The following is a 57,671-nucleotide window of genomic DNA, read 5'->3' as shown; positions in this document are numbered from 1 at the left end:
GCACATCTCCATGGTTGACGGTAAGTACGACGGCAAGTACGTGTTTATCAACGACAAGGCCAACACCCGCGTTGCCCGTATCCGCCTGGATATCATGAAATGCGACAAGATGCTGACCGTGCCGAACTGCCAGTCCATCCACGGCCTGCGTCTGCAGAAGGTGCCCTACACCAAGTATGTGTATGCCAACGCCGAGTTTGTTATCCCTCATCCCAACGATGGCAAGATTTTCGATTTGCATGATGAGAACAGCTACACGATGTACAACGTTATCGACGCCGAAAAAATGGAGATGGCCTTCCAGATCATCGTCGACGGCAACTTGGATAACACCGACGCCGACTACACCGGCCGTTATACCGCTGCCACATGCTACAACTCCGAAAAGGCCTATGACCTTGGCGGCATGATGCGTAATGAGCGTGACTGGGTGGTGGTGTTCAACATCGAGCGCGCCGAAGCTGCGGTCAAGGCCAACAAGTTCATCACCTTGGGTGACTCCAAGGTGCCGGTGCTCGACGGCCGGAAGAAAGGCGACATAAACAGCGAGTTCACCCGTTACATTCCGGTGCCGAAAAACCCGCACGGTCTCAACACCTCGTCAGACGGTAAATACTTCATTGCCAACGGTAAGTTGTCTCCAACCGTATCGATGATCGAAATCGCCAAACTGGACGATCTGTTCGCCGACAAGTTCAAGGACCCTCGCGAGGTGATTGCCGCCGAGCCAGAGCTGGGCCTCGGTCCGCTGCACACCACCTTTGACGGTCGCGGTAACGCTTACACCACCTTGTTTATCGACAGTCAGGTGGTCAAATGGAACATGGCTGAGGCCGTGCGCGCCTACAAGGGCGAGAAGGTCAGCTACATCAAGCAGAAGCTCGATGTGCAATACCAGCCAGGTCACATTCACGCCTCGCTGTGTGAAACCAACGAAGCCGATGGCAAGTGGTTGGTTGCCCTGTGCAAGTTCTCCAAAGATCGCTTCCTACAGGTCGGCCCACTGCACCCGGAGAACGATCAACTGATCGACATCTCGGGCGATGAAATGAAACTGGTACACGATGGTCCGACCTTCGCTGAGCCGCACGACTGCACCATGGCGCGTCGTGACCAAGTCAAGACCAAGAAAATCTGGGACCGTAACGATCCGTTCTTTGCCGGCACTGTGGCCATGGCCAAAAAGGACGGCATCAACCTGGACGAAGACAACAAGGTTATCCGTGACGGCAACAAGGTGCGGGTATACATGACATCCATGGCGCCTTCGTATGGTGTGACTGAGTTCAACGTCAAACAGGGTGATGAGGTGACCGTGGTTATCACCAACATCGACCAGATCGAGGACGTGTCCCACGGCTTTGTCATGGTCAACCATGGTGCGAGCATGGAAATCAGCCCGCAACAAACCTCGTCCATCACCTTCATCGCCAACCAACCGGGGCTGCACTGGTATTACTGCAGCTGGTTCTGCCATGCCCTGCACATGGAAATGGTCGGGCGCATGATGGTTGAGCCTGCGTAACGCGCACCCCGTAGCCTGGATGAAATCCGGGCTACGGACTCACCGTTCAATGGCTCAAGGTAAACCACAGTGTTAAACACCCAGGCAATAGCATGGCTGCACACCAGCGCACTATTGCTACTTATTCTCTGCAGCGCTGCCCAGGCGGCGCCGCAGCCCATCACTGCGCTGCCGTTACAGGCCGAAGGTGACAATCGCTGGCGGCTGCCCGCTGGGCAATACCAGGGCTCGTTCAGCGTCGATCAGTCGATGCATATTCTGTGTGAGCCGGGCGCGGTGTTGCAGGGCCAAGGCCAGGGCAACGGCCTGCTGATCAATGCGCCCGAGGTGACCGTCGAAGGCTGCACGCTGCTCGATTGGGGCCGCGATATGACTGCCATGAACGCCGCCGTGTTCATCCAACCCAAGGCTCGTGGTGCGGTGATCAAGAACAATCGCCTGCAGGGGCCGGGCTTCGGTATCTGGGTCGATGGCACGGCGGACGTCAGCCTGATTGGCAACCGTATCCAGGGTGATGTGAGCATCCGCTCCCAGGATCGCGGCAATGGCATCCATTTGTATGCGGTACGTGGCGCCAAGGTCATCGGTAATCAGGTGCGTGACACCCGCGACGGCATCTACATCGATACCTCGAACGGCAACCTGCTCGAAGGCAACACGCTCGAAGATGTGCGCTACGGCGTGCATTACATGTTTTCCAACGACAATCAGGTGCTCGGCAATATCACCCGTCGTACGCGCACCGGCTATGCGCTGATGCAGAGCCGCAAGTTGACGGTGATTGGCAACCGCTCCGAGCAGGACGAAAACTACGGCATCCTGATGAATTACATCACCTATTCCACCTTGCGCGACAACGTGGTCACCGGTGTGCGTAGCGGTTCGACCGGCGACAGCATGATCGCCGGGGCCGAGGGCAAGGCGCTGTTTATCTACAACTCGCTGTTCAACAGCATCGAGCACAATCACTTTGAACGCAGCGCCCTGGGCATCCACCTGACTGCCGGTTCCGAGGATAACCGCATCAGCGGCAATGCCTTCGTCGACAACCGTCAGCAGGTCAAATATGTCGCGGTACGCACACAGGAGTGGTCGGTGGAGGGGCGTGGCAATTATTGGAGCGACTACTTGGGCTGGGATCGCAATGAAGATGGTTTGGGCGATATCGCCTACGAGCCCAACGATAACGTTGATCGCCTGCTGTGGTTGTACCCGCAGGTGCGTCTATTGATGAACAGCCCGAGCATCGAACTGCTGCGCTGGGTGCAGCGGGCGTTTCCGGTGATCAAATCACCGGGGGTGCAAGACAGCTATCCGTTAATGCAACTTCCCACCGGGGATCTGCAATCCGTCACTCAGGAGTCCACACCATGAACGCCGTTGAACTTCAAGGTGTACGCCAATGCTACGGCAACATGACCGTGTTGCATGGCCTGGATTTGAGCTTGGGTGAAGGTGAAGTGCTGGGTTTGTTTGGTCACAACGGCGCCGGCAAAACCACCAGCATGAAGTTAATTCTTGGCTTGCTGCAGCCCAGTTCTGGGCAAGTACGGGTGCTCGGCCGTTCGCCGAACGACCCGGACGTGCGCCGCCAATTAGGCTATTTACCGGAGAACGTAACCTTCTACCCGCAACTCAGTGGTCGCGAAACGCTGCGCCATTTTGCTCGCCTCAAGGGCGCCGCGCTGCAACAGGTTGATACCTTACTTGAACAAGTGGGCCTGGCTGCGGCCGCCGATAGGCGGGTGAAAACTTACTCCAAGGGCATGCGTCAACGCCTTGGTCTGGCCCAGGCCTTGTTAGGCACGCCACGTTTGTTGCTATTGGATGAGCCTACCGTGGGCCTCGACCCTATCGCTACTCAGGATCTCTATCAGTTGCTTGATCGGCTGCGCCAGCAGGGCACCAGTATCATTCTCTGCTCGCATGTATTGCCGGGGGTTGAGGCGCATATCAACCGTGCTGCGATCCTCGCGCATGGTCGTCTGCAGGCGGTAGGTACGTTGGCCAGTTTGCGTGAGGATGCGGGATTGCCCGTACTGATCCGCGCCAGCGGTCTTAAACAGCGTGAGTCATTGCTGCAGGGCTGGCACGCCGCCGGACATGAGGCGCGAGCAGTGGGCGAACACGGTGTGGAAGTGGCTGCCGTCAATGGTCACAAACTTGGGTTGTTGCGTCAGCTGCTAGCTGATGGACAGGCCCAGGATGTCGATATTCATCAGCCCTCGCTGGAGGACCTGTACCGTCATTACATGCTGCGTGCCGACACAGGTTTGCTCACTCAGGAGCGCGTATGAAGCAGGTTTGGAACATTGCCCGTAAGGAGTTCAGCGACGGACTGCGTAATCGCTGGTTATTGGCTATCAGCCTGTTGTTTGCCGTGCTGGCGGTGGGCATCGCCTGGCTCGGCGCCGCAGCTTCTGGGCAGTTGGGCTTCACCTCGATCCCGGCCACCATCGCCAGCTTGGCCAGCCTTGCGACCTTTCTGGTGCCGCTGATTGCGTTGTTGTTGGCTTATGACGCCATCGTCGGTGAAGACGAGGCTGGCACCCTAATGTTGCTGCTGACCTACCCACTGGGCCGTGGACAGTTGTTGTTGGGCAAGTTTGTTGGCCACGGCTTGATTCTCGCGCTGGCCACGCTGATTGGTTTTGGTTGCGCGGCAGTGGCCATTGCAGTGTTGGTTACAGATGTTGATCTGGGTCTGCTGGCTTGGGCGTTCGCACGTTTCATGCTGTCTTCGACTGTACTCGGCTGGGTGTTTCTGGCCATGGCCTATGTGCTCAGTAGCCGGACCAGTGAAAAATCCAGCGCGGCCGGGCTGGCTTTGGGGCTGTGGTTTGTGTTTGTGCTGGTTTTTGACTTGGTTTTGCTGGCGCTGCTGGTGCTGAGTCAAGGCAAGTTCAACCCCGACCTGCTGCCCTGGTTGTTGCTGCTTAACCCGACCGACGTGTATCGCTTGATCAATCTTTCCGGTTTCGAGGGCAGCGGCAACGCCGTTGGCGTGATGACCCTGGGCGCTGATTTGCCTTTGACCGCTGGGCTGCTCTGGTTGTGCCTGCTGCTTTGGGTCGCTGTGCCGTTGCTGCTGGCCTATGGGATGTTTCGGCGCCGTGTTGGGTAAAAATTCAATTTATGAGGGGCAAGTGATGGGCATTGGATATTCAAAGGGCGCACGGGTATTGCTCGCGTTGCTGGTGGCGCTGGGGCTGGCGGCCTGCGGTGATACGGCACAACAGGTACAAACGCTTAAACCAGTGGCCTTTCACAGTGATGATGAATGCCATGTGTGCGGCATGATAATCGGCGATTTCCCAGGGCCCAAAGGTGAGGTCGTCGAGCAGAATTCGGTGAAGAAATTCTGCTCGACCGCCGAGATGATTGGCTGGTGGTTGCAGCCGGAAAATCAGCACCTGTCGGCCAAGCTGTATGTGCACGACATGGGCCGTAGCGAATGGGCCAAGCCGGATGACCATCATTTAATTGATGCGAACATTGCTTTTTACGTGGTCGGTACTCGCCTCAAAGGTGCCATGGGTGTGGTTCTTGCCTCGTTCGCCGACGAACAGGCAGCTCAGCAGTTAGCTGCGCGTGAAGGGGGGCGAGTACTGCGTTTCGCCGACATTGATCAGAGCGTGTTGCAGATGAGTGCTGCTATCGGCGCCACTCAGAATGAGGCGCCCGTGCATTCGCACGTCGGCCAGTGAACCGGCTAAATAATTACCGCAGAGGAGTCCACCATGGGTATTAGCATCTGGCAGTTGGTGATTGTGTTGTTGATTGTGGTTGTGCTGTTTGGTAGCAAACGCTTGCGTACCCTAGGCTCGGATCTGGGCGGGGCTATCGGCGGCTTTCGCAAGTCGATGAGCGACAACCCTGCGGCCACTCTGGAAGAGACCCGCAAGCAGTCGGATCAGTAAGTTTGCGAGGGTGTAGGTGGGTGAAATGAGATGCCCAGAGGGGCTTGGCGAAATCACCCAATAGCCATCGATGAGTGATGGCCGCGACTGCAGTCGGATTGACGTGCAGTTTTGGGTTTTGGGGAGGGCGGCTTAGCCTGATTCGAGTTCGGGGCTCAGGTTAAGCCGTTGTCGCAGTGTTTACTTAAGGCTCAACACCCACTCGGCGAGGATCTTGGCTTCTTCGTCAGTCACGGGGTTTTTCGGCATCGGCATTGGCCCCCAGTTACCTTGAGTGCCATTTTTGATGTGGTCGGCGAGCAACTCAACGGCGCCCTCGGTGCCCGCATACTTAGCGGCAACTTCCTTCAATCCCGGGCCGACGAACTTGCTGTCTATCTGATGGCAAGCCGCGCAGGGCTTGCTCTTGAATAAAGCTTCGCCATCTTGCGCCAGCGCTGGTTGCAGGCTCAGCATGCCGCCTATAGCGAGCAAAGGGAGCAGTAGTTTTTTCATGAAGACATCCTCAAGGCTTATCGGAGCAGAACACAACGGTCACTTGTATGAGCAACTGCGTAATTTTTAGTTTGAGTATTCCGATTGGGTATTACTGACCGGTAATTTACCTGCTAGGCCACGCAAAATAATTGTCCAAAATCATTTTTCAGGAATAGCCGTCTTATTTGCGGCCGTGCTCTGTTGGCGGGTTACCAACCCCAAAACTGCAAGCGCCAAGCGCATCCTATGAGCAGACTGGCCACCAGCAACGTGGTTAGCAACGGCAAGCGCTGCCATGGTGCGAGTGGGCGGCATATCTGCCACCCCAGCCACAACCCCCAAGCCATGGCAGCCAGCAATAGACTGGCGCGAACCGGTTGCACCCAGAGTAACTGTAAGCCTTCATAGCGCAGCAACTTGACCGTGGTGGCGGACAAACCGAGAAATAGCCCGACCGTACCGAGTGGCAGTAGGCATAAGCTCAGTTGCCGAGTAAACGCGTGCGATTGGCCAGTAAGTCTGCTGGCCAGATGCAGGAGTACGTGTAAGCCCCCGCCGAGCAATAGGCTGCTGGCTCCCAGATACAGCACGATGCACAGACCATCGAGCCAGGTGAATGCATCGTTCTGACTGGGGTAGTGGGTGAGCAGCCACCAGGGAGCATCGGATTCTAGTAACCAGAGCATGTCGCGCTGTACCAGCCAGTCGGCCAGGGTCTGTTTGAGGCTGATAAACCAGGGGCTGACCGTCCACTGGAAAGCGCCAATAGCCAGCCCGATCATGCCGTATAGCAGCAGGCGCATGTCCCACGGGCTGCTGTCAGTGGCCCCGTAACGAACGATTTCTTCATTGCTGGAGCGAGCAATCAGTTGCACCGCATCACGCTGCCCGCTGCAGCGGCCGCAGGCGTGGCAGTCCGAAGCACCGCGCATACGGCGGATGTCCAGCAGCGGCGCGCAATTTGGGGGTGGCAAATGTGGGCCAGCATTGGCGCGCCAGCGTTGTTCATCGACCTGGAAATGCAACGGTGCGAGTTTGGCCAGTAGGGCGAACACCCCGCTTACTGGGCACAAGTAGCGGCACCACACGCGCTTGCCACGGCCGTATAAATAACCCACCAGCATGGCAGCAATAGTTGAACCACCGAGAATCAGCAGTGCGGCCTGGGCGTAGTCGTACACGCTGATCAATTGGCCATACAGGGTGGTGAGCAAGAAGCCGAACGTTGGCCAGCCACCCCAACGCATCCAGTGCGGTATGCCCCAGCCGCGACCCCGTTGGCTGGCCCATTCGCTCAGCGAGCCTTCCGGGCATAAGACGCCGCACCATAGTCGGCCGAACAACACTATCGACAGCAGCACGAATGGCCACCACAGCCCCCAGAAAATGAACTGGGCAAACAGCGTCAGGTTATCCAACAGGCGGGCATCGCCGGCGGGCATGGGCAATAGAGCAGGCACCATCAACAGCCCCGCGTAGAACAGCACCACCAACCATTGCAGCCTGCGGATCAGCGCGCCGTGACGACGCATGGCATGCCCTAGGCTGCTGAGGTAGCGGTTGACGGCGGTTTTCATGCGATTTCGCCCACCAAGGCTCTGCGCGGCGGTCGCAACAGACTCCAGGCGAGCAGCCAGTAACCACCCAGCACAATCACATGCACAGCCGAAGGCCTGGCTCGGTAGCCGCTGAGGCTGGCCACCAGTGCACCAGATTTACTGCCGTCGTCCAGTAGCGCCGAGGTGTCCCACATGGCGTTGCTCAGCACGGAGTAGAACATCTCCGGTAAATCCATGGCCATCCACTGGCTACTGGCCCGATCAATCGTACTCATCAACAGCGCACTGCCGAGTAGCAACAGCATCACTTCGCTGACCAGAAAGAACTGACGCCAGGCAATAAAGCGGCTGCCAGCCTGCAGTAAGCCAAAGCACAGAAGGCCGAGCAGCAGGCCCAGCCCAGCGCCCAGCGCCAAACTGGTGGGGTTGACCGAGGTGCTGACGCCGTAGAGGAAAATCACGGTTTCGCTGCCTTCGCGCCCCACTGCCAAGGCTGCCAGCAGAGTTAGACTGCTCAAGCGGCCGTTCTGCAGAGCGCTGTTGGCTTGATGCTCCAGCTGCTGACGCAGTTGTCCACTGTTACGGGCCATCCAGTGCACCATTTGCAGAATCAGCCCGCAGGCGAGCAGGCTCAGCGCTGCCTGGAACCACTCCCCACCTGGGCCGCTCATCCAGTTTCCGGCCACAGCCATCAGCATTGCCAGTAGGCCCGCCAGTAGCAGACCAGAACCGACGCCTGCCCACAGGTGTAGTAGGGCTCGCTGCTTACCGGGTTGGCGGCGCAGCCAGGCATACAGAATGCCGATTACCAGAAGGGCCTCGACGCTTTCGCGCCAAACGATCAGCAGGGCTTGTTCCATTGCGGACACCTCGAAATGTACAGGTCAACGAGCCTCAATTACGCCTTGCGGTAATTCGGGATGAAACTCGTCGAAGAACAGGTAGCGCCCGGGTTTGAGCGGGTGAATAACCACGAATGAGCTGACGCCGGGGCTGAGCACCTTCTCCACGCGTAGTGGTGTGCTCTCGAACTCGATGGGCCCCTTACCGATGTTGTTGACGATTATTTTGAAGCGCTGCCCTGCGGCCACCTGCAGGGTGGCCGGAGAGAAGTGACCGTCACGGACATTCAGCTCGTAACTTGGCAACGGTGCGGCCATCAAGCCGCAGGGCAGGGCGGCGAGCAGCAGCCATAGGGCTGGATAGTGCATGGAACTCTCCCGAATATGGCGGCCGATGCAGGCACGCCGCAGAGGTCAGTAACCACCCTTTTTGCCGATGCCGGCGAAGGTGAAGCTGTACTTCAGTTCGCATGTGGCGAACCAGGGGGCTACACCGGTTTCCTTATCGGTATGCCGGCCGAAGTGCTGCCCATGGCCACCAGGGGCACTGACCCAGTAAGTCAGCAGGTAGCGGCCAGGCCCGAACAGCTTGAGATTGTCCCCATAATGCGGTCCGTCATTGGCCACCATGGCGTGAAAGTCGCCCTCAAGCACCTGGTCGCTGCCGTCTTTACTCAGGCGATAGCGCACGTTCAGGTAAGGCACAAAGCTGCCTTCCTGAAAGCCGTGGGTGTTGTTTTCCAGGGCGCTGATATCGGCTTCCATGTGCACGTCGGAGTCGATTGCAGGGCGCATCATGCCGGGCGGGTCCATTTCAATCGGCTGCAGGTACACCGCACCGACTTCCATGCCCGCACACTGCTGGGGCTCGCCAATCGGGTATTCCTTGGCCTGAACACTGATGGCGGCCAATAGGCTGGTCATCGTCACGATGAGGAGAGGCTTCATTAGTAGGTTTCCTTCGGCGTTTAAGTTGGCCGCAGGATAGGCATATGAAACGCAATCAATAATGATTCTCGTCAATTTTCATTGGTAATCGCCAGCGCTGTGGAGATACCTAACTGGAGGTATGGCGCATGCCGATTAAATCGTTGAGCCTAATACCCATAAAGCCCTGATTAATATTGCGGGAATTAGCCGATGTTGGAACACCATATGATCGCTAATACGCTGGCCCTAATGCACCAGAACCAGCTTGCTCTAGGTGAATCTATCCAGTTGATTTCAGCCTGGTGCAAACGCCAGGGCCTCAACGAGCTGAGCCTGGAGTTGCAACCGCACATGGCTTTGCTGACACGTAATGCCCTACAAATCAATGATCGCCTGCAAGACCTGCTTGAATGTCTGCCGGCCCGCGAGCAACCATGAACCAGCCAGTGACTTTCAACCGTGCCCTGGTCGAAAAATACGACCGGCCGGGCCCGCGTTACACGTCGTATCCCACCGCGCCTCAGTTCCATTCGGCCTTTGCCCTCGATGATTATCAGGCTGCAGTTGGCCACAGCAACACTGGCGCTGCCGCCAAAGCATTGTCGCTCTACATTCACATTCCTTTCTGTCAAAGCCTTTGTTACTACTGTGCGTGCAACAAAATCATCACCCAGAAAACCCATCGTGCAGTCGAATACCTGAAATACCTCAAGCGTGAGATCGCCATGCAAGGTGCATTGTTCGCGCCCTCGCGTACGCTCACACAGCTGCATCTAGGCGGTGGCACGCCCACCTATCTGACCCATGAGCAACTGGTTGAACTGATGGCGGCGTTGCATGAGGCCTTCAATCTGGATGACAGCGATAACCACGAGTTTTCCATCGAAGTTGACCCGCGCACTGTCAATGCTGAGCAGATTCATCAGCTGCGCGCGCTGGGTTTTAATCGTCTGAGCTTTGGTGTGCAGGATTTTGATGCGGCCGTGCAAGCGGCGGTCAACCGCGTGCAGAGTGAAGCGCAAGTGCGCGAATTGGTTGCAGCGGCCCGTGAGGCCGCATTTAAGTCGGTGAGTGTGGATTTGATCTACGGCTTGCCGTTGCAAACCCGTGCCAGCTTCGGCGTGACCCTCGACAAGGTTATCGACTTGCGCCCGGATCGCATCGCTGCATACAGCTATGCCCATTTGCCTGAACGGGTGCGAGCACAGCGGCTGATCCGGCGTGAAGACATGCCGCCGCCCGAGCGAAAAATGGAGCTCCTGGAACTTACCATCGAACGCCTGACCGCAGCGGGCTACGTTTACATCGGCATGGATCACTTCGCTCTGCCCGATGACGAGCTCAGTCTGGCTCGTGAGCAGGGCACACTACAGCGTAACTTTCAGGGTTACTCCACCCATGCCGACTGCGACTTGATTGGTTTGGGCGTGTCCTCCATCGGCAAGGTGGGCGACACATACAGCCAAAGCGTCAAGGAGCTTTCGCAGTATTACGCCCGCCTTGATGAAGGACTGCTGCCGGTGCAGCGCGGTTATCAATTAAATGCCGATGATCGCCTACGCCGCGACGTGATCAATGCCCTGATGTGCCATGGTCGGGTGGAGTTCGCCATGATCGAGGCGCAACACGGTATCGACTTCTGTGCCTATTTTGCCGATGCCTTAGATCAGTTGCGAAACCATGTCGACGATGGCCTGGTGCAGCTGACTGACGAGCATTTGACGCTGCTGCCGCAAGGCCATCTGATGATGCGCAGCGTGGCCATGGCCTTCGATGCGTACCTGAGCATGGAGAATGCTGAGCGTTTCTCGCGCACGGTATAGGTGAGGCTGGTAGTGACGAATTAGCCGTCAGTCAACGCAGGTTTCGTGCTTGTGTTACGGACCACTGCCGGTCGCTTGCGGCAATAACCAGGCTCTGGTGTCACGTGACAGCGAGCAAAAAAGCATTTTTATCAGCGAGTATTCGGGATTTCAACGAGCCGACTTTTTCAACGCAATCGGACAATAGCGGCCCATCAAGATGGCTATGGGGCTCGGGTCGAATCACGGCTAAGCAGGTAAGCGCGAGGAGCGGCAGAGTTGCGGGAAACAGCACGGGTAGCAATGGGCATCCGCACTTGCTTTCAACGCAGTTTAACCATTGGTGTTGATGGCACGGACAGTCGTTATAAGATTTTTAGAGGAAAGCGTGTAAAGTATAACTTTCTCGTGAGTCCTATAGGAAATTCTCCATGCGGCAACCCATTGAGCGAGCCGGGTACAGTTGGCTGATCAACGCCCTCGATCTTCGCTGCGTGCCGCTTGATCATGAGTGTGTCATAGGCTCGCGTCCTGCGCTTTCTCAGCCCATCGGCGGCGCAAAAGTGGAGGTTTTCACCAAGGGATACGCCAGAGAGCATCGCCCCATCGACCAGATGCTGTTTGCGCTCTCGTACGAAGGAGTCAATTTGGGGGTTCTGGAGCGCGCTTTCCAGATTCCCGCTGTCCGAGATGACCTGGCTGCGGCAATTGCTGACAAGCCAGCCAGCGGCTATCTGCGCCGTCTCTGGTACATCTGCGAGAATATCGCTGGTCATCAGTTGCCTCTGCCCGACACGGCCCAGAACATTCCCTATGAGCACCTGCTCCCGCCGGAGAAATATTTCACCGGCCCAGAGACGATGTCGCGCAGGCATCGCGTGCGAATGAATCTCCTGGGGACGCCGCAGCTGTCAGCGCTGATTACCCGCCAGGGCTGGACAGACGACAGTCTTTTGAATGCGCAAATAGTCGAGCGCATGCATGACCAGATGGTCGATTTCTCAGTCGCCGAGATTGCTAGAGCGGCGCAGTACCTGCTGACGACCGAGACTCGTAGCTCATACGAGATCGAGCACGAGCGCCCTGCGCCTGATCGAATCTTGCGTTTTGTACGAGTGCTGGAACAGGCGGGTCAGCGCCCACTAGATGAGGAATTTCTGTTCGAGATTCATCGGATAGCCCTCGGTACGGGGCGTCCCGATCCGTCCATTGGTGCATACAGGCACCTGCAGAACTGGCTCGGCCGTGGGGATCTTATCCACCTGATCCCGCCGACGCCGGAAACAGTGCCTGGGATGATGGATGAGTGGTTCGTCATGCGTGAGCGCGTGATGCGCAGTGACGCCCCTGCGCTGGTGAAGCTAAACGCGATCGCACACAGCTTCATCTATATCCATCCTTTCATGGACGGCAACGGCCGTTTGTCCCGCTTTATCATGCAGGACATTCTGGCCAATGAAGGCCTCAAGCTGCAGGGCATCATCATGCCTATCTCCGCCGGCCTTCTGGTCAATCTGGACAGTTATATCGGCACGCTCGACGCACTCTCACGGCGGCTACTTAGCGCTACGCAGTACCACCGGAGGGACTTGGCCAGCGACCCTGAACTGGATGAGGCGCATGCCCATCTGTTCGCCCACCTGGACTTCACTGATCTGCAGGGCGAGGTCAATAAAAGCGCTGCGCGAGTTCTGGATGGACTCATGCGTGATGAGGTCAACCACCTCGTCCGCCGCGATAGATTCAAAGAGCAAATGAATCGCGAACTGGATCTGTCGAACCGGGATCTTGAATTACTTATTGCGGTGATTTACGAGAACAGCGGACGTGTCTCTAAGCGTAAGCGGACGAGCTTGTTCCAGCACCTGACGGATGAAGATATTGCGCTAGCAGAGAACATCTACGCCGATCTGCATGCGCCGGAAGAACCGGAGTCGGCGGTGACGTCGGATCGCCCGCAGTAGGCTTCTCTTGGATTGAATGGCCGGCAGGTAGCCAAAGGGCCAACGGAAAGCATTCAGATAAATCAAGCCCTATGAGCGTTGGACAGTTCAATAAGAACTCCAATCCTGCTGACATGGCGCAGTTTTGCGTATCTACAGCAACAACCCGTTGCTGGCGGGTCAAGTGGCGTTCGTGTCGCCGTTGCGCATTCCACGCCATCCGGCCACCCAGTCCACGCTTATCCGGCCGGGATTTCCACGCACATCCGGCCACCCGTTCCACGACCATCCGGCCGGGCAGTCGGAGCGCAGCGACGCAGGGGTGGCATTGTTAGTCTGAGGTGCCCGGTGCCGTCAATTTCTTCGCCCGCTTGCGCATCGATTCGCCCTTCAAATTGATCCGGTAGGCGTTGTGCACCAGGCGGTCGAGGATGGCGTCGGCCAGGGTTGGATCGCCGATCAGTTCGTGCCAGTTGTCCACCGGCATCTGGCTGGTCACGATGGTCGAGCGTTGGCCGTAGCGGTCGTCCAGCAGCTCCAGCATGTCGCGGCGCTGTTCGGTGGTGAACGGTGCCAGGCCCCAGTCGTCGAGGATCAGCAGGTCGGTCTTGGCGTAGCCGCTCATCAGCTTGGCGAAGCGGCCGTCGCCATGGGCCAGGCCCAGTTCTTCCAGCAGCCGCGGTAGGCGCAGGTAGCGCACGCTGTAGCCGTCCCGGCAGGCCTGGTGGGCCAGGGCGCAGGCCAGCCAGGTCTTACCGACGCCGGTCGGGCCGTTGATGATCAGGTTGAGGCCGTCGCGTAGCCACAGACCGCTGCTCAGCTGGAGGATCAGCGCCTTGTCCAGCCCGCGCGGGGCGCGGTAGTCGATGTCTTCGAGGCAGGCGTTGTGCTTGAGCCGGGCCTGGCGCAGGCGGCTGCTCAGGCGCTTGTCGTCGCGCTCGGTCAGCTCGCGGTCGACCAGCAGGCCGAGGCGTTCTTCGAAGCTCAGGCTGTCGATGTCGGGCGTTTTCAGTTGTTCGGCGAGGGCTTTGAGCATGCCGTGCAGGCGCAGGGTCTGGAGCTTATCTAGGGTTGGATGGGGCAGCATGGTGGGGTTCCTTGGGTTCAGTGGTAGTAGCCGGGGCCGCGCAGGTTGGCATGGTCGTCCGGTAGCAGGGGCAGGTTCTGTTGAGTCAGCGGCAGGTTTTCCAGGCCTTGGCGCAGGATCGATTCGAGGCTCTTGTAGCTACAGGCACCGAGGCTCAGGGCGCGTTGGCAGGCGGCTTCCAGCCGCTCTTCGCCGTGGTGCTTACCCAGGCGCAGGATGCCCAGGCAGGCCCGGTAGCCATGCTGTGGATGCACGCGCCGTTCGAGGATGTGGCCGATCACCCCGGCGGTGTTCGGGCCGGTCTGCTCGGCCCAGCGGATCAGCCGTTGCGGCGTCCACTCGGCATGCTCGCGATGGCTCTTGGGCATGTGCTCGGTCTGCGTGCTGTGCCGGCCTTTGTGCAGGGAGCGTACGTGGCTGGCCACCCGCTGGTTGGCGTGGAAGCACTCCACGGTGCGCGCCGTCAGACGCACCTCCAGCTGCTTCTTCACCAACTGGTAGGGCACCGAGTAGTAATGCCCATCGACCTCGACGTGGTAGTCGATGTGCACCCGCGCCTTCTTCCACTCGGCATAGACGTAGGGCTGCTCCGGTAAAGGCCGCAGGGCCGGGCGATCCAGGCTGTCGAAAGCCGCCTGGCGGGAGCCCGGTAGCTTCTTGAACGGCCGTTGGTTGAGTCGCTCCAGCAGCACGGCGATGGCCCGGTTGAGTTCGTCCAGGGAGAAGAACTGGCGATGGCGCAAGGCGGCGAGGATCCAGCGCTCGACCACCTGCACGCCGACCTCGGCCTTGGCCTTGTCGCGCGGCTTACGGGCCCGCGCCGGCACCACCGCCACACCATAGTGCTCGGCCAGATCGCGGTAACTGGGGTTGATGTCCGGTTCGTAGCGATGGGCCTTGCTCACCGCACTGCGCAGGTTGTCCGGCACCACGATCTCCGGTACCCCGCCGAGGAAGGCGAAGCAGCGGGCATGGGAGCCCAGCCAGTCGGGCAACTGCTGCGACCAGGTGGCCTCGGCGAAGGTGTAGCTGGAGGCACCGAGCACCGCGACGAACACCTGCGCCTGACGGATCTCGCCGCTGTGCCGGTCGATCACCGGCACCGTCTGGCCGGCATAGTCGACGAACAGCTTCTCGCCGACGCGGTGCTCCTGGCGCATCACCACATCGACCTTGCCGGCCCAGGCCCGGTAGTGCTCGCAGAACCAGCTGTACTGGAAGCCCTGTGGCTGGCCCAGCCGATACTCCTGCCAGAGCAGCGCCAGGGTCACGCCTGGTCGGCGCAGCTCGGCATGCACCCAGGCCCAGTCGGGAGTTGGTCGTTGCTCAGAGGGGATCTCCGGCGGTGGCGGGAACAGGCGCCGCTCCAGCTCGGCGTCGGACAACTCAGTAGGGAGCGGCCAGGAGAGGCCGCAGGCCGTGAATCGGCAAAGGTAATCACCGGCACTGCTGTGACCTATGCCCAGACTGCGGGAGATCTTACGGACAGACAGCCCGCAATCGAACTTGAGGCGCAACACTTCACGGATTTTACGCATGGATAAACGCTCCACGACGACCTCTCTGCTTCGAAAAAGAGGCCAATGGTAGTGAATAAATCCTGCGTAGCTGCCTGCCAGAAAGTGTCCGGATGGCTGTGGAATCAGTGTCCGGATGCTCGTGGAATGGGTGTCCGGATCAGCGTGGAATCCGCAGCCGTCATATAGCTTTTCCTGATTAGTAATGATGTTCAGCTACTACCGCCAACGGTTCTTCAGGAGTGCAACCGTGGACGAAAATAACGGGGTTACACGCAGTTGCTTGCACGGCGAGCCGGAAAATCGCCGCGTAGTTACTCCTGGCCGGCTTGCGATGACAAGGGCTGAGGCTCGTTGCTAATCAGGTAGCTTTTTGCGCAACGCACCTGGGTTTTATCCTCCGTCACATGCTGCGTTGACGTTAACGTAATGAGTTGTTAGCGTTCTAAGGTTTATAGCCATGAACCCATGTCGCGGGAGCCCCTGTGCGGCATGGGTTATGGACAATCGACTAAGGATCAAGCATGACCGCCAAGACCTACAGCATTTCCGAACTGGCGCGCGAGCTGGATGTGACCACCCGGACCATTCGCTTCTATGAAGAGCAGGGCATGCTGTTGCCGGCTCGCCGCGGCCAGGAGCGGATCTATACGGCCAAGGACAGGGTCGCGCTAAAGCTGATCCTGCGCGGCAAGCGCATTGGTTTCTCTCTGGCCGAATGCAAGACCCTGATCGAGCTGTACGACCCGCAGGGCGACAATCGTCACCAGCTCGACATCATGTTGGGCAAAATCGCCGAGCGGCGTCTGCAACTGGAGCAGCAATTACTCGATATCCAGCAGATGCAGCTGGAATTGGACACGGCCGAAGAGCGTTGCCGCGCCGCTTTACAAGGCATCGCGGAAACCGATTGATGGATGGGCCTGCGCAGCTTGACTCTAGATGCTCACAAAACGCTGGATCTCGCTGGAGCCTTCGTAGATCTGGGTGATGCGTGCATCATTTGGGCGCATTTACGTACCGATTTAATCGACGCTTCGATCTGGGCACGCTGCATAGGCGCTTACTCTGGTCGCGACTACCTGCGCTCCACAACCCCTACGAGCCATTCGCTTGGCTGAGCATCATTTCTAATAAAATGAGTCAGTGAAAGGCTTAAGGCTTTCTACCGGCGAAGCCGAACAGCAAACCGCCCGCGAGAATGGCGCCAATGCCCGCCCAAATCGGCACGTTGACTCTTTCCTTCTCTTGTACCGAGAGTTCGATCGGGCCGAGCTTCACTGCTGTGGTGTCCTTGGTGTAGCTGAAACCGCCATACAGCAACCCCAACAGGCCCGCCACGACCAGTGCGATAGAGATAATCCGGATTGAATTCATGTTGTTATCCTCGTGCGGCACCTGAGTTAATCGCCGGCGGTTTCAAAGGCAGGGCCATCCTGGCTATTGAAGCATATTGGCGGCATTCGCTTGATGATTTCCTTGAGTTAAATAGCGCAGCGCATTCGCCGTTACCCTTTCTTTTCCTGGGCCGTGGCCTGCTGGGAAATTTCGATGATCTGCTCGCGCATCCAACGGTTGGCCGGGTCCTGGTCGGTGCTTTCGTGCCAGTACAGATGGGTTTCCAGCGGCGTCATGTCCTTGATTGGTAATTCGACAAAGTGCAGGTCGTTACGCCGGGCGAAGCGTTCCGGCACGGTCATGACCATGTCGGTGCCTTGCAGAACGGTGGTGGCCATCAGGTAATGCTGCGAGCGCAGGGCGATCTTGCGCTGGATGCCCATTCGGCCCAGCGCCAGGTCGACGTGGCCGAGGCCGCTGCGGCGGCTGGAGATATGGATATGGGTCATGCCCATGTATTCGTCGAGGCTGATTTTCTCTTTGGCCAGCGGATGGCCACGGCGCATGGCGCAGACGTAGCGATCTTCCATCAGCTTGACGTGGCGTACCTGCGGGTCGGTGTTAAGTGGCGCGTCCACGGCGAAATCCAGGCGGCCGGCGGCCAGTTCCTTGGTGGTTTCGCGGCGCCGCGCCAACATGCTTTCGATGTTCACATTCGGCGCCATGCGGCGTAGGCGCTGAAACAGCGGTGGCAGGACGATGACCTCGGTGAGGTCGGTCATGCTAATGCGAAAGGTCTTGTTGGCCTGCGCCGGGTTAAAGATGCGACTTTCCTGCACCGAGATGCGCAGCTGCTGCAGCGCGTTGCGCACCGGAGCGATGATGTTCTGCGCCATCGGCGTGGGCACCATGCCCTGGGCGGTGCGTACAAACAGCGGGTCATTAAAGGTTTCGCGCAAACGCGCGAGGGCGTTGGACACTGCGGGCTGAGTAATGCCGACGATCTGTCCGGCGCGGGTCAGATTGGCCTCGGTGTAGATGGCATCGAAGACGACGAAGAGGTTGAGGTCGACCTTGTTCAGATTCATTACAGGCTCGCTCCGCAGGTAGTCGGTATCAGTGGATCATATATCGGTGATGAATGTTTATACACGGTGAGAATAGATTAGATAAATCCTAAGGCCTGCACTAGCATCATTTCCACTTCACCGAACTCCCCAAAATCAGCGTCAGAAGGTAGCCATCATGGATTTCGCCTACTCCCCCAAGGTTCAGCAGCTGTGTGAGCGCGTCACCGCGTTTATGGAGACCCATGTCTATCCAGCCGAAGCCGTGTTCGAGCAACAGGTCAATGAAGGCGACCGCTGGCAGCCCACCGCGATCATGGAAGAGTTGAAAGCCAAGGCTAAGGCCGAAGGCCTGTGGAACCTGTTTCTGCCGGAGTCCGAGCTGGGTGCCGGCTTGACCAACAGCGAATACGCGCCGCTGGCGGAAATCATGGGCAGCTCGCTGATCGGCCCAGAGCCGTTCAACTGCGCCGCACCAGATACCGGCAATATGGAAGTGCTGGTGCGCTACGCAAATGATGCGCAGAAGGAGCAGTGGCTGGGGCCCCTGCTGGACGGCACCATCCGCTCTGCGTTTGCCATGACCGAGCCAGGGGTGGCCTCATCCGACGCCACCAATATGCAGGCCCGTGCCGTCCGTGAAGGTGATGAGTGGGTTATCAACGGCACCAAGTGGTGGACCTCCGGGGCCTGCGATCCGCGCTGCAAAATTATGATTTTCATGGGCCTGACCAACCCGGATGGGCCGCGCCACCAGCAGCACTCGATGATTCTGGTGCCGATGGATGCCCCTGGTGTGAAAGTGCTGCGTCCGCTGCCGGTGTTCGGCTATGACGACGCGCCCCATGGACACGCCGAGGTGCTGTTCGACAACGTACGGGTGCCCTACGAAAACGTACTGCTGGGTGAGGGCCGTGGCTTCGAAATCGCCCAGGGTCGCCTTGGCCCAGGCCGTATTCACCACTGCATGCGCTCCATCGGCATGGCCGAGCGCGCGCTGAAGCTGATGTGCGAGCGCTCCATCAGCCGTACCGCCTTCGGCAAGCCGTTGGCCCGACTGGGCGGCAATATCGACCTGATCGCCGATTCGCGTATGGAGATCAACATGGCCCGCCTGCTGACACTGAACGCGGCTTATATGATGGACACCGTGGGTAACAAGATCGCCGCCAGCGAGATCGCCCAGATCAAGGTGGTCGCACCGAACGTCGCGCTAAAAGTGATCGACCGCGCGATCCAGATCCACGGCGGCGCCGGGGTATCCAACGACTTCCCGCTGGCTTACTGGTACGCCATGCAGCGCACCCTGCGCCTGGCTGACGGCCCGGACGAAGTGCACCGTACGGCCATCGGCAAGTTCGAGATAGGCAAGTACGTGTCCAGAGATGTAATGAAAGCCAGCCGCTAAGGCTTTCAACGCCACAACGCACAAGGCCCGCAACTGCGGGCCTTGTGCATGTGCGACTAATGCGGTGTTCCCGGCGGGGCAAACTCATCATCTGGCCCTGCACTCTGTTGCAACCAGAGCAGGCGCATATGCTGTTGCGCGGCGAAGGCGCGGGGGTTCAGTTGTTGTACTGATAAATGATCGGGGCAAAAACGCCCGTGTCGTAGCCATTTTTCAGGCACTGGTTGAACTGCTCAAGGAACCAGCCCATTTTCAGCGATTTGGCAATGCCCATGTGCTTGCTGTCGCTCTTGAACGGCAGTGGCAGAGTAGTGAAAACATCGGCCTGCAAGCCTGGCCAGCTCTGAGCGAGCCGACGGATATCGATGCTGGAGCCGAGCAGGATTGCATCGATGCGCTCACGCTGCAGCATGCCAAGCCCGCTGCGGGTGTCGTTGAAACCGACGATGGTTAGGGTGCCGTTGGCCACGGCTTCGTCATAGGCAGTGCCATAGCTGGTGCCGATGGTGGCGCCGATCAGCTTATCTTTCAGGTCAGTGATGTTCTGGTAGGGGAACTCACGGCCCTTCTGTACCACCAGCACGATATGTTCGGTGAAGATCGGCGCGGAAAAGTCGAACAGGGCCAGGCGCTCTTCACTGACCGACAAACCGATCACACCGCCATCGCCGCGTTCTGCCATGGTGTAGGCGCGTTTCCAGGGCAGCAGCTGGATCTCGTAGGGCACCTGCATCTGGCTCAGGCAGTGTTTGCTGATGTCTACGACAATGCCCTTGGCCTCGCCATCCTGTTCAAAGTATTTAGGGAAGCCATCGTGGCTGCCATATACCCGGAACACTGCAGCCTGAACGGTTTGCCCGATCAGCAGGACCAGCAGCAGGATCAGGCGCAGAGGCTTGCTTACAGGCATGAGAAAACCTCGGGCCGTTGGGTGTGTGTTCAGCTTAGCCACTCAGCGCTGTTAATCACTGCCTGATGCTGCAATACCTGCAAACAACGCCAAGGCTGCGCCAGGTTTAGTAAACCCAAACCTCCACGCGGCGGTTCTTGATCCGCCCGTCATCGCCGCTGTTGGCGGCCACTGGCAGTTCATCACCCAGGCCGATGATGTCGCGGAAGATCACGCCGCTCTTATTCAGCTCACGGCGTACCGCCATGGCGCGCAGTTTGGACAACAGTTCAGCGCGGGCGGTGTCGGCCTTGGTATCGCCGAAGCCCACCAGCACCACCTTGTCGTGCAGCTTGTTTTGCTCGCGCAGGTAGGCCATCAGTCGGTTGAGGTCGCGCAGGGCCTTGTTGTCGAGGTTGGCGCTGCCTTCCTGAAAGCGGAAGTTCACCGATAACCGCTGGGCGTTATTCGCCAGATCTTGGTAGCTCGCCGGCATTTGCGCGTTGGCGGGGATTTTTACGGCTTGCACTGTCTGCGCGATAAACCCGCTCTGGTCGACAATCGCCTGGCCGCGCGTGCTGTGGGCGAACTGCACCAGCGCACGGCCCCAAGGGTTGCTCAATTCCGGCTGGTTATACAGAAACAGCCGGCGCGACAGCGGGTAATCCTCGGTGGCAACCAAGGTCAGGCTGGGCAGCATGGGTTGCGAATCGCCGGCGGCAATTGCCACGGCCTTGGCTTGGCGGATGTACGGCAGGCCGATAAAGCCGATGCCGTTAGGGTCCTGGCTGACCGAGTCGGAGAGTTGTTCGCTGGACTCAAAACGCTTGGCAGCAGGGGCCGGGGCCTTGCCGCTGGCGCTCAGCACCAGCTCCTTGAAGGTGTCGAAGGTGCCGGATTTGTCATCGCGGGCATACAGGGTGATGGCACCGGCTGGGGCGCCGAGTTGCGCCCAATCGCTGATCTCGCCGGCAAATACCTGTGCCAGTTGAGCAGTATTCAACGCGGCGAGCGGGTTGCTTGGATGCAGGATAATGGCCAGGCCGTCGAGGGCGATGATCTGCTCGGCGCTGGCGCTTTTCAGATCACCCAAGGCTAATAGGCTGGTGGCTTCGCTGTCTTTGATTGGCCGGGAAGAGGCTGCCAGCTCGGCGCTGCCGTCGGCTAGCGAGGTAAAACCGGTGCCCGAACCGTGGGCCGCCACTTCAATACTTACGCTGCGGCCATCGGTGGTCTTACCGATGATCTTCTGCTCGTTTTGCGCAGCGCCTGCTTCAATGCGAATGGCGCTCAGGCCCTGTTCTTCGAATAGGCCTTTTACCAGCGCCGGGCCAAGCCGCGCGCCAATGGTGTTGGAGCCCTGGATGCGCAGCACGCTGCTGTTGTCACTGGGGATGGGCAGGGCGGCAAATACCGACCCGGGCAGGGCGGAGCAGATGGAACCGAGCAGCAGAAAACTGACGGTGCGAATCCAGGTATCACGTTCGAAGGCAGAGCAGGCGCGCAACATGCGGTAAACACCTTTTATGGATGAGTGAAGTGCTGCGAATATAAGACAAAAAAGTGACTGAAATATGACAGTCACTTCTCTTGGTGAACGCTTTAGTGCAGGGCTACTCGCCCAGCTCCAGCCAGATCGGTGCATGGTCCGACGGCTTTTCCATGCTGCGCAGGTCGTAGTCGACGCCAGCATCCTTGATCCGCGCTTGCAGCCCCTGGGAGGCGAGAATCACGTCGATGCGCAGGCCGCGCTTGGGTTCGTCTTCGAAACCTCGGCTGCGGTAGTCGAACCAGCTGAAACGGTCATTCACCGTCGGATTGAGGTGACGAAAGCTGTCGACCAGCCCCCAGTTCTTCAGGGTGGCCAGCCACTCGCGTTCTTCTGGCAGGAAGCTGCACTTGCCGGTTTTCAGCCAGCGCAGGCGGTTCGGCTCACCGATGCCGATGTCGCAATCCTCCGGCGAGATATTGATGTCGCCCATCACCACCAGCGCCTGTTCGGGGCTGAACTGGCTAACCAGCAGGTTCTGCAAGTCCGCATAGAAGCGCTGCTTGGCCGGGAACTTGGTCGGGTGGTCGCGGCTTTCGCCCTGGGGGAAGTAGCCATTCATTACCGTCACCGGGTTGCCCTGGGCATCGGCAAAGGTGCCGTAAATAAAGCGTCGCTGGGCGTCTTCAGCATCACCGGGAAAGCCCTTGTGCAGGCTCAGCGGCTCCTGGCGCGAGAGCAGGGCAACGCCGTAATGGCCTTTCTGACCGTGGTAATGCACGTGATAGCCGAGCTGGCGAATATCCGCCTCAGGGAACTGCTCGTCGGCCACCTTGGTTTCCTGCAGGCCGATCACGTCCGGCTGGTGCTTGTCGATCAGTGCTGCCAATTGATGGGGGCGTGCTCGCAGGCCATTGATATTGAAGGAAACGATCTTCATGGGCGGCAGTCCTGACTGTGACTCTGGAAAGCCCGCGATGCTAGCCCATTAGCGCCCCTGCCTGCCAGCCTGTGGCGGTGCAGGGTGCGCGGTGCTAACGTGGCGGCAGGCCCGCTACATCAAGAACAACAGAGGTCAAATCAATGCCCAACAGTCTCGCCGAAGTACGCATGCTCGATGGTGGTTATGCCCGCGAAGCACGCTCGCTGCTGTACCACGCCTACCGTCACGACCCCACCTTCGCCTATCTGTTTGAAGCCGAGCGACCAGGCTATGACCAGCGCGTGCGCGCCACCGTGCGCGAGCTGGTGCAGCAACATTTTAATGAAGACCTGCCTGCCATTGGCCTGCTGATCGACGACCGCCTGATAGGCATGGCGCTGATCGCACCGCCACAGCGACGCATGGACATCACCGAAAGTTGGGGCTGGCGTATGCGTATGCTGCTGACCACCGGTTTTCGTTGCACCAAGCGTTATCTGGAATATCACGATGCAGTAATCGCCTGCTTGCCGCCGGGCCCGTACCACGTGCTGCCGCTGCTGGGCATTCACCCGGAATACCAGGGCCAGCACCTCGGTGAGCAGCTGCTGGAGGCGCTGCACAACTGGTGCGCCGAGGATGCCGGCTCTCAGGGCGTGATGCTGGATACAGGCAATCCACATTACCTGGCTTTTTATAAACGTCAGGGCTACGAGGAAATCGGCGAGGTGGCCATTGGCCCGATTATCGAGCACGTGTTTTTCCACCCCAGCCCACAAGTCGCCGTCAAAGCCAGCGCCTGATAATGGCCGACTCGGTGTGTATGCCGACACACTGAGTCGTAACTATTGGGTCGCAACTATTTGCCTGCATCGCTGCTCTAATTTGGCCCAGAGCTCGTGCTAGCATCGCCCCCATGTCTGTTTTCCCCAACCTTCTCGCTGGGCTGTTTGTTCTGCTGCTGAGCGCTACGGCTCTGGCCGAAGCGCAGTTGCGTGTGCGGGTTGAGCCGGCCAATAGTGCGCTGAAACGCAATATCGAAGGCTATATCGGTGGCCTGGGCGAGCGTGATGCCGAGGCCCTGCAACGCTTTCGCCGGGTGGCCGAGAACCAAGCGGAAAAAGCTGCCCAGGCCCTGGGTTACTACCATGCGCAGATCACCAGCGAGGTCAGTGATAGCGCAACGCCGCGCCTGACCCTGCGCATCCAACCGGGTGAGCCGGTGCGGTTGCGTGATGTGCTGGTGCGTATCGATGGCCCTGCGGCGCAGCTGCATGACTTCCGCACGCCCAATGACCCGCAGCTGCGCAGCGGGGCGCAGCTTAATCACGGGCGTTACGACGCAGCCAAGCGCGAGATTCAGAATCAGGCTTCGCGCTATGGCTTTTTCGCCGGGCGTTTTAGCAGTCAGCGACTCACCATTGACCCCGCCGCTGGGGTTGCCGATATCGAGCTGGTTTATCTCAGCGGGCCGCGTTACCAACTGGGCGCTGTGAGTTTTGTTGGCGATGCACCCTTCGACGAGGAGTTGCTGCAGCGCATGGTGCCGTTCCCGGCGGATACCCCTTATGACTCGGCGCTGATTGCCGAGCTGTATCAGGCGCTGCGTTCCAGCGGTTATTTCGAGTCGGTGCAGGTGGACGCCAACCCCGGCAGCGCAGGTGCCGAACAGATCCCGGTGCAGGTTCAATTACAGGCGCGCAAGCCTCGTAGCATGGGGCTTGGCTTGGGTTTTTCCACCGACGTGGGCCCGCGTGGCCGGGCCAACTGGACGCGGCACTGGGCCAACCCACAAGGGCATAGCTATGGCGCGGAATTCGAGCTTTCAGCACCTAGACAGAATGTCGGTCTGTGGTACGACGTGCCGCTCGATCCGCCGCTGACCGACAAACTGCGCGTGGCCGGCGGCTACCAGGCCGAAGATCTAGCCAATACCGACAGCAGCAGCCGTCTGCTGACCGTTGGCCCGGAGTGGCACAGCAAGCTCGACAGTGGCTGGCAGCGCGTGCTGTCACTGAAGTGGCAGCACGAGGAGTACGACCTCGGTGATGATGCCGGCATCAGCACGCTGTTGATGCCGGGCATCAGCTACTCCTACCTGCAGAGCGACAATCAGATCGACCCCAACCACGGCTACCGTCTGCAGTTTGATCTGTCCGGCGCGGCCAAGGGGCTGTTATCCGATGCCAATGTGCTGCACGGCAATATCCAGCTTAAAGGCCTGACTACGTTCTTCCAGCGCCACCGCGTGCTGGGCCGGGTACAGGTGGGCGGCACCGAGTCCGATGGTTTTGCCAAGGTGCCACCATCGCTGCGCTTCTTTGCCGGGGGTGACCAGAGCGTGCGCGGCTATGACTACCAGAGCCTGTCGCCGGAAAACCGCGCCGGCGACAAGGTCGGCGGGCGCTATCTGTTTACCAGCAGCCTGGAATACCAATACAGCCTGACCGAGCGCTGGCGCCTGGCGAGCTTCTTCGACCAGGGCAATACCTTCGATTCGCTGCAGATTCCATCGCTGAAAAGCGCGGTGGGTGTGGGCGTGCGCTGGGTATCGCCGCTGGGGCCATTGCGCCTTGATCTGGCGCACCCGCTGGATGACCAGGGCGGCGTGCGTTTGCACTTCTCCATGGGGCCGGAACTGTGACGCGCTGGCTGCGTTATGGGCTGTTCAGTCTCATCGGGCTGCTGTTGGTGCTGGTCGTCAGCCTGAGCCTGCTAGTGGGCACCCAGGCCGGCAGCCGCTGGCTATTGGCGCAGGTGCCGGGCTTGCAGGTGGACGACTTCAATGGCCGCCTGGGCGGCAGCTGGAACGCACAGCAGCTGCGCTGGCAGCAGGGCGATAACAGCGTGCTCGTGATGGCGCCCAGCCTGGACTGGTCACCCGCCTGCCTGTTGCGCCTGACTCTATGTATCGAGCAGCTGCACAGTGGGCCGATCAGCCTGGTGTTCCCGGATGATCAACAGTCCAGCAGTGAGCCCCTCAGTCTGCCGGATCTGAGCCTGCCGCTGGCGTTGCAACTGGGGCAGGTGCGTATCGACAGCCTGCAACTTAATGGTATCGAGCAGCTGCAAGGCCTACAGCTGGCCGCGCGCTGGACGAGGCTTGGCATCCAGGTCGATAACCTCAGCCTGAACACTGCTGATTTGCAGCTAGCGCTAACGGGTAAGGTGCAAACCTCCGGCGACTGGCCGTTGCAGTTAAGCGGCCAGCTGCAATTACCGGCACCCGAGCAGCAAGCCTGGCCGGTGACGTTGCAGCTTGAGGGTGAGCTGCGCGAGCGGGTACAGGTCACGGCCAGCAGCAGCGGTTATCTGACCGGCGAGCTAAGCGGCTGGCTGCAACCCTTGGCTGAACACCTGCCGGCGCAACTGCGCTTGCAGGTCGCGGCCTTTAAAGCCAGCACCGAGCTGCCGGATAGCCTGAACCTTGAACAGCTTGAGCTAAATGCCCAGGGCGATTTGCAGGACGGTTATCAGGTCAACGGCAGTGCCAGCTTACCGGCAACCGAGGGGCCGATTGCTTTGGCGCTGGATGGATTGCTCAAGGCCGACGGCGCCGCGATCAGCAACCTGAGCCTGACCGCCAGCGCAGAGCAGCACGTCCAAGTCAGCGGCGAGTTGAACTGGCAGCAGGGCCTGAGCCTGGACAGCCGCTTTAACTGGCAGAACTTCCCCTGGCAGCGTCTCTATCCTCTGGAGGAAGAGCCGCCCGTGCTGCTGCAGACGCTCAAGGGCGAGCTGGCCTATCAGGATGGCAACTACCTCGGCCATTTCGCCGCCGAGCTGGATGGCCCAGCCGGCGCCTTTAGCTTGCAAAGCCCGCTGAGTGGCGATCTGCAAAAGCTGTATCTGCCCGAGCTGCGCCTGCAGGCCGGGCAAGGCCGCGCCGAAGGTCAGGTCAGCCTGGGGTTTGCCGAGCAACTGAGCTGGGATGTGCGCCTGCAACTGAGTCAGCTTGATCCGGCTTACTGGCTGGCCGAGCTACCCGGCACGCTGGCAGGGCCGTTAAACAGCTCTGGCAGTCTGATCAATCAACAGCTCAAGCTGAGCGCCGATATCGACCTTGCCGGCCGTTTGCGTGGGCAACCGGCCAAGGTGCTGGCGAAGTTTGCCGGCGGGTTAGAACAGGGCGAGTTGAGTGCCCTGGATATCCGCTTGGGTGATAACCGCATCAGCGGCCAAGCAGCTTTGCAACAACAACTGAGCGGCCAGTTGCTGCTGGCGATGCCGCGACTGGGTCAGCTCTGGCCCGGCTTGCAGGGCCAACTCAATGGCCAGCTGGATCTGGCCGGTAACCTGCAAGCGCCCCAAGGCCAGTTGCAGCTGCAAGGTCAGCGCCTGGCCTTTGATGATCAACGCCTGCAACAGCTCAAACTCAACGCCAACCTGAACAGCGCCCAACGTGGCCAGTTAACCCTGGATGCGCAGGGTGTTCAGCTCGGCGAAACCGACCTGGGCCGCCTGACCGCCAATGCTGCCGGTGACCAGCAACAGCAAAGCCTTGAACTGCAGCTGCAAGGTCCCTTGCTACAAAGCCAACTGGCTCTGGCCGGTAAATTGCACAAGGGTAACTGGCGCGGCAGCCTGAGCCGTGGCGAGGTGCAAAGCGGTGGGCAGGATTGGCGCCTGCAACAGCCGGCCACGCTGGTGCGGCTGGCCAATGGGCAGCTCAGCCTCGGCGCGCACTGCTGGCGCTCGGGTAGTGCCAGCCTGTGTGGCACGGAGCAGCGCCTGCTGCCGCAGCCCAAGCTGAACTACCAGCTGAGCAACTTTCCCATGGACAGCCTTGCCGCATTGTGGCCAGAGGATTTCGCCTGGCAGGGCCAACTCAACGGTCGGCTGCAACTGGACCTGCCTGCCAGCGGGCCGAATGGCAGCCTGGAACTGGATGCCGGCAGCGGCGTCTGGCGTATCCGTGATCAGCAGCAGTGGCTGGACTTTGCCTATGACAGCCTGCGCCTGAGCGCGCAATTGCGCCCGCAACGCATCGATAGCCTGCTGGAACTGCGCGGCCCAGCCATCGGCGAACTGTCGCTGCAGGCCCAGCTCGATCCGCGCCCGGCGAGTAAGCCACTGTCCGGCAGCTTCCGCCTAAATGGTCTGGACCTGGCGCTGGCGCGTCCGTTTGTGCCGATGGTCGAACGTATTGCCGGGCAGCTGAATGGCGTGGGCACCTTGTCGGGCGGGCTGTTGGCGCCGCAGATCAACGGCAACCTGCGTGTTGTGAATGGCGAAATAAGCGGCGGCGAGCTGCCGATGAGTATCGAACAGCTGCAACTGCAAGCCCGCATTGAGGGTGAACGGCTGCAGTTGGAGGGTGATTGGCGCAGTGGCGAGCAAGGCCAGGGCAGCCTCAATGGTGAGTTGAGCTGGGCCGATGGGCTGGTTGCGGATATGCAGCTGCGTGGCAGCCGCCTACCGGTGACGGTGGAGCCCTACGCCGCGCTAGAAGTGGAACCGGACCTGCGCCTGAGTTTGCGTGATGAGCAGCTGTCGCTGGCCGGCAAGGTGCTGATCCCCAGCGGCAAGATTGAAGTGCGCGAACTGCCGCCCTCAACCGTACAGGTTTCCAGCGATGCCCAAGTGGTGGGCCGCGAAAACACGCAGCAACAGGCCCCGGCAATCGCCATGGATATTGATGTCGAGGTCGGCCAGCAGCGCCTGACCTTCAGCGGCTTTGGTCTGGACGCCGAGCTGCTCGGCCGCGTGCATATCGGCAATGACCTGGACACCCGTGGCGAGCTAAGCCTGAACAAGGGCCGCTTCCGCGCCTATGGCCAGCGCCTGAATGTGCGCCGCGCGCGCTTGCTGTTTGCCGGGCCGATTGATCAGCCATTTCTTGATATCGAGGCTGTGCGCCAAGTCGATGATATGACTGCCGGCCTGCGCCTCAGTGGTAATGCTGCGCAACCGACCAGTACGGTGTTCTCCGAGCCGGCCATGAGCCAGGAGCAGGCCTTGTCTTACCTGGTTATGGGCCGGCCGCTGGGGCAGGGCGGCGGTGACAACACGATGCTGGCTCAGGCAGCCCTGGCCCTGGGCATGGCCGGCAGTGCGCCGATGGTCAATAGCCTGGCGCAGGGCCTGGGTATCAGCGATTTTCAGCTCGACACTCAGGGCTCGGGAGTAACCACCAGTGTGGTGGCCAGCGGCAACCTGTCCGAGCGCCTAAGCCTGCGTTATGGCGTGGGGGTGTTTGAGCCGGCTAATACCATTGCGTTGCGCTATGAACTAAGCAGACGGCTCTACCTAGAGGCTGCCAGCGGGTTGGCCAGTTCTTTGGATTTATTCTATCGGCGCGATTTCTAGGCCATGTTTCTGCGGGGCAGCGCTGGATTAACCCAGTTAATTCGCGTTTAAATTGCGCCCCTCGCTCAAAACCTCTGAGCGTTGAAATCTAAACAGTGAAAACCACTATCACAGTCTTCATATACTGACCGCCGCTGACCACCGGGCAGTCGTTGTGCTGACTGGTATAGCCCGAACGGTTGTTTCCAGGCGCGCCAACCCGGCTCGTGTTCTGTGTAACAGCCTGGCCTACCCGGCAATCGGACAAGCGAAGGCTACCCACCTCGCGTTCACTACAAGAATAAGGAAATGAGCATGGAATTCGTCAACACCCTGGTCAATCAACTCAACGGCGTGGTCTGGGGCTCGCCCATGCTGGTGCTGATTCTCGGCACTGGCCTGTTCCTCATGTTGCGCCTGAAATTTATGCCGCTGCGCAAGATCGGCGCCGGCTTCAAATTAATGTGGCAAGGCCGCCAAAAAGGCGATGCCGAAAGCGGTGAAATCAGCCCGTTCCAGGCGCTGATGACCTGCCTGGCCGCCACCGTCGGTACCGGCAATATCGCCGGTGTCGCCACCGCGATCTTCCTCGGCGGTCCCGGTGCATTGTTCTGGATGTGGTGCACTGCATTGGTCGGTATGGCCACCAAGTACTGCGAAGTGGTGCTGGCGGTGCATTACCGCGAGAAGGACAAGCGCGGCGAGCACGTCGGCGGTCCGATGTATGCGATCAAGAACGGCCTGGGCAAAAAGTGGCTGTGGCTGGGTACCGCGTTCGCCATCTTTGGTGGCTTTGCCGGTTTCGGTATCGGCAACATGGTGCAGGTCAACAGCATGGCCGCCGCCCTGCACACCACCTTCAACATTCCGCTGTGGGTCACCGGCGTGGTGACCATGGTCTTCGTTGGCATGGTGATCTTGGGTGGGATCAAGCGTATCGGTAAAGTGGCCGCGACCCTGGTGCCCTTTATGTGTGTGGCTTACATCGTCGCCGCGCTAGTGGTGCTGGTGGTTAACGCTGCGCAAATCCCGGCGGCCTTTGAAATGATCTTCACCTACGCCTTTACCCCGATAGCGGCTACCGGTGGCTTTGCCGGTGCAGCGGTGATGGCGGCGATTCGCTTCGGTGTAGCGCGCGGTATTTTCTCCAACGAAGCAGGCCTGGGTACTGCCGGTATCGCTCAAGCAGCCGGCACCACCAACAGTCCGGTGCGTTCGGGGATGATCGGCATGCTCGGGACCTTTATCGATACCATCATCATCTGCTCGATGACCGGTCTGGCGATCATCACCTCCGGTGTGTGGACCAGCGGTGTCAGCGGTGCGGCATTGTCGGCTGCAGCCTTCGAACAGGCCATGCCGGGCGTCGGTGGTTATATTCTGACCATTGCCCTAGTGGTGTTTGCCTTTACTACCATCCTTGGCTGGAGCTACTTCGGCGAGAAGTGCTGGGAATACATGGTCGGCACCAAGTCGATCCTGCCGTTCCGCATTCTTTGGGTGGTCGCTGTGCCGTTCGGTGCAATTGCCCAGCTGGACTTCGCCTGGCTGGTGGCGGATACCCTCAACGGTTTGATGGCGATCCCCAACCTGCTGTCGCTGCTGTTGCTTAGCCCGATCGTGGTCAAGCTGACCAAGGATCACTTTGCAAAAAAATGATGTGTCGCCTAGGCGGACAGGATAGTCTGACTTTTCGGTCAGTTCTGTTTTTCACCTATGCAGGGGCGTGGGCTTGCCATTTGGCAGGTTCGCGCCCTTACTTGTTAGCCCTCTCCAATTTCGTTGATAAGGATCGTTCCCATGGCACAAGTCACCCTCAAAGGTTCCCCGGTTGAAGTCGCCGGTCAACTGCCGCAAGTGGGTCAGCAAGCGCCGGCGTTTAGCCTGGTCGCCGGTGACCTGAGCGACGTGAGCCTGGCCAGCCTGGCCGGCAAGCGCAAAGTTCTGAACATTTTCCCAAGCGTCGACACCCCGACCTGCGCCAGCTCCGTGCGTACCTTCAACGCCGGCGCCAGCAAACTGGCCAACACTGTGGTGCTGTGCATCTCCACTGACCTGCCGTTTGCCCAGGCGCGTTTCTGCGGTGCAGAAGGCCTGGAAAACGTGATTAACCTGTCGACCATGCGTGGCGCCGACTTCCTGCAGAACTACGGCGTAGCCATTGCCAGCGGCCCGCTGGTGGGTGTTGCCGCTCGCGCAGTGGTAGTGCTGGATGAGCACGACAAAGTGCTACATAGCGAGCTGGTTGGCGAAATCGCCGACGAGCCGAACTACGACGCCGCCATGGCTGTGCTCAAGTAACACCCGCTAAGCGATTGTCCAACGGCCTGCTTTGCAGGCCGTTTTCATTGGTTTTGTACCCATTGCGTGTTGCAAGGCAATAAGCCGTAGGTTGGCGCTGAGCGCAGCGAAGCCCAACAAGTCGCAGCATGTCTCGTTGGGCTTCGTCGCGCTGCTCCTCAACCCAACCTACACATGTGATCCTGCGCTGATGCGTATGGCGCACTCTACCCATTGCGCGCAACACCTAACGGGTAAATAGCCTTTTCATTTATGGCCTGTCATCCCTGGCGGCCACCCTACGGGCCGGCGCTACGCGACGTTGAAAACTGGTCCCGATAATTTTCCATTCGTATCAGACATTTAGTTACGTAAGGAAAAGGTAAATAGGCGGTAAAGAGGCTTTGCAGGGCGGCTGATACTACTTATCGTTCACGCTCCCCAAGGAAGTGATCGTCGCCATGCCTGATACACAGCTCCCCCCCGTCCTCGCAACCTGTCCCGCCAATGGCTGGTCGGCTCGCTTGCGCTGGCTGTTCTCGCCTTACTGCTGTGGTGGTTCTGGCCCAGCCCGCCGGAAGCGCCCAAGCGTGGCGGTCCTTGGCGTGATGGCGGGCCGGTGCCGGTGCGCGTGGCTAATGTCACTCAGGGCAATTTCCCGGTTGAGCTCAAGGCCCTGGGTACCGTCACCGCCTATAACACGGTTAACGTGCGTGGCCGGGTGGCGGGTGAACTGGTCAAGGTGCTGTTCAAAGATGGCCAACAGATCAAGGCCGGCGATCTGCTCGCAGTGATCGACCCGCGCTCCTACGAGATTGCCCTGCAGCAGGCCCAAGGCGCGCTGCAGGAAAGCCAGGCGCAGCTGCGCAATGCCGAGCTGGACTTGGCGCGTTATCGCGGCCTGTATGCCGAGGACTCGATTGCCAAACAGACCCTCGACACCCAGCAAGCCCTGGTTAACCAGTACCGTGGCGGGATCAAGAGCCTGCAGGCGAATGTCGCCACCGCGCGGCTGAACCTGGACTTCACCCAGATTCGCGCGCCTATTACCGGCCGCCTGGGCATCCGTCAGGCCGATGTCGGCAATCTGGTCAGCTCCGGCGATGCGTTGCCGCTGGTGGTGATTACCCAGACCCTGCCGATTGCGGTGATGTTTACCCTGCCAGAAGCCGAACTGCCGGCTGTGGTGCAGCAACTGCGCGCAGGCGAAACCCTGGCCGTTGAGGCCTGGGATCGCAGTGAAAAAATCAAGCTGGCCGACGGCGAGCTGGAGAGCGTCGACAACCTGATCGACACCGCCACCGGCACGGTCAAGCTCAAGGCGCGCTTCGCCAACGCCGAAGAAATGCTGTTTCCCAACCAGTTCGTCAACGTGCGTCTGCGGGTGAGAACCCTGCAAGATGTCACCTTGATGCCGGCAGCTGCGCTGCAGTACGGCGCCAGCGGTACCTTCGCTTATGTGGTGGACGCTGAAGACAAGGTACAGCTGACGCCAATCAGCGTCGGCGTCAGCGACGGCCAACTCAGCGTAGTCGAACAGGGCCTCAAACCAGGTGAACGCCTGGTGCTGGAAGGCACCGACAAGCTGCGCTCGGGCAGTCAGGTCGAAGTAATCGACGACAAGCCTGTCGCTGCCCAGGTTGAGCCGACCGCGCCTGAAGACGAACGAGCGCCGCGCGCCCAATGAATGCCTCCCGCCTGTTTATCCTGCGCCCGGTCGCCACCACGCTGATCATGCTGGCGATCTTCTTCAGTGGCCTGATCGCCTACCGCCTGCTGCCTGTTTCGGCGCTGCCAGAAGTGGATTACCCGACCATCCGGGTGATGACCCTCTACCCTGGCGCCAGCCCGGACGTAATGACCAGTGCGGTCACCGCGCCGCTGGAGCGCCAGTTCGGCCAGATGGCCGGGCTGAAACAGATGTCTTCGACCAGCTCCGGCGGCGCGTCGGTGATTACCCTGCGCTTTAACCTGGACGTACAGCTGGATGTTGCCGAGCAGGAAGTACAGGCGGCGATCAATGGTGCAAACAACCTGCTGCCCAGCGACCTGCCGGCGCCGCCGGTGTACAACAAGGTCAACCCGGCTGACACCCCCGTACTGACTCTGGCCATCAGCTCGAAAAACCTGCCACTGCCGCAAGTGTTCGATCTGGTTGATACCCGCCTGGCACAAAAACTCGCGCAAACCAGCGGCGTTGGTTTGGTCAGCCTGGCGGGCGGGCAACGCCCGGCTGTGCGCCTGCGGGTCAATCCTGAAGCGCTGGCGTCATACGGTTTGAACCTTAGCGATGTGCGCACGCTGATTACCGCCAGCAACGTCAACCAGCCCAAGGGCAACTTCGATGGCCCGACCCGGGTCTCGCAACTGGATGCCAACGATCAGTTGAAGTCCGTCGACGAATACCGCGAGCTGATCCTCGGCTACAAGGACGGCGCCACCCTACGTCTTAAAGATGTCGCCACCATCATCGACGGCGCGGAGAACCAGCGCCTGGCCGCCTGGGCCAACCGCAACGAAGCGGTGTTGGTCAATGTGCAGCGCCAGCCCGGTGCCAACGTGATTGATGTGGTCGACCGTATCCAGATGCTGTTACCCAATCTGACCCAGGGCCTGCCGGCCAGCGTCGAGGTCAGCGTGCTGACCGACCGCACCGAAACCATCCGCGCGGCGGTCAAGGGCGTGCAGCATGAGCTGCTGCTGGCCATCGCCCTGGTGGTGCTGGTGACCTTTCTGTTTCTGCGCAAAGTCTCGGCCACCATCATCCCCTCCATCGTCGTGCCGCTGTCCTTGGTTGGCACCTTCGGCGTGATGTACCTGGCCGGCTTCACCATCAATAACCTGACCCTGATGGCCCTGACCGTTGCCACTGGTTTTGTGGTGGACGATGCCATCGTTATGCTGGAGAACATCGCCCGCCATCTGGAAGAGGGTGAAACCCCGCTAAATGCCGCGCTAAAAGGCGCCAAGCAGATCGGATTTACCCTGGTTTCGCTGACCATCTCGCTGATCGCCGTGCTGATTCCGCTGCTGTTTATGGCCGACGTAGTGGGGCGGCTGTTCCGCGAATTCGCCATCACCCTGGCGGTGGCCATCCTGATTTCCCTGGTGGTGTCGCTGACCCTGACGCCGATGATGTGCGCGCGCCTGCTCAAAGCGGAAAAGCCCGAAGAAGAAGGGCACTTCTACCGCGCCGCCGGGGCGGTGATCGACGGCATGATCGCCCGTTACGGTGTTTGGCTGACCTGGGTGCTCAAGCATCAGCCGCTGACCCTGCTGGTGGCCATCGGCACCCTGGCGCTGACCGTCGTGCTATATCTGGCCGTGCCCAAGGGCTTCTTCCCGGTGCAGGACACCGGGGTGATCCAGGGTATTTCCGAAGCGCCGCAGTCGATTTCCTTCAAGGCCATGAGCGAACGCCAACAGCGCCTGGCCGAGGTGATTCTGCAGGACCCGGCCGTGGCCAGCCTGTCGTCCTATATCGGCGTGGATGGCGACAACCCGACGCTCAATAGCGGCCGCCTGCTGATCAACCTGACGCCACGGGCCGAGCGCGAGGTCAGCGCCAGCCAGATTATCGAACGGCTGCGCCCGGAGTTGGCGCGGATTCCCGGGATCGAGCTGTACCTGCAGCCGGTACAGGACCTGTCCATTGAGGATCGGGTCAGCCGCACGCAGTTCCAGTTCAGCATGGAGTCGCCGGATATCAGCCTGCTGGAGGAGTGGGTGCCCAAGCTGGTCAGCGCGCTGCGCGAGCAGCCGGAGCTGACCGATGTGGCCAGTGACCTGCAGAACCGTGGCCTGCAGGTGTTTCTGCAGATCGACCGCGATATGGCCGGGCGCCTGGGCGTGAGCATTGCCGATATCGACAACGCACTGTACGACGCCTTCGGTCAGCGGCAGATTTCCACCATCTACACCCAGGCCAGCCAGTACCGCGTGGTGTTGGAAAGCGAGAACGCCGGCAGTATCGGCCCGGCGGCGCTGCGGCAGATTCACGTCAGGGCCGCCGATGGCCAGCAGGTCGCGCTGTCGACCTTGGCCCAGGTCGAGGAGCGCGCCGCCAGCCTGCTGATCAACCATATTGGCCAATTTCCGGCAGCCACCTTGTCATTCAACCTGGCCAGCGGCGTGTCGCTGGGCGAGGCGGTGGCGGTGATCGAGAGGGTCGAGCAGGAGATCGGTATTCCGCCAGCGGTGCAGACGCGCTTCCAGGGCGCAGCCGAGGCCTTCCGTGCGTCCTTGTCGAGCACCTTGCTGCTGATTCTGGCGGCCATCGTCACCATGTACATCGTGCTCGGCGTGCTCTACGAGAGCTATATCCACCCGATCACCATCCTCTCTACCTTGCCCTCGGCGGGGGTTGGCGCGCTGCTGGCGTTGCTGATCAGCGGCAACGAGCTGGGGCTGATTGCGATCATCGGCATCATCTTGCTGATCGGCATCGTCAAGAAGAACGCGATCATGATGATCGACTTCGCTCTCGACGCCGAACGCAACCAGGGCATGCAGCCCGAGGCGGCGATCTATCAAGCGGCGCTGCTACGTTTCCGCCCGATTCTGATGACCACCCTGGCTGCGCTGTTTGGCGCGATTCCGCTGATGCTGGCCACCGGCTCTGGCGCCGAGCTGCGTCAGCCGCTGGGGTTGGTGATGGTTGGCGGCTTGCTGCTGAGCCAGGTGCTGACGCTGTTTACCACGCCGGTGATTTACCTGTACTTCGATCGCCTGTCGCGGCGCATCAGTGGCCGCAGCGCCGCCGGGGTGGCGGTGTGAGGGTTTTGTGTAGGAGCCAGCTTGCTGGCGATCATGGCCAATGCAAAAGCATCGCGAGCAAGCTCGCTCCTACAGGGGCTGCGGCATGAACCTCTCCGCCCCCTTTATCCGCCGGCCGGTGGCAACCCTGCTGCTGAGCCTGGCGATTCTGCTGCTTGGCGGGGTCAGCTTCGGCCTGTTGCCGGTAGCGCCGCTGCCGCAGATGGATTTCCCCACCATCACCGTGCAGGCCAGCTTGCCGGGTGCCAGTCCACAGATCATGGCGTCGAGCGTGGCCACGCCGTTGGAGCGCTCGCTCGGCACCATCGCCGGCATCAGCCAGATGAACAGCCGCAGCAGCCAGGGCAGCACGCGGATCATGCTGCAGTTCGACCTGGACCGCGATATCAACGCCGCCGCCCGCGAGGTGCAAGCGGCGATCAATGCCTCGCGCGAGTTGTTGCCCAGCGGTATGCGCAGCATGCCAACTTACCGCAAGGTCAACCCGTCGCAGGCACCGATCATGGTGCTGTCGCTGACCAGTGAGGTACTCGACAAGGGCCAGCTGTACGACGTGGCCTCGACCATTCTGGCGCAGAAGCTCGCTCAGGTAACCGGCGTTGGCGAGGTGCAAATCGGCGGCAGCTCGCTGCCTGCTGTGCGCGTGGCGCTGGAGCCGCGTCTGCTCGACCATTACGGCATTGCCCTGGATGAGGTGCGCCAGAGCATCAGTGCGGCCAACGCCAAACGGCCGAAAGGCGCAGTGGAAGATGCTGAGCGGCACTGGCAGGTGCAGGCCAGTGACCAGCTGGAGAAAGCCGCCGATTACCTGCCGCTGATCATTCGTTATCAGGACGGCGCAGCGGTGCGCCTGAGCGATGTGGCCAGCGTTACCGATGGCGTGGAAGACCGCTACAACAGCGGCTTCTTTAATGATAAGCAGGCGGTGCTGCTGGTAATCAACCGGCAGACCGGGGCCAATATCATCGAAACCATCGCCGGCATTCGCGAGCAGCTGCCGGCGTTGCGTGCGGTGATCCCCGCCAGTATTGAGTTGGAAGTGGCGATGGACCGCTCGCCAGTGATTCGCGCCACCCTGCACGAGGCCCAGCAAACGCTGCTGATCGCCGTGGTGCTGGTGATTCTGGTGGTATTCGCCTTCCTCGGCCGTTGGCGCGCGGCGCTTATTCCGGCGCTGGCCGTGCCGGTGTCGCTGGTCGGCACCTTTGCCGTGATGTACCTGCTGGATTTCTCTCTGAATAACCTGTCGCTGATGGCGCTGATTATCGCCACCGGCCTGGTGGTGGACGATGCCATCGTGGTGCTGGAAAACATCTCGCGGCATATCGAGGCCGGTGAAACACCGATGGCGGCAGCCTTCAAGGGCGCGCGCGAGGTGGGTTTCACCTTGCTAGCGATGAACCTGTCGCTGGTCGCGGTGTTTATCTCGATCCTGTTTATGGGCGGTATCGTCGAACGGCTGTTCCGCGAGTTCTCCATCACCCTGGCCGTGGCCATGGTGATTTCCCTGCTGGTGTCGCTGACCCTGACGCCGATGCTCTGTGCGCGTTGGCTCAAGGCCGAAACCGAGCACCAGCCCAGCGCCATGCAGCGTTGGGGCGGGGCCGTGCAGGCGCGCGTGCTGGCGTTTTACGCGCGCGGTTTGGACTGGGCGCTCAAGCACTCGTTGCTGATGCTGTTTAGCCTGCTGGCAACCATTGCGCTGAATATCTTTCTGTTTGTCAGCGTGCCGAAGACCTTTATGCCGCAGCAGGACACCGGCCAGCTGATGGGCATGATCCGTGGCGATAACGGCCTGTCGTTTCAGGTCATGCAGCCGAAGATGGAAGTCTTCCGCCGCGCGGTGTTGGCAGACCCATCGGTGGAGAGCGTGGCCGGGTTTATCGGCGGCAATGGCGGGATCAACAACGCCTTTATGATCGTGCGCCTCAAGCCGGTCGCCGAACGCAAAGTCAGCTCTCAGGAGGTGATCAACCGCCTGCGCCAGTCGGTGCCGAAAGTCCCCGGTGGGCGGATGTTTCTGATGCCCGATCAGGACTTGCAGGTCGGCGGGCGGCAAGGGCGCAGCTCGGAAACCGAATACATGCTGTTGTCTGGCGACCTGGACGAGTTGCGCACGTGGTTGCCGCCCGTGCGCGAAGCGCTGCGAGCCTTGCCGGAGCTGACCGATATCGACGCCAAGGAAGACGAAGGTACCCAGCAGATTCGTCTGGTGGTTGACCGTGATATGGCCAAGCGACTGGGCGTGGACATGAACATGATCACCGCCGTGCTCAACAACGCCTTTAGTCAGCGCCAGGTGTCGACCATTTACGACAGCCTGAATCAATACAGCGTGGTCATGGAGATCAACCCGCAGTTCGCCCAGTACCCAGAAACTCTCAACCAGATTCAGCTGATTACCGCCGAGGGCGCGCGGGTGCCGTTGTCCAGCTTCGCCCGCTGGGAGCGCAGCCTGGAAGAGGATCGCGTGCATCACCAGGGCCAGTTTGCGGCGGAAAACATCGGCTTTTCCCTGGCCGAAGGCGTCAGCCTGGATCAGGCCAGCCGGGCTATCGACAACGCGATCGCCCGGGTCGGTTTGCCGACCGAGGTGCAAGGCATGATGGGCGGCACCGGTGGCGCCTTCCAGCAAACCCAGCAGAACCAGCCGTGGATGATTTTGCTGGCCCTGGTGGTGGTGTATGTCGTCCTCGGCGTGCTCTACGAGAGCTATATTCACCCGCTGACCATTCTTTCCACCTTGCCTTCGGCGGGCGTCGGCGCGTTGCTGGCATTGCAGCTGATGAGCATCGAGTTCAGCCTGATCTCGCTGCTCGGGCTGTTTTTGCTGATCGGCATCGTCAAGAAGAACGCCATTCTGATGATCGACCTGGCCCTGCAGTTGGAGCGCCAGCAGCACCTGAGCCCGGAGGAGTCGATCCGCCAGGCCTGCCTGCTGCGCTTCAGGCCGATCATGATGACCACCCTAGCGGCGATTCTTGGCGCGCTGCCGCTGATGCTGAGCAGCGCCGAAGGCTCGGAAATGCGCCAGCCGCTGGGCATCACCATCGTCGGCGGGCTGGTGCTGAGCCAGTTGCTGACCCTCTACACCACACCGGTGATCTACCTGTATTTCGATCGCCTGCGCCACCGAGTCAACCGCTGGCGCGGAGTGCGCACCGACGCTGCTCTGGAAACCCCGTTATGACTCTGCTGCCAATACCCGTAGGCGCGAGCCGTGCTCGCGAAACCTTTTCTGTTGCGAAGCCATTCGCGGGCATGGCCCGCTCCTACATGGGGCTGCTTACGCTCAGCGTATTGTTAGGCGGCTGCGCCATCGGCCCGGATTATCAGCGTCCGCAACTGCAAACCCCGGCACAGTTCAAACAGATCGAAGGCTGGACCCAGGCCAAACCCGGCGATGTGCTGGAGCGCGGCAACTGGTGGCAGTTGTATGGCGATGCTGAGCTGAGTGCCCTGGTCGAACGACTGAATATCTCTAACCAGAATCTGGCCGCCAGCGAGGCGCAGTACCGCCAGGCCCGCGCCCTGGTGCGCGGCACACGCGCAGCGTTCTATCCGAGCCTGTCGAGCAGCGCCGGGGCCACCCGCAGCGGCCAGGGCACCGGGAGTCAGAACACGTCCAGCGGCACCGGCTCAAACAACAGCGGTGTATCCACCCGCTACGACCTGAGCCTGAATGCCGCCTGGGAGCTGGATATCTGGGGCAAGCTGCGCCGCTCGCTGGAATCCAGCCGCGCCAGTTTTGAGGCCAGCGCCGCCGACCTGGCCGCGCTAAAACTCAGTCTGCAGGCCGAGCTGGTGCAGAACTACCTGCAACTGCGTGTGCTGGATGATCAGCAGCGTCTGCTGGATGCCACCGTCGCCGCTTATGCCCGCTCGCTGAAACTCACGGAAAACCAGTACAACGCCGGCATCGTGCCGAAATCCGATGTCAGCCAGGCGCTGACCCAGTTGAAAAGCACCCAGGCCCAGGCCTTCGATCTGCAGTGGCAGCGCGCCCAGCTGGAGCATGCGATTGCCGTGCTGGTCGGCGTGCCGCCCAGCGAGCTAAGCATCGCCGTGCGTGAGCAATTGCCGGCACTGCCAGAAATCCCCGTGGCGCTGCCGTCGCAACTGCTGGAGCGCCGCCCGGATGTCGCCGCTGCCGAACGTCGGGTGATGGCCGCCAACGCCCAGATCGGCGTCGCCGAAGCCGCCTGGTATCCAGACCTGACTATTTCCGCCAGCGGTGGCTACCGTGGCAGCAGCTTTGCTGATTGGATTGATCTGCCCAACCGCTTCTGGTCCCTCGGTCCGCAGCTGGCGCTGACGTTATTTGATGGCGGCGCGCGCAGCGCCGAGCTGGAACGCAGTGAAGCTGCTTATGACCAGACCGTGGCGCAATACCGCCAGTCGGTGCTCGACAGCTTCCGCGAGGTGGAGGACTACCTGGTGCAGTTGCGCGTACTGCAGCAGGAAGCGCTGATTCAGCAGGAAGCGTTGGACGCCGCCCGCGAATCCCTACGCCTGATCGAAAACCAGTATCGCGCCGGCACCGTAGACTTCAACAGCGTGGTCAGCGTGCAGGCCACGGCGCTGAGCAACGAGCGCACCAACCTCAGCCTACTGGGCAGTCGTCTGACCGCCAGCGTGCAGCTGATCGCCGCCCTCGGTGGAGGTTGGCAGGGGGATTTAGAGGTGCAAGAGCAAAAGCAAAAGCAGGAAGACCGCTAAACAAGCCAAGCGTCAGTACGGAAGGCCGCCGTATTGACGCTCAAGGCTGAGAGCGTGTTATTCGCGGGATTTACGGTTAACCGTTTGCGCGGCTTTTAGGATGTCTGCACCAATCTCGGCTTCAAACTGCTGCCACACCGGTTGCATGGCGGCGCGCCAGGCTGCGCGTTGTTCGTCGCTGAGGGTGATGATCTGGCTGCTGCCGGACGCCTCGATCCGCTGACGATCCGCGCGGTTGGCTTCCTGAGATTGGCGGTTCACCTCGAAGCTCACCTCATCGATGATGGCCTCCAGCTCACTGCGAATATGGTGAGGAATGGAAAACCAGAAGCGTTGATTGCTGACCAGCATGTAGTCGAGGACACCGTGGTTGGTCTCGGTGATAAACGGCTGCAGGGTGTGCAGCTGCTTGGTGTAGAAGTTCGACCAGGCGTTCTCGGTGCCTTGCACCTTGCCGCTCTGCAGCGCGTCGAAGACCTCGGCAAAGGGCATGGCCAAGGGCACCGCACCGATCTGATAGAACTGCGCTTCGAGCACGCTGGAGGGCTGGATACGGAACTTCAAACCCGCTGCATCACTGGGCACCTGCAGCGCTTTGGTTGCCGATAGCTGTTTCATACCGTTGTGCCAATAGGCCAGGCCGACGATGTTGTGATCTTCCATAGAACGCAGCAGTTGGCGACCTTTAGCGCGCTTCTGGAAGCGCGTGATAGCTTCCAGGTCATCGAACAGGAAGGGCAGGTCGAATACTTGCAGCTGCTTGGTGTACTTCTCGAATTTGGCCAGCGACGGTGCCAGCAGTTGCACCTCATTGTTGGTCAAGGCCTGCAATTCATTGTCGTCGCCAAACAAGCTGGAGGTCGGATAAACCTCAACCTTGACCTTGCCTGCCAGGCGCTGATCGACCAACTGCTTGAACAGCAAGGCGCCTTGGCCCTTGGGCGTATGCTCATCGGCGACATGGGCAAACTTGATCAGGATGGGTTCCTGTTCTTGAGCGTTGCAAAGGTTGAATGCACTGAACAGCAGGGTGCCAACGGCTATAACAGCAATCGACTTGAACATAGGAGTGTCCTTAGTTGAGGCAGGCGAGCAGTCTTTAATAATCAGGAGTAGCAGGCGCTATGCGCACGTTAGAGCGTAGCGGCTTTTTGCCGTCATCCCTGATGATCAACCAGGGATGGGCAGAGGGGCGCGCAGATTACTGTACTTGGCGGGAGCATGGAGTGCGATGGCGCACGTCTTAACGCTTGTTGCGGTTAACCGTTTGCGCGGCTTTCATCACGTCGGCACCGATCACACCTTCGAACTGTTGCCATACCGGTTGCATGGCTTTGCGCCAAGCATCGCGTTGTTCGTCGCTAAGGGCGATCACCTGGGTGCCGGCGGCTGCGGCGATGTGCTCGCGGTCGGCCTGGTTGGCGGCTTCGGCCTGGCGATTCACCTCATAGGTCACCTCATCAATGATGCCTTCCAGCTCCATACGGGTCTGGTGCGGGATGGCGTACCAGAAGCGTGGGTTGCTCACCAACATATAGTCGAGCACGCCGTGGTTGGTCTCGGTGATAAACGGTTGAACGCTGTGCAGTTGCTTGCTGTAGATGTTCGACCAGGGGTTTTCTGCGCCCTGTACTTTGCCGCTTTTCAGCGCGTCGAAGACTTCGGCAAACGGCAGCACCAGTGGGGTGGCGCCAAGCTGGTTAAATTGCGCTTCGAGCACGCTGGATGGCTGGATACGGAACTTCAAACCCGCCGCATCGCTCGGTACCAGCAGCGCCTTGGTTGCCGATAGCTGCTTCATGCCGTTGTGCCAATACGCCAGACCGACGATGTTGTGATCTTCCATGGAGCGCAGCAGTTGGCGACCTTTAGCGCGTTTCTGAAAGCGATTGACCGCTTCCAGGTCATCGAACAGAAAGGGCAGATCGAACACCTGCAATTGCTTGGTGTATTTCTCGAACTTGGCCAACGACGGCGCCAGCAGTTGCACCTCGTTTTTAGCCAGAGCGTCGAGTTCGTTGGCGTCGCCGTAAAGCGTGGAGTTGGGGTACACCTCGACTTTTATCTTGTCGCCCAGGCGCTCCTCGGCAAGCTTCTTGAACAGCAATGCGCCTTGGCCTTTGGGGGTGTTGTCTGCAACCACGTGGGCAAACTTGATCACAATTGGCCCCTTGTCGGTTGCCGCGTGAAGCGTGGTAGACGCCAGCAGCAGGCTGCCAACGGCAATAGCGCAGATCGACTTGAACATAGCGGTGTTCCTATTCTTCTTATGTTGTTGTGTTGACGGCGTGCCAGGGGCAGTTCAGCAGGCTGGTGCAGGCGTCAGGTTAGCGCAGCGGCACGATAGGTGCCGTACACAGTGCACCGCCTACATCGCAATGCCTATGCCAGAGTAGCAACACGGCTGCAGAGCATGAGCGGCCACGAAACGGGTGTGATAGAGCGCACAGAGGGTGGCGAGCAATCGCCATTTTCGTAGGTAAATCGGCAAGAAACCGCCTGCTGGAGGCGTGGCTGGCGTTTTACCGCCACCTCGCAGGGTGCTTTCTGCTGAGCGATCAGCGCCTCACGGCGCGCCAGGCAGTAAACAGGCACAGAGCCAAGAGCAGGGCGACGCTGAGCAGGGTCCAGTGGGTAAACGACAGCCCGAGAATGCTGTAGTCGTTCTGCCCGCATACGCCTGCGCTCATAAACACGCTGGGCAGCCAATCATGCAGCGGCAGATAAAAGGCATAGAAGGGGAAGGGCGAGCAACTGGAGCTTTCCAGCACGCCGGTTTCAATCAGCACCAGGTGCGTATTGTCATACACCGCCATACCTGCAGCGGCCAGTAATAACGGCCAAAGCGGCAGGGTCAGCCAGCGCAGGCCGAGGGCTTCCATCGCCAGGATCAGCAGGCTGACAACACCACCACAGAGCAGCCACAGGCGAATCTGAATGCACAGAGTGCAAGGCTCCCAACCGGCCAGGTGCTGCAGCAGCAAGGCAGCGCCGAGCATGGCAAAGCAGGCGAGGGCAATCAGGGCGAGCAGAGGCTTGAGCGAAGTGGGGCGGGACATCTGAATCTCCGAAAGGGGCAGCGCGCGTTGGCTAAGGCAGATTTAAGTGCCGGACCTGTTTGAGCAACCCAGATACAAGGCCAGCAGCGCAAGGATGATCGCCAGCGAATAGGCAAACAAGCCCAGATTAATATTCAGGATCATTTTTACGAACCGTCGGGCACTGCCGTAACGTTCTCAGCTCTGTTAGCGCTCATTGTCGGTGGATAGAGGCAGTGAGTTTTTGGCCGAAGAGAGTGCCGATATCCGCGACTCTATCAGCTGTTTTTCAGTGACGCTTTTATAGGCACTGAGTCATATACCCTGACCACTATAAAGGTCATACCCAAATCCTATTGGCTCGTTCGCCGCCCAGCTACCAAGCTGTGCTCACCCCGTTAGGTGAAAACAATAGGAGAGAGAGATGTCAAACGACGCGAAATGCCCATTCTCGGGCGGCGCTGGTAAGAATACCGTGACTGGCGGCGCACCGAAGAATTCCGATTGGTGGCCTAACCAGCTCAACCTGAAAATCCTTCAGCAACATTCCTCCAAGTCTGACCCCATGGGTGCAGGCTTTAATTATGCTGACGAATTCAAAACGCTTGATCTGCATGCCGTGATCAAAGATCTCACTGCGCTTATGACCGATTCGCAAGATTGGTGGCCCGCTGACTGGGGGCACTACGGCGGCCTGATGATTCGTATGGCCTGGCATGCCGCCGGGACCTATCGTATTTATGACGGTCGTGGCGGTGCAAGCACCGGCAACCAGCGTTTTGCGCCACTCAACAGCTGGCCGGATAACGGCAACTTGGACAAGGCGCGCCGCTTGCTCTGGCCGATCAAGCAGAAGTACGGGCGCAAGCTGTCCTGGGCTGATCTGTTCGTCCTGGCTGGTAATGTCGCCCTGGAGTCCATGGGCTTCAAGACCTTCGGCTTTGCCGGCGGCCGCCCGGATATCTGGGAACCGGAGGAGGACACCTATTGGGGCTCGGAAACCGAGTGGCTGGCCAGCAGCGACAAACCCCACAGCCGCTACACCGGCAATCGCGAGCTGGAAAACCCCTTAGCCGCTGTGCAGATGGGCCTGATCTACGTCAACCCGGAAGGCCCGGACGGCAACCCGGACCCGCTCGCCTCGGGCCGAGATGTGCGCGAAACCTTCGCCCGCATGGCGATGAACGATGAAGAAACCGTAGCGCTGGTAGCCGGCGGTCACACCTTCGGTAAAGCCCACGGCGCGGGTGATCCAACCCTGGTCGGGCCTGAGCCGGAAGCAGCGGGTATCGAAGAGCAAGGTTTTGGCTGGATCAACAAATTCGGCAGCGGCAAGGGCGTACATACCACCACCAGCGGTATTGAAGGTGCCTGGAAGCCCAACCCGACCACCTGGGATAACGGCTATTTCGACATGCTGTTCGGCTACGAGTGGGAATTGACCAAAAGCCCAGCTGGTGCCCACCAGTGGACGCCAAAAAACATCAAACCTGAGCACCTGATCCCCGATGCCCATGATCCGGTGAAGAAACACCCGCCGATGATGACCACCGCCGATATGTCGCTGCGCATGGACCCGGCCTACGAGAAGATCTCCCGTCACTTCCACCAAAATCCGCAGGCATTCGCCGATGCCTTCGCCCGCGCCTGGTTCAAGCTGACTCACCGTGATATGGGGCCGCGCGCCCGTTACCTCGGTCCACTGGTGCCATCGGAGGTGCTGATCTGGCAAGACCCGGTTCCGGCCGTCGACCATGCCCTGGTGGATGCCCCGGATATCGCCGGCCTCAAAGCCAAAGTGCTGGCGTCCGGTCTGTCGATTGCGCAATTGGTCAATACCGCCTGGGCTTCGGCATCCACCTACCGTGGCAGCGACAAGCGTGGCGGTGCCAACGGCGCACGCATTCGCCTGGCGCCGCAGAAGGATTGGGAGGTCAACCAGCCGGCCGAACTGACCAAGGTGCTGGCAGCGCTGGAAGCCATCCAGAAGGACTTCAACGCTTCGGCCGCCGGCGGCAAGAAAGTCTCCCTGGCTGACCTGATTGTCCTCGCCGGTAGCGCAGCGGTAGAAGCTGCTGCGAAGAAGGGCGGTGTGGATGTAACTGTAGCGTTCGCGCCGGGTCGTACAGACGCTTCGCAGGATCAGACCGACGTCGAGTCCTTCGCGGCGCTGGAACCCAAGGCTGATGGCTTCCGCAACTACGCCCGCCAAGGTTATGAAAGCGTTGCTGCCGAGTTGCTGGTCGACAAGGCGCAGCTGCTGGAACTGACTTCGCCGGAGATGACCGTACTGATCGGTGGCCTGCGTGCACTGAATGCCAATGCTGGTAAAGCCCAGCATGGCGTATTCACCACGCGCCCGGAAATCCTCAGCAATGACTTCTTCGTCAACCTGCTCGACATGAGCACCAAGTGGCAGAAATCCGCCACCGACGGTGTGCTGGAAGGTCGCGATCGCAAAACCGGCGACCTGAAGTGGACCGCCACCCAGGCTGACCTGGTGTTCGGCTCCAACTCCCAGCTGCGCGCCCTGACCGAGGTTTACGCCACCAGCGATGCACAAGCGAAGTTTGTGCAGGACTTTGTGGCTGCCTGGACCAAGGTGATGAACCTGGATCGCTTCGATCTCAAGTGATCCGCATCGAGGCCTAACCGGCCTCAGGTGAAACCACTTCGCCCCGCCATGGTCACTCATGGCGGGGCGAAGTTTTTTATAAGTGCCTGATTAAGCTTGAGTTCAGCCAGTACATCTAACCTAGCGCCACTTTCTAAACGCTTTTGGAGTTTTTATGTCAACCCTCGCCTTCGCACCGCTCAAACAGTTTCCGGCTGCCTTCGCACTCTGCGCCGCACTGTTCGCCACCGGCGCGATGGCCAGCCAACCGCAGATTTACGGCCTGCATGAGCAGGTTTCGCTGCAAGAGCTTGGCCTGGAACTGCCTGCCAAGCTCGACACCGGCGCCGAAACCGCCTCGCTCAGCGCCAAGAATATTGAAATGTTCAAGCGTGATGGCGGTGAATGGGTGCGCTTTCAGTTGGGCCTGGCAGACGTAAACGCCAAGCAAGCGCAGATCATCGAAAAACCGCTCGCGCGCATGAGCTATATCAAACGCCGCGCCGACGACCGCAAGCCCGGCGACAAACAGCTGTACACCGCCCGCCCGGTGATCGAGATGGACATCTGCGTGGGTGATGAGTTGAAGAACATCGAGGTCAACCTCACCGACCGCAGCGCCTTTGAATTTCCGCTGTTGATCGGCTCATCTGCTCTGAAGGAATTCAACGCCGCCGTCAGCCCTGGCGTGCGTTACTCGGCTGGGCAGCCGAGCTGTACGCAAGCCAGTTGAAACAGCAGACCTCTCTTCAAAAGAACGCTTTGACCTTTGTTATTTGAGCGAATAACTGGTTTTTGCTCGGCATCGTTACTGTCATGACCTATCGCTGATTTCTCTATCGCCGCCATAAGGCTAAATCTGCACATTCACGGCAGATATAAATGGGGGCAGGAGGCAAACGTCCTGCTGAACAAACCTCAGCAGGACGGGTCTAAGCAAATCAACGCGGCCAGCAGCATGGCCGTATCCGTATGTCGAACGCGCTGTAATGGGAGAGGCAACATGTCATTCGCACTTTATTTAGGCGGTGCCCTTATTCTTATTGGCGGCCTAGTGTATGGCGCTGTTCTGCTTGACGTTCCCACACAGTGGATTGTCGTGGGGGCCATCGTCATGTTTGGGGGGGCGTGCCTGAGCGCCGTTAAGGCGACGCGGCAGAAGGATCAGTCCGAATAAGACTCAATTTTTACCGTTACACATCCCCCCCCTTGGCGCTGACTATGGCCGCTGACTGACACAGTCGCCCATAGCCGTCGCCTTAGTGCAGGCGGTGGCGACACTGTAGGTTCGATACGTAAAAAAGCCCCACGGCAAGGAGCAACTGCCGTGGGGTGGGAAGGGCTGGCAGGGCCAACCAAAGGAACGGGTAAACGGCTAGGCGTTAGTCTGCCACCCGCCGCCGAGGGCCTTGTAGATGGCGACGATGCCGCGATATAGCTCGACTTCCGCCTGGGCCTGGGCGTCTTCGGCGCTTAGGCGTTCGCGTTCGGCGTCGAGCAGTACGAGAAAGTCCACTTCACCTTCGCGGTAACGTACGCGGGCTTGTTCGGCAGCGGCGCGGCTGGCGTCGGATTGGCGCAGCAGGGCGAGCAGACGCTGTTGGTGTTTGCTGTAGTCGCTAAAGGCGTTGGCGGATTCTTCCAGGGCCAGCAGCACTTTTTGTTCATAGTTGGCCAGTGCGCCATCGGCTTCAGCTTCGGCACCGCGCAGGCGTGCACGCACGCTGCCCAGATCAAACGCCGCCCAGCTGATGGTCGGTGCCAGGCCCCAGGCTTGCGCGTTCGAGGAGCCCAGCTGCGAACCACGACCTGCGGTAAAACCGAGGAAGCCGGACAGACTCACCCGTGGAAACAGATCCGCCGTGGCCACGCCGATAGTGGCGGTGGCGGCGGCCAATTGCCGTTCGGCGGCGCGGATATCCGGGCGGCGACGCAGCAACTCGCCGGGGTCACCAACCGGTAGGGCTTTGGCGATGGCGGGCAGGTCCTGAGCCGAGAGGTCCACGCTTAACTGCTCCGGACGCTGGCCGAGTAGGGTGGCGATGCGGTGCTTGGCGCGCTGCTGATCGGCCTGCAATTGCGGCAGGCTGGCTTCGGTGCCGGCCAGACGCGCATCGCTGCGCAGTACATCGAGCTGGCTACCGACGCCGGCCTCGCGCAGTTGCTCGGTGATAGCGCGGGATTCTTGCTGGTTTTCCAGGTTGGCGCGGGCGATGCGTTCACGCAGTTGCGCGCCGCGCAGGCTGCCGTAGGCATCCACCAGCTCGGCGATCAGGCTGACCTGCAGTTGCTGATAATCCGCTTCGGCCACGTCCAGTTCGGCATCGCTGGCTTCCAGTTGGCGCTGAATGCGGCCAAACAGGTCCAGCTCCCAGAGCATGTCCAGGCCCAGGTCGTAACGTTCGCCGCGCACGCGCTGCGAGGTAGTGCCGGGTTGCTGGGCCTTGCCAAACTCACCACTGGCGCGGCTGGTGACGGTCGGCAGCTGATCGTTGCCGAGGTCGTCACGGATGGTCTGGGCCGCACGCAGGCGGGCAAAGGCCACGCGCAGCTGGCGGTTTTCCTGCAGGGACTGTTGCACCAACTGGTTGAGGGTCGGGTCGTCGAACTGCTGCCACCAGCTGACTTCAAAACGCGAGCGGTCGTAGCTGTTGCTGTCTGCGTTGCTCAGCTGGGCGGCGACGGTAGCTGGAGCCTGGTAATCCGGGCCGACGGCGCAGGCTGTCAGCGCAAGGCTCAGCAGGCTGAAGGCCAGAGGTTTGGCGTTTAAGGTTCTCATGCCTGCACCTCCTGCAAACGCGCCACTTTCTGCGCTTCGCGCTTTTCCACAAAGGCGCGGATCAGCACATAGAACAGCGGGGTCAGCAGCAGGCCGAAGAAGGTCACGCCGAGCATGCCGCTGAACACCGCAACGCCCATGGCATGGCGCATTTCCGCGCCGGCACCGGAGGACAGCACCAGTGGCACCACACCCATAATAAAGGCGAAGCTGGTCATCAGAATCGGTCGCAGACGCAGGCGGCAGGCTTCCAGCACCGCACTGACGCGGTCCATGCCCTCTTCCTGCTTCTCCTTGGCGAACTCGACGATCAGGATGGCGTTCTTGCAGGCCAATCCCACCAGTACGATCAAGCCGATCTGGGTAAAGATGTTGTTGTCGCCTCCCGCCAGGATCACCCCGGTGATGGCCGACAGCAGGGTCATCGGCACGATCAGGATCACCGCCAGCGGCAGGCTCCAGCTCTCGTACTGGGCGGCCAGCACCAGGAAGGCCAGCAGTACGCAGAGCGGGAAGACGAAGATCGCGCTGTTACCGGCCAAAATCTGCTGGTAGGTCAGGTCGGTCCACTCGAAGCTCATGCCGCCCGGCAGTTCTTCCTTGAGCAGCTTGGCGATCGCCGCTTCTGCCTGACCGGAGCTGTAGCCGGGGGCTGCCGCGCCGTTGATTTCGGCAGTGAGGAAGCCGTTGTAATGCATCACCCGATCCGGCCCCGAGCTGGCGCTGACTTTGAGGAAAGCTGACAGCGGAACCATTTCGCCACGGTTGTTGCGCACCTTGAGCTGGCCGATCTGCTCCGGCTCCAGGCGGAACTGCTGCTCGGCCTGCACATTGACCTGATAGGTACGGCCAAAGCGGTTGAAGTCGTTGGCGTACAGCGAGCCCAGGTAGATCTGCATGGTGTCGAAGATGTCGCTGATCGCCACGCCGTGGGTCTTGGCCTTTTCGCGGTCAATCGCTGCATCGATCTGCGGCACATTCACCTGGTAGCTGGTGAACACCGACATCGGGTCCAGTTCTGGCAGCTGACGGGCCTTGGCGATAACGTTCTGGGTTTGCAGGTACAGCTCGTCATAGCCGAGGTTGCCACGGTCCTGCACCTGCAGGCGGAAGCCGCCGATGGTGCCCAGGCCTTGTACCGGTGGTGGCGGGAAGATCGCCAGGTAGGCTTCCTGAATACCCGCGAACTGGCCGTTAAGCTCGGCAGCGATGGCCCCGGCGGACATGCTTTCGTCCTTGCGCTGGTCGAAGTCTTTCAGGGCGACGAAGACGATGCCGCTGTTCGGGCTGTTGGTGAAGCCGTTGATCGACAGGCCAGGGAAGGCAATGGTGTTGGCCACGCCAGGGTGCTTGCTGGCGATGTCCGACATCTGCTTCATCACATCTTCGGTGCGATCCAGGGTCGCGGCGTCCGGCAATTGGGCGAATGCCACCAGGTACTGCTTGTCCTGGGCCGGTACGAAGCCGCTCGGTGTGGTGGCAAAGCCCAGGTAGGTCAGGCCCATCAGCCCTGCATAGACGAACAGGGCGATGCCGCTGCCGCGCAGCACGCGCTTCACGGTGCCGACATAGCCATGGCTGGCGCGGTCGAATGCGCGGTTGAACGGTTTGAACAACCAGCCGCCGAAAAGCCTGTCGAGTAGTTTGGAGAAGCGGTCTTTCGGCGCGTCATGGCTTTTCAGCGATATGGCGGCCAATGCGGGGGAGAGGGTCAGCGAGTTGATCGCCGAGATCACTGTGGAGATGGCAATCGTCAGGGCGAACTGTTGATAGAACTGTCCGCTCAGACCGGAGATAAAGGCCGTGGGGATAAACACCGCGCACAGCACCAGGGCCGTGGCGACGATGGGCCCGGTGACTTCCTTCATCGCCTGCTTGGTGGCTTCCACCGGGGTTTTGCCCAGGCCGATATTACGCTCGACGTTCTCCACCACGACGATGGCGTCGTCCACCACGATGCCGATGGCCAATACCAGGCCGAACAGCGACAGCGCGTTGAGCGAGAAGCCGAACATATGCATCACGGCGAAGGTGCCGATCAACGATACCGGCACGGCGGCCAGCGGAATGATCGAGGCGCGCCAGGTCTGCAGGAACAGAATCACCACCAGCACCACCAGGATGATGGCTTCGAGCAGGGTGTGAACCACCGCCTCGATGGAGCCACGCACGAAGATGGTTGGGTCGTAGACAATTTCGTAATCCACGCCCTGGGGGAAGCTCTGCTTCAGCTCGGCCATGCGCTCACGCACCGCATCGGAAATCTCGATGGCGTTGGAGCCTGGGCGCTGGAATACCGGGATGGCGACTGCGGGTTTGTTGTTCAGCAAGGAGCGTAGGGCGTACTGACTGGAACCCAGTTCGATGCGAGCGATGTCTTTCAGGCGAGTGATTTCGCCGTTTTCACCGGCGCGGATAATGATGTTTTCAAACTCTTCCTCAGTGACCAAACGGCCCTGGGTGTTTATCGACAATTGAAAGCTGTTGCCCGCATCCGAGGGCGGCGCACCGAGCGAACCCGCAGCAACCTGACGGTTCTGCTCTCGGATGGCGTTAACCACGTCGGCCGCCGTCAGGTTGCGCGAGGCGACCTTGTTCGGGTCGAGCCACACGCGCAGCGAGTAGTTGCCCAGGCCAAACAGTTGTACATCGCCGATGCCATCCAGGCGCGCCAGCTCATCCTTGATATTCAGCGCGGCGTAGTTGGACAGATAGAGCATGTCGTAACGGTCGTCTGGCGAGGTCAAATGCACGACCATGGTCAGGTCGGGCGAGGCCTTGTCGACGGTCACACCGAGACGCTGCACTTCGGTGGGCAGAGTCGGCATCGTGCGGGTAACGCGGTTCTGCACCTGCACCTGGGCTTTGTCCAGATCGGTGCCGAGGGCGAACGTCAGGGTCAGGGTCATCTTGCCGTCGGCAGTGCCCTGAGACGACATATAGAGCATGCCCTCCACGCCGGTAATCGCCTGCTCCAGCGGCGAGGCGACGGTTTCGCCGATTACCTTGGGGTTGGCGCCGGGGAAGGCGGCACGCACCACCACGGTCGGCGGCACCACTTCCGGGTATTCGCTGATCGGCAACTGGAACAGCGAGATGGCCCCGCTGATCAGGATCAGCAGTGAGAGCACGGCAGCGAAGATCGGGCGCTGGATAAAGAATTGCGAGAAGTTCATCGTCTTTCTACCTATATAACAGCGTATTAGCCGCGTGGCGCTGTGTTGGCAGGGCTGTTTTCTGCAGCAACCCGGCGGCTGTTCTGGCGTTCGATGGCCTGACGTTGTTCGGTCAGCAGCGCTTGGGTCTTTTCATCGGCCATGGGCACGCTTTGCGGATCGACCGTGGAACCGGGGAACGCGCGCTGCAGACCGTTGACCACGATCTTCTCGCCCTTGGCCAGGCCGCTACGGACGATGCGCAGGCCTTCCAGCTTCGGCCCCAGCTCAACGGCGCGGTACTGCACGGCGTTGTCCTTATCGAGCACCAGCACGTACTTCTTGCCCAGGTCCGTGCCGACCGCTTCATCCTTGATCAGCGCAGCGGCGTACTGGCTGCTGCCAACCAGTTTCAGGCGCGCGTAGAGGCCAGGGGTGAAGCGTCCGTCACGGTTGTCGAACACCGCGCGGCCACGGATGGTGCCGGTTTGCGGGTTGACCTGATTGTCGAGAAAATCCAGTTCGCCTAGGTGCGGGTGACCGTCTTCGCTCGACAACCCCAGGTACACCGGGCTGGCATCGCGGGTCTGGCCGCCGGCTTGGCGCGCCAGCTCGACGTATTTGAGGAACACCCGCTCATCGGCATCGAAATAGGCATAAACCTTGTCGGTGCTGACCAGGGTGGTCAGCAGGCTTTGCCCGGCATTGACCAGGTTGCCTTCGGTGATTTCCGCACGGCTGACGCGGCCATCAATCGGCGCGGTAACCCGGGTAAAACTGAGGTTGAGGCGGGCGTTATCCAGTTCTGCCTGGATGCCGGCCACTGCGGCCTTGGCTTCTGCTGCGGCGCTGGCACGAGCATCGGCCAGCTCGGCGGAGATGGCATTACTCTGACGCAAGCGCTCGCCGCGATTGGCCTCGCTCTGGGTTCGTGAGTGGCTGGCGCGGGCCTGTTGCAGCTGGGCTTCGAGGCGCTTGACCTCGGCCTGGAAAGGGCGTGGATCGATCTGGAACAGCAGATCGCCTTTGCTCACCAGGCTGCCTTCATCGAAGACTACCTGGTCAATAAAGCCGGACACCCGTGGGCGGACATCCACCGACTCGGGTGCTTCCAGGCGGCCGGTGAACTCATCCCATTCGTTGATCGGTTGCTCGATCACTTGCGCCACGCTGACTTGCGCCGCCGGCATTTGCTGGGCGCTTTCTGGTGCTTTGCCGCAGGCGCTCAGCACCAGTACAGCGGCAAGGGCCAAGGGAAAATGCCAGAGGTTTTTAGTGGACTGTTCCATGTGTGCTTCCGCCAGAGGGTGTTTTGATGGGGCGGAGTCTGCTGCGGCGAGGCTAAGGCAACGAATCGAACGACTCGAAGATATCTATCACTCAGAATGATGATATGCCGGGTTGTATCAATAATTGCTGATGTGAGCGCAACGTCGGGGGAGGGGGTAGGTTGGGTTGAGACGCGTAGTGCCGAAGCCCAATGGGTTTATCCGAATACGCCGTTGGGCTTCGCTGCGCTCAGCGCCAACCTACAGGCTGTCCGGATCGCCACAGAACATCTGGATGCGCGAACGCAGCCAACGTTCCGCCGGGTCGTTGTCCTGGGCACCACGCCAGGCCATGTGCAGCGCGAAGGTTTGCGACGGAAGCGGCAGCTCTTCGGCACGCACCCCGCCGGCGGAGGACAGGGCGGCGGCGGTGTAGTCCGGCACGGTGGCGATAATATCGGTGCCGGCGAGCAGAGTACCGAGGCCGTTGAACTGGGGCAGGGCGAGCACCACCCGGCGCTTGCGCCCGAGTTTTTCCAGCTCACTATCGATAAAACCACTCAGGTCGCCGGCATAGGACACCAGCGCATGGGGACGCGAGCAGAAATCATCCAGGCTCAATGGCCCAGGCGCGGTATCGGCGCGTAACAACTTGGGCTTGCTGCGGCGCAGCACCTTGCGTTTGGCATTGGCTGGCAGCTCTTCTGTGTAGGCCACACCCACGGAAATCTCGCCGGAGGCCAGCAGCGACGACATCAGCAGATAGTTGGTGCGGCGAATCACCAGCACCACGCCCGGCGCTTCAGCGCGCAGGCGCTTGATCAGCGGCGGCAGCAGGCCGAACTCGACGTCATCCGACAGACCGATGCGAAACACCGCAGTGCTGGTGGCCGGGTGAAATTCTGCGGCGCGGCTGACGGCGGTGGAGATCGAATCCAGCGCTGGCGAAAGCAGAGCAGCGATCTCCATGGCCCGTGCAGTGGGCTCCATGCTGCGGCCGGTACGCACGAACAGCGGGTCATCAAACAGGCTGCGCAAACGGGCGAGGGCGGCGCTAATGGCCGGCTGGCCGAGAAACAGTTTTTCCGCCGCACGGGTCACGCTACGTTCATGCATCAGCGTTTCAAAGACAATCAGCAGGTTGAGATCGACGCGGCGAAGATCGTTACGGTTCATCCGGTGTCCATTCTGGAGTGGCTGCGGTTTTGCGCGCCGGTCAGGCTAATGCCGAATACTGCCGCCAGGCAATATGCACGGTCAAATGATGTGCTTGTGGCCCATCATCATCGACAAGCATGGTGAATATCAGCCCCGAGCGGTGGAATTGCTGGCAAAGCCCGGATAAAGTTCGTGGCCATAAGAGGTCGTTACACCTGTACAGCGCAGAAGCGCCACACAGCTGCCGCGACCTGAATGGGTCACCCGAAGAGGTTTGCGATGTCCCGCATAGTTCGTTTCCATGAGTTTGGCGAGGCCGATGTCCTCAAGATCGAAGCGCGCAAAGCGCCTGCGCCGGCCGCAGGTGAAGTGCTGGTCGGTGTTGAGGCTGTGGGCGTTAGTTGGTACGACGTGCTTTGGCGGCAGAACCTGGCCAATACCCTGGCGCAGTTGCCGGCAGGCCTGGGCCATGAACTGGCTGGCACCGTGCTGGCGGTGGGTGACGGGGTGACTGACCTGGCCGTGGGTGATCGGGTCGCCAGCTTCCCGGGGCATAGCGCCAATCGTTACCCCAGTTACGCTGAACACGTGGTATTGCCGCGCAGCTCCTTGGCGCGTTACCCGGAGAACCTGACCGCGCAACAGGCCGCTGTGCACTATCTGCCCTCAATGGTTGGCTGGTTCGGTTTTAACGAACTGGCCCATTTGCAGCCGGGTGAAACCGTGCTGGTCACCGCTGCCAGCCGCTGTTGGGGCCCGTATATCGTGCAGATGGGCAAAGCCCTGGGGGCGACTGTAATTGCTGCTACGGCCTTTGCCGACGACAGCGATTTTCTCAAACAGCTGGGCGCCGATCACATCATCCTTACCGAGGAGCAGGATCTGGTCAGCCGCGTCAGCAAGCTGACCGATGGCCGTGGCGTCAATGTGGTGATGGATGCACTCGGTGGGCCGCAGATGTGCCTGCTGGGCGATGCCATCGCGCCACGCGGCCGCTTGATTCTGTTCGACTTGCAAGGCGGCAACGAAACGCCATTTCCAGCCTGCGCGGCGTTCCAGAAGAACATCCAGTTCTTCGTGCATTGCATCGGCAACTTCACCGGCAAGGAAGAGCTGAATATTCCGCAGGATGAAATAGCTGTAGCCAAGGCCGTACAAGGCATCAACCAGCTGACCGCCGATGGTTTGCTCAAGCCACTGATCGACAAGGTGTTCCGCTTTGACGAGGTAGTCGAAGCGCATCGCTATATGGAAACCTGCCCAAGCCGTGGTCGCGTGTTGCTGGCGTTATAAAGCCAGCACACATACCGGCCAACCCAAGGCTAGCGCGCCTCTTCTGTCGCCACCATTCGCCGGCTGACTCCTATGAAATGAGCGAGTTAGCCGGCAACGCAAAAGCATCGCGGGCAACCCGCTCCTACAGGCTCGGTGCTCTTTCTTAAGATTTCCTGCAACAGCTAACGCAGACATAGCCTTTCCTTTTTGAGCCATTCGGCTTACGACTCTCTCAATTCCCCCCCCATGCAAATACAAGCAACAGGCTGGCAGGCGATTTTGCTTTGTTGGGCGGCGTTCTCGAGCATAAAAGCTTGTGTTGATAAGTATTATCATTAAGATGCGCATCACATTGCAGCCGAGGACAGGCCGATGGGGACGTTCTACAGCTTTGCTGAGCCGGTGGCAGCCATAGAATGGTTGGCCGAGGATATGCGCACGCAGGAGCTGGAGCTTCTTTATGTCAGGCATCGGCGTGTTCTGATTGATGCAGCCCAGGGCGTGCTCGGGTGCAGATCGCGTGCCGAGGACGCGGTGCAGGATGCTTTTCTCAAACTCTGGGAAAGTGCTGAGCGCCGCGCCATCGAAGAGCCATTGCGATACCTGTTTCGCATGGTGCGCAATCTGGCCATAGACCGCCTTCGGCGCCAAGCGTTAGAAGGGCGCTACAACGTTGATGAAGAGCAGCTTGATGAGTTGCCTGCACCACAATCTGGCCCCGAACAGCGGGCTATCGGCATGTTGCAATGGCAACGCTTGCAACATGCGCTGGGTGAGCTGCCAGAGCGCACACGCACCGTGTTCACCATGAGCCAGCTGGAAGGCTTTAGTCAGCGCGAAGTGGCCTCCCACCTGAATGCTTCACCGACCCTTGTGCACTTCCTGCTGCGTGATGCGCTGGCCCATTGCCGCAATCGCCTTGAACCTGTCGCGACCTGAGGTCGCCCCTGACACCCCGGATTCGATGAGATGAAATTGCTCAAACTGCTGTTCCGCGACAACCGCCTGCCACTCTCCGGCATTATTTTGCTCAGCCTTTGCAGTGCCGTGCTCAGCGTGGGGGTGATTGCCTTTATCAACTTGCGTCTGATCGGCGTGAAAGGCGATCTGGGCGTGACCCTGTTCAGCTTCCTCGGGTTACTGGCACTGCTGCTGGCCTGCGCAGGAGTGGGGCAGGTGGCTCTGCACACCCTCGGTCATCGTTTCGTCTACCACCTGCGTCGTAGCTTGGTCCGCCGGGTGCTGGATACTGATATTGAGCGCCTTGAACAAATCGGTGGGGCGCGAATCCTCGCCAGCCTGGCCAGCGATACCCGCAATATCACCATTGCCTTCGTGCACATGCCCGAATTGGTCTACGGCCTGATTCTCAGCATCGCAGCCTTTTCCTACTTGGCCTGGCTGTCTCCGGCGCTGTTCGCCGTTACCGCCGCATGGCTGGGATTAACCCTGCTGGTGGGCTGGTTCTTCATCGGCAAGGTCAACCGCCATATTCGTCTGCTGCGCGAGGCCGAAGATCACCTGTATCAGGACTATCAAGCAATCATTGATGGCCGCAAGGAACTGGCGCTTAACCGTGACCGTGCGCGGCGGCTGTTCGACGAGG

Annotated in this window: 44 protein-coding genes and 1 pseudogene (2 of these 45 cut by a window edge); 26 read left to right on the top strand and 19 right to left on the bottom strand. The window is 60.1% G+C overall.

All coding sequences use genetic code 11. The features are described from left to right. The 6 genes from nosZ to tatA form a co-directional block, all read left to right on the top strand. A protein-coding gene (nosZ, locus tag AC0T4W_RS10800) for a TAT-dependent nitrous-oxide reductase (protein WP_476318988.1) crosses the window boundary here: on the top strand, positions 1-1,525 show its 3' portion. Its footprint begins 416 nt before the window's first position; only the last 1,525 of its 1,941 coding nucleotides appear in the window; its start codon lies beyond the left edge, outside the window; its stop codon occupies positions 1,523-1,525. Positions 1,526-1,621: 96 nt separating this feature from the next. After that, positions 1,622-2,899, top strand: a complete 1,278-nt coding sequence (locus AC0T4W_RS10795) for a nitrous oxide reductase family maturation protein NosD (protein WP_476323575.1) — start codon at positions 1,622-1,624, stop codon at positions 2,897-2,899. Continuing rightward, positions 2,896-3,822 (top strand): ABC transporter ATP-binding protein, encoded by a 927-nt coding sequence (locus AC0T4W_RS10790; RefSeq protein ID WP_476318987.1) that lies wholly within the window; start codon positions 2,896-2,898, stop codon positions 3,820-3,822. Before AC0T4W_RS10795 ends, AC0T4W_RS10790 begins: the two co-directional genes overlap by 4 nt. Next, positions 3,819-4,649, top strand: a complete 831-nt coding sequence (locus AC0T4W_RS10785) for an ABC transporter permease (RefSeq protein ID WP_476318986.1) — start codon at positions 3,819-3,821, stop codon at positions 4,647-4,649. The genes AC0T4W_RS10790 and AC0T4W_RS10785 overlap by 4 nt, the downstream gene beginning before the upstream one ends. Before the next feature lie 25 nt (positions 4,650-4,674). Beyond that, a complete protein-coding gene (locus AC0T4W_RS10780) occupies positions 4,675-5,232 on the top strand; it encodes a nitrous oxide reductase accessory protein NosL (protein WP_476318985.1) in 558 nt (185 codons plus the stop codon). A 33-nt stretch (positions 5,233-5,265) separates the two neighbouring features. Beyond that, positions 5,266-5,445 (top strand): twin-arginine translocase TatA/TatE family subunit, encoded by a 180-nt coding sequence (gene tatA, locus AC0T4W_RS10775; protein WP_476318983.1) that lies wholly within the window; start codon positions 5,266-5,268, stop codon positions 5,443-5,445. Between the two features lie 180 nt (positions 5,446-5,625). Here the strand turns inward: tatA and AC0T4W_RS10770 are convergent, their stop codons facing one another. The 5 genes from AC0T4W_RS10770 to AC0T4W_RS10750 form a co-directional block, all read right to left on the bottom strand. Further along, entirely contained in the window at positions 5,626-5,940 is a 315-nt protein-coding gene (locus AC0T4W_RS10770; RefSeq protein WP_476318981.1) for a c-type cytochrome, read from the bottom strand. A gap of 191 nt (positions 5,941-6,131) precedes the next feature. Beyond that, entirely contained in the window at positions 6,132-7,499 is a 1,368-nt protein-coding gene (locus AC0T4W_RS10765) for a 4Fe-4S binding protein (RefSeq protein WP_476318979.1), read from the bottom strand. Beyond that, positions 7,496-8,341, bottom strand: coding sequence for an FTR1 family iron permease (locus AC0T4W_RS10760; RefSeq protein ID WP_476318978.1), 846 nt, complete (start codon positions 8,339-8,341; stop codon positions 7,496-7,498). Before AC0T4W_RS10760 ends, AC0T4W_RS10765 begins: the two co-directional genes overlap by 4 nt. Before the next feature lie 24 nt (positions 8,342-8,365). Continuing rightward, a complete protein-coding gene (locus AC0T4W_RS10755; RefSeq protein WP_476318976.1) occupies positions 8,366-8,692 on the bottom strand; it encodes a cupredoxin domain-containing protein in 327 nt (108 codons plus the stop codon). 45 nt (positions 8,693-8,737) lie between these two features. Next, positions 8,738-9,271 carry an iron transporter gene (locus AC0T4W_RS10750; protein WP_476318975.1) on the bottom strand — a complete coding sequence of 178 codons (534 nt, stop codon included), beginning with the start codon at positions 9,269-9,271 and terminating at the stop codon, positions 8,738-8,740. Between the two features lie 207 nt (positions 9,272-9,478). Between AC0T4W_RS10750 and AC0T4W_RS10745 the strand changes: the two genes are divergently transcribed. The 3 genes from AC0T4W_RS10745 to AC0T4W_RS10735 all read left to right on the top strand — a co-directional run bounded on the left by AC0T4W_RS10745 (position 9,479) and on the right by AC0T4W_RS10735 (position 13,019). Next, the gene (locus tag AC0T4W_RS10745) at positions 9,479-9,691 is read left to right on the top strand and encodes a hypothetical protein (protein WP_476318974.1); all 213 of its coding nucleotides are present in this window, start codon (positions 9,479-9,481) and stop codon (positions 9,689-9,691) included. Next, positions 9,688-11,076, top strand: coding sequence for an oxygen-independent coproporphyrinogen III oxidase (gene hemN, locus AC0T4W_RS10740; RefSeq protein ID WP_476318973.1), 1,389 nt, complete (start codon positions 9,688-9,690; stop codon positions 11,074-11,076). The genes AC0T4W_RS10745 and hemN overlap by 4 nt, the downstream gene beginning before the upstream one ends. Before the next feature lie 410 nt (positions 11,077-11,486). Next, the gene (locus AC0T4W_RS10735) at positions 11,487-13,019 is read left to right on the top strand and encodes a Fic family protein (RefSeq protein ID WP_476318972.1); all 1,533 of its coding nucleotides are present in this window, start codon (positions 11,487-11,489) and stop codon (positions 13,017-13,019) included. Between the two features lie 310 nt (positions 13,020-13,329). Here the strand turns inward: AC0T4W_RS10735 and istB are convergent, their stop codons facing one another. Beyond that, on the bottom strand, positions 13,330-14,085 hold the full coding sequence (gene istB, locus AC0T4W_RS10730) for an IS21-like element helper ATPase IstB (RefSeq protein ID WP_476318925.1): 756 nt from the start codon (positions 14,083-14,085) through the stop codon (positions 13,330-13,332). Positions 14,086-14,102: 17 nt separating this feature from the next. Further along, positions 14,103-15,623, bottom strand: coding sequence for an IS21 family transposase (gene istA, locus AC0T4W_RS10725; protein ID WP_476318971.1), 1,521 nt, complete (start codon positions 15,621-15,623; stop codon positions 14,103-14,105). Positions 15,624-16,126: 503 nt separating this feature from the next. Here istA and AC0T4W_RS10720 point away from each other — a divergent pair. Continuing rightward, positions 16,127-16,516: a MerR family transcriptional regulator gene (locus tag AC0T4W_RS10720; protein WP_476318970.1), complete on the top strand. Its 390-nt coding sequence runs from the start codon at positions 16,127-16,129 to the stop codon at positions 16,514-16,516. Positions 16,517-16,602: 86 nt separating this feature from the next. Beyond that, positions 16,603-16,736: pseudogene (locus AC0T4W_RS10715) on the top strand (IS1595 family transposase); the annotation flags it as partial. Between the two features lie 21 nt (positions 16,737-16,757). Here the strand turns inward: AC0T4W_RS10715 and AC0T4W_RS10710 are convergent. After that, positions 16,758-16,979, bottom strand: a complete 222-nt coding sequence (locus AC0T4W_RS10710; RefSeq protein WP_476318969.1) for a hypothetical protein — start codon at positions 16,977-16,979, stop codon at positions 16,758-16,760. A gap of 131 nt (positions 16,980-17,110) precedes the next feature. Then, entirely contained in the window at positions 17,111-18,028 is a 918-nt protein-coding gene (locus AC0T4W_RS10705; protein ID WP_476318968.1) for a LysR family transcriptional regulator, read from the bottom strand. Between the two features lie 157 nt (positions 18,029-18,185). On the opposite strand from AC0T4W_RS10705, the gene AC0T4W_RS10700 reads away from it, so the two are divergent. Continuing rightward, positions 18,186-19,415, top strand: a complete 1,230-nt coding sequence (locus tag AC0T4W_RS10700; RefSeq protein WP_476318967.1) for an acyl-CoA dehydrogenase — start codon at positions 18,186-18,188, stop codon at positions 19,413-19,415. Between the two features lie 157 nt (positions 19,416-19,572). Here AC0T4W_RS10700 and AC0T4W_RS10695 read toward each other — a convergent pair whose 3' ends face one another. From AC0T4W_RS10695 to xthA, 3 genes are all read right to left on the bottom strand, one after another. After that, positions 19,573-20,325: a substrate-binding periplasmic protein gene (locus AC0T4W_RS10695; protein WP_476318966.1), complete on the bottom strand. Its 753-nt coding sequence runs from the start codon at positions 20,323-20,325 to the stop codon at positions 19,573-19,575. Positions 20,326-20,431: 106 nt separating this feature from the next. Next, positions 20,432-21,814, bottom strand: coding sequence for a substrate-binding domain-containing protein (locus AC0T4W_RS10690; protein ID WP_476318964.1), 1,383 nt, complete (start codon positions 21,812-21,814; stop codon positions 20,432-20,434). A 103-nt stretch (positions 21,815-21,917) separates the two neighbouring features. Continuing rightward, complete coding sequence (gene xthA, locus AC0T4W_RS10685) at positions 21,918-22,733, bottom strand: exodeoxyribonuclease III (protein WP_476318963.1); 816 nt, start codon at positions 22,731-22,733, stop codon at positions 21,918-21,920. A 143-nt stretch (positions 22,734-22,876) separates the two neighbouring features. Between xthA and AC0T4W_RS10680 the strand changes: the two genes are divergently transcribed. The 9 genes from AC0T4W_RS10680 to AC0T4W_RS10640 all read left to right on the top strand — a co-directional run bounded on the left by AC0T4W_RS10680 (position 22,877) and on the right by AC0T4W_RS10640 (position 40,778). Beyond that, positions 22,877-23,518 carry a GNAT family N-acetyltransferase gene (locus AC0T4W_RS10680; protein WP_476318961.1) on the top strand — a complete coding sequence of 214 codons (642 nt, stop codon included), beginning with the start codon at positions 22,877-22,879 and terminating at the stop codon, positions 23,516-23,518. Between the two features lie 113 nt (positions 23,519-23,631). Continuing rightward, a complete protein-coding gene (locus tag AC0T4W_RS10675) occupies positions 23,632-25,359 on the top strand; it encodes an autotransporter assembly complex protein TamA (protein ID WP_476318959.1) in 1,728 nt (575 codons plus the stop codon). Then, the gene (locus tag AC0T4W_RS10670) at positions 25,356-29,024 is read left to right on the top strand and encodes a translocation/assembly module TamB domain-containing protein (RefSeq protein ID WP_476318958.1); all 3,669 of its coding nucleotides are present in this window, start codon (positions 25,356-25,358) and stop codon (positions 29,022-29,024) included. The genes AC0T4W_RS10675 and AC0T4W_RS10670 overlap by 4 nt, the downstream gene beginning before the upstream one ends. Before the next feature lie 294 nt (positions 29,025-29,318). Further along, positions 29,319-30,662, top strand: coding sequence for an alanine/glycine:cation symporter family protein (locus AC0T4W_RS10665; protein WP_476318956.1), 1,344 nt, complete (start codon positions 29,319-29,321; stop codon positions 30,660-30,662). Positions 30,663-30,803: 141 nt separating this feature from the next. After that, complete coding sequence (gene tpx / locus AC0T4W_RS10660; protein ID WP_476318954.1) at positions 30,804-31,304, top strand: thiol peroxidase; 501 nt, start codon at positions 30,804-30,806, stop codon at positions 31,302-31,304. 475 nt (positions 31,305-31,779) lie between these two features. Continuing rightward, positions 31,780-32,970, top strand: coding sequence for an MdtA/MuxA family multidrug efflux RND transporter periplasmic adaptor subunit (locus AC0T4W_RS10655; RefSeq protein WP_476323572.1), 1,191 nt, complete (start codon positions 31,780-31,782; stop codon positions 32,968-32,970). After that, complete coding sequence (locus AC0T4W_RS10650) at positions 32,967-36,059, top strand: MdtB/MuxB family multidrug efflux RND transporter permease subunit (RefSeq protein ID WP_476318953.1); 3,093 nt, start codon at positions 32,967-32,969, stop codon at positions 36,057-36,059. The genes AC0T4W_RS10655 and AC0T4W_RS10650 overlap by 4 nt, the downstream gene beginning before the upstream one ends. An 85-nt stretch (positions 36,060-36,144) precedes the next feature. Then, the gene (locus AC0T4W_RS10645; RefSeq protein WP_476318951.1) at positions 36,145-39,249 is read left to right on the top strand and encodes a multidrug efflux RND transporter permease subunit; all 3,105 of its coding nucleotides are present in this window, start codon (positions 36,145-36,147) and stop codon (positions 39,247-39,249) included. A gap of 71 nt (positions 39,250-39,320) precedes the next feature. Beyond that, positions 39,321-40,778, top strand: a complete 1,458-nt coding sequence (locus tag AC0T4W_RS10640) for an efflux transporter outer membrane subunit (RefSeq protein WP_476318950.1) — start codon at positions 39,321-39,323, stop codon at positions 40,776-40,778. Between the two features lie 57 nt (positions 40,779-40,835). Here AC0T4W_RS10640 and AC0T4W_RS10635 read toward each other — a convergent pair whose 3' ends face one another. From AC0T4W_RS10635 to AC0T4W_RS10625, 3 genes are all read right to left on the bottom strand, one after another. Continuing rightward, positions 40,836-41,843 carry a DctP family TRAP transporter solute-binding subunit gene (locus AC0T4W_RS10635; RefSeq protein ID WP_476318948.1) on the bottom strand — a complete coding sequence of 336 codons (1,008 nt, stop codon included), beginning with the start codon at positions 41,841-41,843 and terminating at the stop codon, positions 40,836-40,838. A gap of 178 nt (positions 41,844-42,021) precedes the next feature. Next, entirely contained in the window at positions 42,022-43,026 is a 1,005-nt protein-coding gene (locus AC0T4W_RS10630; protein WP_476318947.1) for a TRAP transporter substrate-binding protein, read from the bottom strand. Positions 43,027-43,336: 310 nt separating this feature from the next. Beyond that, the gene (locus tag AC0T4W_RS10625; protein ID WP_476318945.1) at positions 43,337-43,837 is read right to left on the bottom strand and encodes a disulfide bond formation protein B; all 501 of its coding nucleotides are present in this window, start codon (positions 43,835-43,837) and stop codon (positions 43,337-43,339) included. 403 nt (positions 43,838-44,240) lie between these two features. Between AC0T4W_RS10625 and katG the strand changes: the two genes are divergently transcribed. Beyond that, entirely contained in the window at positions 44,241-46,451 is a 2,211-nt protein-coding gene (gene katG / locus AC0T4W_RS10620) for a catalase/peroxidase HPI (RefSeq protein ID WP_476318944.1), read from the top strand. A gap of 154 nt (positions 46,452-46,605) precedes the next feature. Beyond that, a complete protein-coding gene (locus tag AC0T4W_RS10615; RefSeq protein WP_476318943.1) occupies positions 46,606-47,163 on the top strand; it encodes an ATP-dependent zinc protease family protein in 558 nt (185 codons plus the stop codon). 642 nt (positions 47,164-47,805) lie between these two features. On the opposite strand, the gene AC0T4W_RS10610 is transcribed toward AC0T4W_RS10615, so the two are convergent. The 4 genes from AC0T4W_RS10610 to AC0T4W_RS10595 all read right to left on the bottom strand — a co-directional run bounded on the left by AC0T4W_RS10610 (position 47,806) and on the right by AC0T4W_RS10595 (position 54,808). Then, entirely contained in the window at positions 47,806-49,209 is a 1,404-nt protein-coding gene (locus AC0T4W_RS10610; protein WP_476318942.1) for an efflux transporter outer membrane subunit, read from the bottom strand. Beyond that, positions 49,206-52,385 carry an efflux RND transporter permease subunit gene (locus tag AC0T4W_RS10605; protein ID WP_476318941.1) on the bottom strand — a complete coding sequence of 1,060 codons (3,180 nt, stop codon included), beginning with the start codon at positions 52,383-52,385 and terminating at the stop codon, positions 49,206-49,208. The genes AC0T4W_RS10610 and AC0T4W_RS10605 overlap by 4 nt, the downstream gene beginning before the upstream one ends. A 26-nt stretch (positions 52,386-52,411) precedes the next feature. Continuing rightward, the gene (gene mexE, locus AC0T4W_RS10600) at positions 52,412-53,653 is read right to left on the bottom strand and encodes a multidrug efflux RND transporter periplasmic adaptor subunit MexE (RefSeq protein WP_476318940.1); all 1,242 of its coding nucleotides are present in this window, start codon (positions 53,651-53,653) and stop codon (positions 52,412-52,414) included. A gap of 240 nt (positions 53,654-53,893) precedes the next feature. Beyond that, on the bottom strand, positions 53,894-54,808 hold the full coding sequence (locus tag AC0T4W_RS10595) for a LysR family transcriptional regulator (RefSeq protein ID WP_476318939.1): 915 nt from the start codon (positions 54,806-54,808) through the stop codon (positions 53,894-53,896). A gap of 261 nt (positions 54,809-55,069) precedes the next feature. Between AC0T4W_RS10595 and AC0T4W_RS10590 the strand changes: the two genes are divergently transcribed. The 3 genes from AC0T4W_RS10590 to AC0T4W_RS10580 form a co-directional block, all read left to right on the top strand. After that, positions 55,070-56,083 carry a zinc-dependent alcohol dehydrogenase family protein gene (locus AC0T4W_RS10590; RefSeq protein WP_476318938.1) on the top strand — a complete coding sequence of 338 codons (1,014 nt, stop codon included), beginning with the start codon at positions 55,070-55,072 and terminating at the stop codon, positions 56,081-56,083. Between the two features lie 354 nt (positions 56,084-56,437). Beyond that, complete coding sequence (locus AC0T4W_RS10585; RefSeq protein ID WP_476318937.1) at positions 56,438-57,004, top strand: sigma-70 family RNA polymerase sigma factor; 567 nt, start codon at positions 56,438-56,440, stop codon at positions 57,002-57,004. Between the two features lie 30 nt (positions 57,005-57,034). Next, positions 57,035-57,671, top strand: the 5' portion of a protein-coding gene (locus tag AC0T4W_RS10580) for a multidrug ABC transporter permease/ATP-binding protein (protein WP_476318936.1). It continues 1,034 nt past the right edge of the window; the window shows 637 of its 1,671 coding nt (coding positions 1-637); it begins with the start codon at positions 57,035-57,037; the stop codon falls past the right edge of the window.

This window comes from Pseudomonas sp. C7.1 (assembly GCF_056312395.1).
Note: the sequence above shows the minus strand (reverse complement) of the source record. Positions and strands in the feature narration are given on the sequence as shown.

Coding starts and splice junctions, on each gene's coding strand:
- AC0T4W_RS10790 (WP_476318987.1), top strand. CDS start 2,896: ATGAACGCCGTTGAACTTCAAGGTGTACGCCAATGCTACGGCAACATG.
- AC0T4W_RS10785 (WP_476318986.1), top strand. CDS start 3,819: ATGAAGCAGGTTTGGAACATTGCCCGTAAGGAGTTCAGCGACGGACTG.
- AC0T4W_RS10780 (WP_476318985.1), top strand. CDS start 4,675: ATGGGCATTGGATATTCAAAGGGCGCACGGGTATTGCTCGCGTTGCTG.
- tatA (WP_476318983.1), top strand. CDS start 5,266: ATGGGTATTAGCATCTGGCAGTTGGTGATTGTGTTGTTGATTGTGGTT.
- AC0T4W_RS10770 (WP_476318981.1), bottom strand. CDS start 5,940: ATGAAAAAACTACTGCTCCCTTTGCTCGCTATAGGCGGCATGCTGAGC.
- AC0T4W_RS10765 (WP_476318979.1), bottom strand. CDS start 7,499: ATGAAAACCGCCGTCAACCGCTACCTCAGCAGCCTAGGGCATGCCATG.
- AC0T4W_RS10760 (WP_476318978.1), bottom strand. CDS start 8,341: ATGGAACAAGCCCTGCTGATCGTTTGGCGCGAAAGCGTCGAGGCCCTT.
- AC0T4W_RS10755 (WP_476318976.1), bottom strand. CDS start 8,692: ATGCACTATCCAGCCCTATGGCTGCTGCTCGCCGCCCTGCCCTGCGGC.
- AC0T4W_RS10750 (WP_476318975.1), bottom strand. CDS start 9,271: ATGAAGCCTCTCCTCATCGTGACGATGACCAGCCTATTGGCCGCCATC.
- AC0T4W_RS10745 (WP_476318974.1), top strand. CDS start 9,479: ATGATCGCTAATACGCTGGCCCTAATGCACCAGAACCAGCTTGCTCTA.
- hemN (WP_476318973.1), top strand. CDS start 9,688: ATGAACCAGCCAGTGACTTTCAACCGTGCCCTGGTCGAAAAATACGAC.
- AC0T4W_RS10735 (WP_476318972.1), top strand. CDS start 11,487: ATGCGGCAACCCATTGAGCGAGCCGGGTACAGTTGGCTGATCAACGCC.
- istB (WP_476318925.1), bottom strand. CDS start 14,085: ATGCTGCCCCATCCAACCCTAGATAAGCTCCAGACCCTGCGCCTGCAC.
- istA (WP_476318971.1), bottom strand. CDS start 15,623: ATGCGTAAAATCCGTGAAGTGTTGCGCCTCAAGTTCGATTGCGGGCTG.
- AC0T4W_RS10720 (WP_476318970.1), top strand. CDS start 16,127: ATGACCGCCAAGACCTACAGCATTTCCGAACTGGCGCGCGAGCTGGAT.
- AC0T4W_RS10710 (WP_476318969.1), bottom strand. CDS start 16,979: ATGAATTCAATCCGGATTATCTCTATCGCACTGGTCGTGGCGGGCCTG.
- AC0T4W_RS10705 (WP_476318968.1), bottom strand. CDS start 18,028: ATGAATCTGAACAAGGTCGACCTCAACCTCTTCGTCGTCTTCGATGCC.
- AC0T4W_RS10700 (WP_476318967.1), top strand. CDS start 18,186: ATGGATTTCGCCTACTCCCCCAAGGTTCAGCAGCTGTGTGAGCGCGTC.
- AC0T4W_RS10695 (WP_476318966.1), bottom strand. CDS start 20,325: ATGCCTGTAAGCAAGCCTCTGCGCCTGATCCTGCTGCTGGTCCTGCTG.
- AC0T4W_RS10690 (WP_476318964.1), bottom strand. CDS start 21,814: ATGTTGCGCGCCTGCTCTGCCTTCGAACGTGATACCTGGATTCGCACC.
- xthA (WP_476318963.1), bottom strand. CDS start 22,733: ATGAAGATCGTTTCCTTCAATATCAATGGCCTGCGAGCACGCCCCCAT.
- AC0T4W_RS10680 (WP_476318961.1), top strand. CDS start 22,877: ATGCCCAACAGTCTCGCCGAAGTACGCATGCTCGATGGTGGTTATGCC.
- AC0T4W_RS10675 (WP_476318959.1), top strand. CDS start 23,632: ATGTCTGTTTTCCCCAACCTTCTCGCTGGGCTGTTTGTTCTGCTGCTG.
- AC0T4W_RS10665 (WP_476318956.1), top strand. CDS start 29,319: ATGGAATTCGTCAACACCCTGGTCAATCAACTCAACGGCGTGGTCTGG.
- tpx (WP_476318954.1), top strand. CDS start 30,804: ATGGCACAAGTCACCCTCAAAGGTTCCCCGGTTGAAGTCGCCGGTCAA.
- AC0T4W_RS10650 (WP_476318953.1), top strand. CDS start 32,967: ATGAATGCCTCCCGCCTGTTTATCCTGCGCCCGGTCGCCACCACGCTG.
- AC0T4W_RS10645 (WP_476318951.1), top strand. CDS start 36,145: ATGAACCTCTCCGCCCCCTTTATCCGCCGGCCGGTGGCAACCCTGCTG.
- AC0T4W_RS10640 (WP_476318950.1), top strand. CDS start 39,321: ATGGCCCGCTCCTACATGGGGCTGCTTACGCTCAGCGTATTGTTAGGC.
- AC0T4W_RS10635 (WP_476318948.1), bottom strand. CDS start 41,843: ATGTTCAAGTCGATTGCTGTTATAGCCGTTGGCACCCTGCTGTTCAGT.
- AC0T4W_RS10630 (WP_476318947.1), bottom strand. CDS start 43,026: ATGTTCAAGTCGATCTGCGCTATTGCCGTTGGCAGCCTGCTGCTGGCG.
- AC0T4W_RS10625 (WP_476318945.1), bottom strand. CDS start 43,837: ATGTCCCGCCCCACTTCGCTCAAGCCTCTGCTCGCCCTGATTGCCCTC.
- katG (WP_476318944.1), top strand. CDS start 44,241: ATGTCAAACGACGCGAAATGCCCATTCTCGGGCGGCGCTGGTAAGAAT.
- AC0T4W_RS10615 (WP_476318943.1), top strand. CDS start 46,606: ATGTCAACCCTCGCCTTCGCACCGCTCAAACAGTTTCCGGCTGCCTTC.
- AC0T4W_RS10610 (WP_476318942.1), bottom strand. CDS start 49,209: ATGAGAACCTTAAACGCCAAACCTCTGGCCTTCAGCCTGCTGAGCCTT.
- AC0T4W_RS10605 (WP_476318941.1), bottom strand. CDS start 52,385: ATGAACTTCTCGCAATTCTTTATCCAGCGCCCGATCTTCGCTGCCGTG.
- mexE (WP_476318940.1), bottom strand. CDS start 53,653: ATGGAACAGTCCACTAAAAACCTCTGGCATTTTCCCTTGGCCCTTGCC.
- AC0T4W_RS10595 (WP_476318939.1), bottom strand. CDS start 54,808: ATGAACCGTAACGATCTTCGCCGCGTCGATCTCAACCTGCTGATTGTC.
- AC0T4W_RS10590 (WP_476318938.1), top strand. CDS start 55,070: ATGTCCCGCATAGTTCGTTTCCATGAGTTTGGCGAGGCCGATGTCCTC.
- AC0T4W_RS10585 (WP_476318937.1), top strand. CDS start 56,438: ATGGGGACGTTCTACAGCTTTGCTGAGCCGGTGGCAGCCATAGAATGG.